This is a genomic window from Streptomyces sp. NPDC058880, from assembly GCF_042742535.1.
In the GTDB taxonomy this organism is placed as follows: Bacteria; Actinomycetota; Actinomycetes; order Streptomycetales; family Streptomycetaceae; genus Streptomyces.
In genome coordinates, this window is record NZ_JBHYMC010000003.1 from 170,922 (window position 1) to 215,261 (window position 44,340).

Annotated in this window: 36 protein-coding genes and 3 pseudogenes (1 of these 39 cut by a window edge); 15 read left to right on the plus strand and 24 right to left on the minus strand. The window is 73.1% G+C overall.

The features are described 5' to 3' along the window. Window positions 1–405 carry the end of a GNAT family N-acetyltransferase gene (locus ACFW2G_RS03590; RefSeq protein ID WP_384446664.1) on the plus strand. Its footprint begins 435 nt before the window's first position, so only the last 405 of its 840 coding nucleotides appear in the window; its start codon lies off the left edge, out of view; its stop codon occupies window positions 403–405. Window positions 406–424: 19 nt separating this feature from the next. Here ACFW2G_RS03590 and ACFW2G_RS03595 read toward each other — a convergent pair whose 3' ends face one another. From ACFW2G_RS03595 to ACFW2G_RS03625, 7 genes are all read right to left on the minus strand, one after another. Further along, window positions 425–2,680 carry a bifunctional salicylyl-CoA 5-hydroxylase/oxidoreductase gene (locus ACFW2G_RS03595; protein ID WP_384580271.1) on the minus strand — a complete coding sequence of 752 codons (2,256 nt, stop codon included), beginning with the start codon at window positions 2,678–2,680 and terminating at the stop codon, window positions 425–427. A gap of 4 nt (window positions 2,681–2,684) precedes the next feature. Further along, window positions 2,685–3,512, minus strand: a complete 828-nt coding sequence (locus ACFW2G_RS03600) for an enoyl-CoA hydratase family protein (RefSeq protein ID WP_037915172.1) — start codon at window positions 3,510–3,512, stop codon at window positions 2,685–2,687. A 136-nt stretch (window positions 3,513–3,648) separates the two neighbouring features. Further along, window positions 3,649–4,668 (minus strand): ornithine carbamoyltransferase, encoded by a 1,020-nt coding sequence (gene argF / locus ACFW2G_RS03605; protein ID WP_384446668.1) that lies wholly within the window; start codon window positions 4,666–4,668, stop codon window positions 3,649–3,651. 146 nt (window positions 4,669–4,814) lie between these two features. Then, entirely contained in the window at window positions 4,815–6,041 is a 1,227-nt protein-coding gene (locus ACFW2G_RS03610) for an arginine deiminase (RefSeq protein ID WP_037915166.1), read from the minus strand. 46 nt (window positions 6,042–6,087) lie between these two features. Then, the gene (locus ACFW2G_RS03615; protein WP_384580269.1) at window positions 6,088–6,600 is read right to left on the minus strand and encodes a hypothetical protein; all 513 of its coding nucleotides are present in this window, start codon (window positions 6,598–6,600) and stop codon (window positions 6,088–6,090) included. A gap of 169 nt (window positions 6,601–6,769) precedes the next feature. Next, the gene (locus ACFW2G_RS03620; RefSeq protein WP_384446673.1) at window positions 6,770–9,328 is read right to left on the minus strand and encodes a polynucleotide kinase-phosphatase; all 2,559 of its coding nucleotides are present in this window, start codon (window positions 9,326–9,328) and stop codon (window positions 6,770–6,772) included. Next, window positions 9,325–10,818, minus strand: coding sequence for a 3' terminal RNA ribose 2'-O-methyltransferase Hen1 (locus ACFW2G_RS03625; protein WP_384446675.1), 1,494 nt, complete (start codon window positions 10,816–10,818; stop codon window positions 9,325–9,327). Before ACFW2G_RS03625 ends, ACFW2G_RS03620 begins: the two co-directional genes overlap by 4 nt. 121 nt (window positions 10,819–10,939) lie before the next feature. Between ACFW2G_RS03625 and ACFW2G_RS03630 the strand changes: the two genes are divergently transcribed. Beyond that, the gene (locus ACFW2G_RS03630) at window positions 10,940–11,743 is read left to right on the plus strand and encodes an excalibur calcium-binding domain-containing protein (protein WP_384446677.1); all 804 of its coding nucleotides are present in this window, start codon (window positions 10,940–10,942) and stop codon (window positions 11,741–11,743) included. 10 nt (window positions 11,744–11,753) lie between these two features. On the opposite strand, the gene mmuM is transcribed toward ACFW2G_RS03630, so the two are convergent. Together mmuM and ACFW2G_RS03640 are read right to left on the minus strand one after the other, a co-directional pair. Further along, window positions 11,754–12,668: a homocysteine S-methyltransferase gene (mmuM, locus tag ACFW2G_RS03635; RefSeq protein WP_384446679.1), complete on the minus strand. Its 915-nt coding sequence runs from the start codon at window positions 12,666–12,668 to the stop codon at window positions 11,754–11,756. Window positions 12,669–12,683: 15 nt separating this feature from the next. Continuing rightward, entirely contained in the window at window positions 12,684–13,607 is a 924-nt protein-coding gene (locus ACFW2G_RS03640; RefSeq protein ID WP_384446681.1) for an LLM class F420-dependent oxidoreductase, read from the minus strand. A 203-nt stretch (window positions 13,608–13,810) separates the two neighbouring features. On the opposite strand from ACFW2G_RS03640, the gene ACFW2G_RS03645 reads away from it, so the two are divergent. Further along, a complete protein-coding gene (locus ACFW2G_RS03645; RefSeq protein ID WP_384580267.1) occupies window positions 13,811–14,062 on the plus strand; it encodes a hypothetical protein in 252 nt (83 codons plus the stop codon). A gap of 77 nt (window positions 14,063–14,139) precedes the next feature. On the opposite strand, the gene ACFW2G_RS03650 is transcribed toward ACFW2G_RS03645, so the two are convergent. The 4 genes from ACFW2G_RS03650 to ACFW2G_RS03665 form a co-directional block, all read right to left on the minus strand. After that, the gene (locus ACFW2G_RS03650; RefSeq protein ID WP_037915147.1) at window positions 14,140–14,625 is read right to left on the minus strand and encodes a DUF6099 family protein; all 486 of its coding nucleotides are present in this window, start codon (window positions 14,623–14,625) and stop codon (window positions 14,140–14,142) included. Between the two features lie 123 nt (window positions 14,626–14,748). After that, on the minus strand, window positions 14,749–15,141 hold the full coding sequence (locus ACFW2G_RS03655) for a nucleotide pyrophosphohydrolase (RefSeq protein ID WP_384446683.1): 393 nt from the start codon (window positions 15,139–15,141) through the stop codon (window positions 14,749–14,751). Beyond that, window positions 15,138–16,562: an ATP-binding protein gene (locus tag ACFW2G_RS03660; RefSeq protein ID WP_384580265.1), complete on the minus strand. Its 1,425-nt coding sequence runs from the start codon at window positions 16,560–16,562 to the stop codon at window positions 15,138–15,140. Before ACFW2G_RS03660 ends, ACFW2G_RS03655 begins: the two co-directional genes overlap by 4 nt. 67 nt (window positions 16,563–16,629) lie before the next feature. Then, entirely contained in the window at window positions 16,630–17,025 is a 396-nt protein-coding gene (locus ACFW2G_RS03665) for a cell division protein SepF (protein WP_030031705.1), read from the minus strand. A gap of 154 nt (window positions 17,026–17,179) precedes the next feature. Here ACFW2G_RS03665 and ACFW2G_RS03670 point away from each other — a divergent pair, with 154 nt between their 5' ends. From ACFW2G_RS03670 to meaB, 4 genes are all read left to right on the plus strand, one after another. Then, window positions 17,180–17,899 (plus strand): DUF2470 domain-containing protein, encoded by a 720-nt coding sequence (locus ACFW2G_RS03670; protein ID WP_384580263.1) that lies wholly within the window; start codon window positions 17,180–17,182, stop codon window positions 17,897–17,899. Window positions 17,900–18,435: 536 nt separating this feature from the next. Then, entirely contained in the window at window positions 18,436–20,301 is a 1,866-nt protein-coding gene (locus tag ACFW2G_RS03675; protein ID WP_384446689.1) for a methylmalonyl-CoA mutase family protein, read from the plus strand. After that, a complete protein-coding gene (scpA, locus tag ACFW2G_RS03680) occupies window positions 20,298–22,484 on the plus strand; it encodes a methylmalonyl-CoA mutase (protein WP_384446691.1) in 2,187 nt (728 codons plus the stop codon). The genes ACFW2G_RS03675 and scpA overlap by 4 nt, the downstream gene beginning before the upstream one ends. Window positions 22,485–22,494: 10 nt before the next feature. After that, entirely contained in the window at window positions 22,495–23,484 is a 990-nt protein-coding gene (meaB, locus tag ACFW2G_RS03685; protein ID WP_384446693.1) for a methylmalonyl Co-A mutase-associated GTPase MeaB, read from the plus strand. A gap of 46 nt (window positions 23,485–23,530) precedes the next feature. Here the strand turns inward: meaB and ACFW2G_RS03690 are convergent, their stop codons facing one another. After that, on the minus strand, window positions 23,531–24,532 hold the full coding sequence (locus tag ACFW2G_RS03690) for an asparaginase (protein ID WP_037915133.1): 1,002 nt from the start codon (window positions 24,530–24,532) through the stop codon (window positions 23,531–23,533). A gap of 121 nt (window positions 24,533–24,653) precedes the next feature. Here ACFW2G_RS03690 and ACFW2G_RS03695 point away from each other — a divergent pair, with 121 nt between their 5' ends. After that, on the plus strand, window positions 24,654–25,106 hold the full coding sequence (locus ACFW2G_RS03695) for an Lrp/AsnC family transcriptional regulator (protein WP_037915130.1): 453 nt from the start codon (window positions 24,654–24,656) through the stop codon (window positions 25,104–25,106). Window positions 25,107–25,168: 62 nt separating this feature from the next. Here ACFW2G_RS03695 and ACFW2G_RS03700 read toward each other — a convergent pair. After that, window positions 25,169–25,536, minus strand: a pseudogene (locus tag ACFW2G_RS03700) (acetylglutamate kinase); the annotation flags it as partial. Window positions 25,537–25,812: 276 nt separating this feature from the next. Here ACFW2G_RS03700 and ACFW2G_RS03705 point away from each other — a divergent pair. After that, window positions 25,813–26,049 carry an MbtH family protein gene (locus ACFW2G_RS03705; protein WP_037915127.1) on the plus strand — a complete coding sequence of 79 codons (237 nt, stop codon included), beginning with the start codon at window positions 25,813–25,815 and terminating at the stop codon, window positions 26,047–26,049. 60 nt (window positions 26,050–26,109) lie between these two features. On the opposite strand, the pseudogene ACFW2G_RS03710 reads toward ACFW2G_RS03705, so the two are convergent. The 5 genes and pseudogenes from ACFW2G_RS03710 to ACFW2G_RS03730 all read right to left on the minus strand — a co-directional run. Then, window positions 26,110–26,750 (minus strand): annotated as a pseudogene (locus tag ACFW2G_RS03710) (SidA/IucD/PvdA family monooxygenase); the annotation flags it as partial. A 526-nt stretch (window positions 26,751–27,276) separates the two neighbouring features. After that, a pseudogene (locus ACFW2G_RS03715) lies at window positions 27,277–27,582 on the minus strand (ABC transporter permease); the annotation flags it as partial. 141 nt (window positions 27,583–27,723) lie between these two features. Beyond that, the gene (locus ACFW2G_RS03720) at window positions 27,724–27,903 is read right to left on the minus strand and encodes a hypothetical protein (RefSeq protein WP_384580261.1); all 180 of its coding nucleotides are present in this window, start codon (window positions 27,901–27,903) and stop codon (window positions 27,724–27,726) included. A 52-nt stretch (window positions 27,904–27,955) separates the two neighbouring features. Next, entirely contained in the window at window positions 27,956–29,509 is a 1,554-nt protein-coding gene (locus ACFW2G_RS03725; protein WP_384580259.1) for an SPFH domain-containing protein, read from the minus strand. A 70-nt stretch (window positions 29,510–29,579) separates the two neighbouring features. Then, window positions 29,580–30,086, minus strand: a complete 507-nt coding sequence (locus ACFW2G_RS03730; protein WP_384446702.1) for a hypothetical protein — start codon at window positions 30,084–30,086, stop codon at window positions 29,580–29,582. Window positions 30,087–30,296: 210 nt separating this feature from the next. Between ACFW2G_RS03730 and ACFW2G_RS03735 the strand changes: the two genes are divergently transcribed. After that, window positions 30,297–30,560: a hypothetical protein gene (locus ACFW2G_RS03735; RefSeq protein WP_037917677.1), complete on the plus strand. Its 264-nt coding sequence runs from the start codon at window positions 30,297–30,299 to the stop codon at window positions 30,558–30,560. Between the two features lie 154 nt (window positions 30,561–30,714). Here the strand turns inward: ACFW2G_RS03735 and ACFW2G_RS03740 are convergent, their stop codons facing one another. The 4 genes from ACFW2G_RS03740 to ACFW2G_RS03755 form a co-directional block, all read right to left on the minus strand. Continuing rightward, window positions 30,715–31,956, minus strand: a complete 1,242-nt coding sequence (locus ACFW2G_RS03740) for a TIGR02679 family protein (protein WP_384580256.1) — start codon at window positions 31,954–31,956, stop codon at window positions 30,715–30,717. Between the two features lie 71 nt (window positions 31,957–32,027). Then, window positions 32,028–36,194, minus strand: a complete 4,167-nt coding sequence (locus tag ACFW2G_RS03745) for a TIGR02680 family protein (RefSeq protein WP_384580254.1) — start codon at window positions 36,192–36,194, stop codon at window positions 32,028–32,030. After that, the gene (locus ACFW2G_RS03750; RefSeq protein WP_384446708.1) at window positions 36,191–37,462 is read right to left on the minus strand and encodes a TIGR02678 family protein; all 1,272 of its coding nucleotides are present in this window, start codon (window positions 37,460–37,462) and stop codon (window positions 36,191–36,193) included. The genes ACFW2G_RS03745 and ACFW2G_RS03750 overlap by 4 nt, the downstream gene beginning before the upstream one ends. Then, complete coding sequence (locus tag ACFW2G_RS03755) at window positions 37,459–39,030, minus strand: TIGR02677 family protein (protein ID WP_384446710.1); 1,572 nt, start codon at window positions 39,028–39,030, stop codon at window positions 37,459–37,461. The genes ACFW2G_RS03750 and ACFW2G_RS03755 overlap by 4 nt, the downstream gene beginning before the upstream one ends. A gap of 511 nt (window positions 39,031–39,541) precedes the next feature. Between ACFW2G_RS03755 and ACFW2G_RS03760 the strand changes: the two genes are divergently transcribed. The 5 genes from ACFW2G_RS03760 to ACFW2G_RS03780 all read left to right on the plus strand — a co-directional run bounded on the left by ACFW2G_RS03760 (window position 39,542) and on the right by ACFW2G_RS03780 (window position 44,102). After that, window positions 39,542–39,997, plus strand: a complete 456-nt coding sequence (locus tag ACFW2G_RS03760) for a helix-turn-helix domain-containing protein (protein ID WP_037915106.1) — start codon at window positions 39,542–39,544, stop codon at window positions 39,995–39,997. A 254-nt stretch (window positions 39,998–40,251) separates the two neighbouring features. Next, window positions 40,252–40,779: a regulator component gene (locus ACFW2G_RS03765; protein ID WP_037915103.1), complete on the plus strand. Its 528-nt coding sequence runs from the start codon at window positions 40,252–40,254 to the stop codon at window positions 40,777–40,779. Then, window positions 40,776–41,966 carry an MAB_1171c family putative transporter gene (locus ACFW2G_RS03770; protein ID WP_384446714.1) on the plus strand — a complete coding sequence of 397 codons (1,191 nt, stop codon included), beginning with the start codon at window positions 40,776–40,778 and terminating at the stop codon, window positions 41,964–41,966. The genes ACFW2G_RS03765 and ACFW2G_RS03770 overlap by 4 nt, the downstream gene beginning before the upstream one ends. Further along, a complete protein-coding gene (locus tag ACFW2G_RS03775; RefSeq protein WP_384580251.1) occupies window positions 41,963–43,153 on the plus strand; it encodes a cytochrome P450 in 1,191 nt (396 codons plus the stop codon). The genes ACFW2G_RS03770 and ACFW2G_RS03775 overlap by 4 nt, the downstream gene beginning before the upstream one ends. Before the next feature lie 286 nt (window positions 43,154–43,439). Beyond that, window positions 43,440–44,102 carry a hypothetical protein gene (locus ACFW2G_RS03780; protein WP_384580249.1) on the plus strand — a complete coding sequence of 221 codons (663 nt, stop codon included), beginning with the start codon at window positions 43,440–43,442 and terminating at the stop codon, window positions 44,100–44,102. The last annotated feature ends 238 nt before the right edge of the window (window positions 44,103–44,340 follow it).

The window sequence follows — 44,340 nt, forward strand, 5'->3', positions numbered from 1 at the left end:
GCGCGGGTCGCCACCGAAGCCGATCTCGCGCTGCTCGTCGAGTGGCTGGAGGCGTTCCACGCCGAGGTGGGGATACCGGCCGGCTCTTCCGAGGCGCAGGTGCGCGACCGGCTCTCGTACGGCGGGCTGCTGCTGTGGGAGGACGGCGGCGCCCCTGTCTCGCTGGCGTCCTTCTCCCGTCCGGTCGGCTCCACCTCCCGCGTCGGGCCGGTGTTCACCCCGCCCCGGTTCCGGGGCCGCGGGTACGCCGCCGGCGTCACCCACGCGGTGAGCGAGGCGGCGTACGCGGCCGGCGCCGCGGAGGTCGTCCTCTTCACGGATCTCGCCAACCCGACGAGCAACGGCGTCTACCTGCGGCTGGGCTACCGGCCGGTCGAGGACCGGGCCCGGATCGTCCCGGCCTGAACCGGTCGCGGCCGGGCCGTCAGCCGCGGCCCGTCGGGGGTTTGCGGCTGCCGGCGCGGTAGGGGGCGGGCCAGGGGGCTGCCGGGCCCTCGTAGGACTGGTCGGCGGCCGCGTGCAGGGTCCAGTGGGGGTCGTAGAGGTGCGGGCGCCCGAGGGCGCACAGATCCGCCCGGCCGGCCAGCAACAGGGAGTTGACGTCGTCCCAGGAGGAGATGGCGCCGACGGCGATGACGGGGACGCCGAGCGCGTTGCGGATCCGGTCCGCGTACGGGGTCTGGTACGAGCGCCCGTACTCGGGGGCCTCGTCCGCGACGACCTGGCCGGTGGAGACGTCGATGGCGTCGGCGCCGCGGGCGGCGAACGCGGCGGCGATCTCCACCGCCTCCTCCGCCGTGGTGCCGCCGGGCGCCCAGTCGGTGGCCGACAGACGCACGGTCATGGGGCGCTCGGCGGGCCAGACCGCGCGGACGGCGTCGAAGACCTCCAGCGGGAAGCGCAGCCGGTTCTCCAGGGAGCCGCCGTAGGCGTCGGTGCGGTGGTTGGTCAGCGGCGAGAGGAAGCCGGAGAGCAGGTAGCCGTGGGCGCAGTGCAGTTCGAGCAGGTCGAAGCCGCAGTCGGCGGCGCGGACGGCGGCCGCCGCGAAGTCGGAGCGCAGTGCGGTCAGGTCCGCCCGCTCCAGGGCGCGCGGCAGGGCGGAGACGCCCGGCCGGTAGGGCAGTGCGGAGGCGGCCACCAGCGGCCAGTTGCCGTCCGGGAGGGGGTCGTCCATGCCTTCCCACATGACCTTGGTCGAGCCCTTGCGGCCGGCGTGGCCGAGCTGGACGCCGAGGGCGGTGCCGGGCGCAGCGGTGTGGACGAAATCGGTGATCCGCCGCCAGGCGTCGGCCTGCTCCTGGGTGTAGAGGCCGGCGCAGCCGGGAGTGATGCGGCCCTCTTCGCTGACGCAGACCATCTCGGTCATCACGAGCCCGGCTCCGCCGAGGGCCCGTGCGCCGAGGTGGACGAGGTGGAAGTCGCCGGGCACGCCTTCCTCGGCCGAGTACATGTCCATGGGTGAGACGACGACCCGGTTGCGCAGGGTCAGGCCGCGCAGGGCGAGCGGGGTGAACATGGGCGGGGTGGACGCGTCGGGGCAGCCGAAGTCGCGTTCCACGGCGCGGGTGAACCGTTCGTCGCGCAGCCGCAGGTTGTCGTGCGTGACGCGGCGGCTACGGGTGAGGAGGTTGAAGGCGAACTGCCGGGCGGGCTGGTCCGCGTATCCGGCGAGTTCCTCGAACCAGCGGCTGCTGGCGGCCGCGGCCCGCTGGGTGCTGGCGACGGCGGGGCGACGGGCCGCCTCGTAGGCGGCGAGGGCGGCCGGTACGTCCCCTTCGGCAGCGTCCAGCGCTTCGGCGAGGGCGAGGGCGTCCTCGACGGCGAGTTTGGTGCCGGATCCGATGGAGAAGTGGGCGGTGTGCGCGGCGTCGCCGACGAGCGCCACGTTGCCGTGGGACCAGTGCTCGTTGACGACGGTGCGGAACTGGGTCCAGGCGGAGCGGTTGCCGTGCAGGGGCCGGCCGCGCAGGGCCTCGCTGAAGATCTTGGCGCAGCGGGCCGCCGATTCGTCCTCGTCGCAGAGGTCGAGGCCGGCCGACCGCCAGACCTCCTCGCGCATCTCCACGATGACGGTGGAGGCGTCGGCCGCGTAGGGGTAGGCGTGCAGTTGCACGACTCCGTGCTCGGTCTCCGCGATCTCGAAGCGGAAGGCCTCGAAGGCGAAGTCGGCGGCGAGCCAGATGTAGCGGCAGCGGCCCGCGGTCAGGGTCGGCCGGTAGTGCGCGGCATCGGCGTCGCGGATCGCGCTGTGCACGCCGTCCGCCGCGACCACCAGGTCGTGGGAGGCGCGCAGCTCGGCGACGTCCGGAGCCGCGGTGCGGAAGCGGAGCCGGACGCCGAGCCCGGCGCAGCGCTCGTGCAGGATCTCCAGGAGCCGGCGCCGTCCGATGGCCGCGAAGCCGTGACCGCCCGAGGTCAGCAGCCGTCCCCGGTGCACGACGTCGATGTCGTCCCAGCGCACGAACTCCGCGCTCAGGGCGGCGTGGACGGTGGTGTCGGCCCGTTCGATGCCACCGAGGGTCTCGTCGGAGAGCACGACGCCGAAGCCGAAGGTGTCGTCCGGGGCGTTGCGCTCCCACACCTCCACGGCGTGGCCCCGGCGGGCCAGGAGCGCGGCGGTGTACAGCCCTCCCGGTCCGCCGCCGACGACGGCGACCCGCAATGCGCTGCCGAGGGGCATGGCGCTACCTGCCCTTCCACTCCGGCGGCCGCCTCCCGGTGAAGGCCGCGTGGAACTCCGCGTAGTCCTGGCCGTTCATCAGCAGGGCCTGGGTGGCCGCGTCCAGCTCAACGGAGGCGGCCAGCGGCATGTCGAGTTCGGCCGTGAGCAGCGCCTTGGTCTGTGCGTGGGCGAGGGAGGGGCCCGCGGCGAGGCGGGCGGCGAGTTCGGCGGCCCGCACATGGGCCTTGCCCTCCTCGGTGAGTTCGCTGAGCAGGCCGATCCGCTCGGCTTCGGGCGCGTGGACGGGCTCGCCGAGCATGAGCAGGCGGGTGGCGTGGCCGAGGCCGACGACGCGGGGCAGCAGGTAGGCGGCGCCCATGTCGCCGCCGGAGAGGCCGACGCGGGTGAAGAGGAAGGCGAAGCGCGCGGTGGGGTCGGCGATCCGGAAGTCCGCGGCGAGCGCGAGGACGGCGCCGGCTCCGGCAGCCACCCCGTGCACGGCCGCGATCACCGGGAAGGGGCACTCCCGGATCGCGCGGACGACCTGGCCGGTCATCCGGTTGAAGTCGAGGAGCTGGGCCGTGTCCATGGCGAGGGTGGCGCCGATGATCTCGTCGACGTCACCGCCGGAACAGAAGCCCCGTCCCTCGCCGCCCAGGACGAGGGCGCGCACGGAGCGCTCGCGGGACAGTTCGGCGAGGAGATCGCGCAGGTCGGCGTAGGCGCCGAAGGTGAGCGCGTTGATCTTCTCGGGGCGGTCGAAGGTGACGGTGGCGACGCCGTCCCGCCGGGTGACCCGGAGGTGGTGCCACCGTTCGGTCGCTGGTGTGGAACCGGTGAAAGGGCTCACACCACCCACGCTATCACCAGATCGTGACTACCGTCAGAGAAACGCAAGAGCAGGCGTCCACCCGGTGAGCCTCCGGCAGGGGCTCGCCCGAGGGTCGCCGCCCGCCCGGCCCCGGCACCCGACGCGCCGCGTATGACTATGCGTCACCCGGGCCCGGGCGGCCGAGGGTGGCGACGAGGACCGCCTTGATGGTGTGCAGCCGGTTCTCGGCCTCGTCGAAGACCACGGAGTGCTCCGACTCGAACACCTCGTCCGTCACCTCCAGCGAGTCGAGCCCGTGTCGCTGGTGGATCTCCCGGGCCACCTTGGTGCCCAGGTCGTGGAAGGCCGGCAGGCAGTGCATGAACTTCACGTCCGGGTTCCCGGTGGCCCGCAGGACGTCCATGGTGACGGCGTACGGGGACAGGGCCTCGATCCGCTCATCCCAGACCTCCTTGGGCTCCCCCATGGACACCCACACGTCCGTGACCACGAAGTCGACCTGGGCGACACCCTCGGCGACCTGCTCGGTCAGGGTGATCCGCGCACCGCTGTCCGCCGCGAGCCTGCGCGCCGCGGCCACCACGGGCTCGGCGGGCCAGTAGCTCCGGGGCGCGACGATCCGTACGTCCATGCCGAGCAGGGCGCCCGTCACGAGGTACGAGTTGCCCATGTTGAAGCGGGCGTCGCCGAGGTACGCGAAGGCGATCCGGTCCAGGGGCTTGACGCTGTGCTCGGTCATCGTCAGCAGGTCGGCCAGCATCTGGGTGGGGTGCCAGTCGTCGGTGAGGCCGTTGAAGACCGGCACGCCGGAGTGCGTGGCGAGCTCCTCGACGGCCTCCTGACTGTCGCCCCGGTACTCGATCCCGTCGAACATCCGGCCGAGGACCCGCGCGGTGTCCCGGACCGACTCCTTGTGCCCCATCTGGGAGCCGGCCGGGTCGAGGTAGACGGTGTGGGCTCCCTGGTCCGCGGCGGCGACCTCGAAGGCGCAGCGGGTGCGCGTCGATGTCTTCTCGAAGATCAGGGCGATGTTCCTGCCCCGCAGGAGGCGCTGCTCGACGCCGGCCTTCTTGGCCGCCTTCAGATCGGCGGCGAGCTCGATCAGGCCGCGGAACTCGGCGGCCGTGAAGTCCAGCTCCTTGAGAAAACTGCGGCCTTTGAGGTCGGGGGCCATGAGGTCGCTCCAGCGTCACGGTAACAGGGGATGCTGGAAGTCTATACGACCCACTGCATTCATATACAGAATGGCGGTGTGACCTCTCCCGGATCCGCCCCCGATCCGCCCCGGCCCCGCAACCGGCCCGCAACCGGCCCCGCCGCTCAGACGGCGTCTCGCTCCACGGGACAACTCATGCAGCGCGGTCCACCGCGACCCCGCCCCAGCTCGCTGCCCGGGATCTCGATCACCTCGATGCCCTGCTTGCGCAGGTGCGTGTTGGTGGTCACGTTCCGCTCGTAGGCGACGACCACACCCGGCTCCACGGCGAGCACGTTGCACCCGTCGTCCCACTGCTCGCGCTGCGCCGAGTGCACGTCCTGCGTGGCGGTCAGCACCCGGATCGAGTCGAGCGAGAGCGCGGCCGCGATGGCCCGGTGCATGTGCTCGGCGGGGTGGTCGGTCACCTTCAGCTCGCTGCCCCCGTCACCGGGCTCGATCGTGTACGAGGGGAGCATGCCGAGCCCCGCGTACTGAGTGAACGTATCTCCGTCGACCATCGTCATCACGGTGTCCAGGTGCATGAAGGCCCGATGCTTCGGCATGTCGAGGGCCACGATGCACCTCGCCGACCCTGCGGCGAACAGGCCCCGCGCGAGCATCTCCACCGCCTGCGGCGTGGTCCGCTCGCTCATGCCGATCAGCACCGCTCCGTTGCCGATGACCAGGACGTCCCCGCCCTCGATCGTCGAGGGGTAGTCCGCCTGCCCCTGGGACCAATAGTGGAAGGCGCCGGAGCTGGTGAAAAGCGGGTGATGCCGGTAGATCGCCTCGAAGTGGACGGTCTCGCGCTGCCGGGCGGGCCAGCGCATCGCGTTGATCGAGACCCCGTCGTAGATCCAGGCGGAGGTGTCGCGGGTGAAGAGGTGGTTGGGCAGCGGCCCGAGCAGGAAATCGTCCAGGTCCAGGGCGTGGAAGCGCACCGACACCGGCTCGGCGTGCCGTTCCAGGAACTCCCGCTTGGTCATCCCACCGACCAGCGCCTGCGCCAGCTCCGCCGAGGCCAGACCGTCGAACGCCGACCGCAGGTGGTCGGTGGCGAGCGGCCCGTACTCCTTCTCGTCGAACACCCGGTCGAGGACCAGGCGCCGGGCCTCGGGGACGCCCAGGACCTCGCACAGCAGGTCCCCGAAGAGGTGGACCTCCACGCCCCGGTCCCGCAGCACGTCCGCGAAGCCGTCGTGCTCCTGGCGCGCCCTGCGCACCCACAGCACGTCGTCGAAGAGGAGCGCGTCCTTGTTGCTCGGCGTGAGCCGCTTCAGCTCCAGGTCGGGCCGGTGGAGGATGACGCGGCGAAGCCGCCCGGTCTCGGAGTCGACGTGGAATCCCATGCCGTACACGTTCGCAGACCGGGCGGCCTTTTGCGGTGGCCTCGGCTCAGCGGGGCCCGGCGACACCGAGAAGCGCCTCCGGCGCTCCCGTGATCTCCGGCGTGAGCAGACCCAGCTTGGGCGTGGTCAGGTTCGGCAGACCGAAGTTGGACCCGTCGGGCATCGTGAGCGGGGATCCGACGACCGCGCCCGGGGTGCGGGTGCGCACGGTGGTGGCGGGCGACTCCAAGGAGCCCTCGCCGTCCGTCTCCGGCCGGCCCGCCAGGTTGGGCAGCGGGGAGGTGACCAACGTCCCGCCGAGCTCGGTGGCGATCGGGACCGCCGGGAGCAGCGGCGTGGGAAGCATGTCGCCCTTGTGCATGCGAGGGGCTTCGGGCGCTCCGACGACCGGCAGCGGCACCGCGGTCGCGATCCGCGGCACGTCCAGGCCCGTCGTGCTCTCCACACCTTCGAGCGGCACACCCACCGGCACCCCGTCCGCCGCCGCCGGGGTGGCCACGCCGGCCGCGGCCATACAGGTCAAGAGCGCCGCAATGCTTCCGCGCGCGGTCATCTTCATAGGTGACGTTCCGTCCTTCCAGGGTCGCGGTCATTCCGCTGCCCTGGATGAACGATCCCGCCGGTGGTTTTCCCGGCGTTCTCCGCGAAAGTTCCCCCATACGACCTAATTCGGGGCCCTACGGGGGCTCCGCCTTTACGCCGGCGGCCGCGGGCGGCCGCCGGCGCCGTCACAGCCGCGGGTCGACCGGCTCCGACTCCAGGGCGAGGACCGCGAAGACCGGCTCGTGGACCCGCCAGAGCGGCTCCTCGGCCGCCAGCCGGTCCAGTGCCTCCAGTCCCAGCGCGTACTCCCGCAGCGCGAGCGAGCGCTTGTGCCCGAGGAACCGCTCCCGCAGGCGCTCCAGCTGCTGCGGGCGCGTGTACTCCGGGCCGTAGATGATCCGCAGGTACTCCCGTCCGCGGACCTTGACCCCGGGCTGGACCAGCCGGCCCCGGCCGTCCCTGGCGTAGGCCTGGAGCGGCTTGACGACCATGCCCTCGCCGCCGGCGGCCGTCAGCTCCAGCCACCAGTCGGTGCCGGCCCGTACGGAGTCCTCGTCCCCGGTGTCCACCACGATCCGGCCGGTGCGGCGCAGCAGGCCGGTGCCGCCCGGCGTGCCCGGGTCGTCGGACTCGACCAGCCGGTCCAGCCACGCCAGCTGCCGGTCGTGCGGTACGGCGGCCAGCGACCGCCCGGCCGAGGCCAGCACCTGGAACGGTGCGAACCGCACGCCCTCCAGCCCGTCGGTGCTCCAGCAGTAGCGGCGGTAGGCGTCGGTGAAGGCCGCCGCGTCCTCGGCCCGGCCGCGCTGGCGCTCCAGCAGGCCGCCGGTGTCAACGCCTCGGGCAGCGGCCGCCTGCAGTGCGCCGAGGACGTCCGGGAAGACCGAGCGCGAGGCCGCGCCCACAGCGGCGTACTGGCTGCGCAGCAGGCCACCCGACTTCAGCGACCAGGGCAGGAGTTCCCCGTCGAGCAGCAGCCAGTCGGTGCCCAGCTCCTCCCACAGCCCGGCGCCGGTGACCGCCGCGCGCAGCCGTGCGAGGACCTCCTCGGTGACCTCGGAGTCGTGGAAGAAGGGCCGTCCGGTGCGCGTGTAGACGGATCCGGTCGGGCCGTCCACACCGAACCGCTCGCGGGCGGCACCGGCGTCCTTGCAGACCAGGACGGTGGCGCGGGAGCCCATGTGCTTCTCCTCGCACACCACCCGGGCGATGCCGTCCTTGCGGTACTGGGCGAAGGCCTCCGCCGGGTGCTCCAGGTAGCCGTCCTCACGGGATGTGGCGGTCGGCGCCATGGTGGGCGGCAGGTACGGGGCCAGCCGCGGGTCCACCGCGAAGCGGCTCATGACCTCCAGGGCCGCGGCCGCGTTCTCCTCACGGACGCCCACGTTGCCCAGGTGCCGGGTCTCGACGACACGGCGGCCGTGGACGTCGGCCAGGTCGACGGGGCGGCCGTCATGGCCGCCGGGCACGTCGGTGACGAGCGGCCTGACCGGCTCGTACCAGACCTTTTCGGCCGGCACGTCGACCAGTTCACGCTCGGGCCAGCGCAGGGCGGTCATCCGGCCGCCGAAGACGGCGCCGGTGTCGAGGCAGATGGTGTTGTTGATCCAGGCGGTGTTCGGGACCGGTGTGTGGCCGTAGACGACGGCCGCCTTGCCGCGGTAGTCCTCGGCCCACGGGTAGCGCACGGGCAGCCCGAACTCGTCCGTCTCGCCGGTGGTCTCCCCGTACAGGGCGTGCGAGCGGACCCGGCCGGAGGTACGGCCGTGGTATTTCTCGGGCAGGCCGGCGTGACAGACCACCAGCCTCCCGCCGTCGAGGACGTAGTGGCTGACGAGGCCGCGGAGGAAGGCCCGTACCTCCTCGACGAATTCCGGCGGCTCGTGGGAGAGCTGCTCGACGGTCTCGGCGAGGCCGTGGGTCTGCTGGACCTTGGAGCCCTTGAGGTACCGGCCGAGCTTGTTCTCGTGGTTCCCCGGCACGCACAGGGCGTTGCCGGACGCGACCATGCCCATCACGCGGCGCAGGACGCCCGGGCTGTCGGGGCCGCGGTCGACGAGGTCGCCGACGAAAACGGCCGTGCGGCCCTCGGGGTGGACGCCGTCCTCGTAGCCGAGCTGGGCGAGCAGGGTCTCCAGCTCGGAGGAGCATCCGTGGATGTCACCGACGATGTCGAAGGGACCGGAGAGGTGGGTGAGGTCGTTGTAGCGCTTCTCCAGGACGACCTCGGCGGTCTCCGCCTCCTCGACGGAGCGCAGCACGTGCACCTTGCGGAAACCCTCGCGCTCCAGGCCGCGCAGGGAGCGGCGCAGGTCGCGGCGGTGCCTCTGGATGACCGCGCGGGGCAGGCCGGCCCGGTCGGGACGGGCAGCGTTGCGCGTGGCGCAGACCTCTTCGGGCATGTCCAGGACGATGGCGATGGGCAGCACGTCGTGCTCGCGGGCGAGCGCGACCAACTGCCGGCGGGCGTCCGCCTGGACGCTGGTCGCGTCGACGACGGTCAGCCGGCCGGCGGCCAGGCGCTTGCCGGCGATGTAGTGCAGGACGTCGAAGGCGTCCCGGCTCGCGCTCTGGTCGTTCTCGTCGTCGCGGACCAGACCCCGACAGTAGTCCGAGGAGATGACCTCGGTGGACTTGAAGTGCTTGCGGGCGAACGTGGACTTGCCCGACCCGGTGGCCCCGATCAGGACGACGAGAGACAGGTCGGTGACGGGAAGTCTGCGGTGGGTTGCGGTGGTGGTCATGCTGCCTCGCCCTCCTTCGGGGAGTCGTTGGTGGCTGCGGTGTCGCCGGCCGTATCCCGGGTGAAGACGGCCATCTGCGTCGGCGGCCCGACCTCGGGGTCGTCGTCGCCCACGGGGACGTAGGTGACGGTGTAGCCGAAGCGCTCCGCGACCTGGCCGGCCCAGGCGCGGAACTCCTCGCGGGTCCACTCGAAACGGTGGTCGCCGTGCCGAACGTGTCCGGCCGGCAGCGTCTCCCAGCGGACGTTGTACTCGACGTTGGGGGTGGTGACCAGGACCGTGCGGGGCCGGGCCGAGCCGAACACCGCGTACTCCAGCGCCGGCAGCCGCTCCAGGTCCAGGTGTTCGATGACCTCGCTCAGCACGGCCGCGTCGTAGCCGGCCAGCCGCTTGTCGGTGTAGGCGAGCGAGCCCTGGAGCAGCGTGACGCGCGACCTCTGCCGCTCGCCCATCCGCTCCAGCCGCAGCCGCCGGGCGGCGATGGTCAGGGCTCGCACGGAGACGTCCATGCCCACGATCTCGGTGTACGCCGGGTCCCCCAGCAGCGCCTGCACCAACTGCCCCTGTCCACAGCCGAGGTCCAGCACGCGCTGGGCTCCGGCGGCGCGCAGGGCGGCGAGGACGGCCTCGCGGCGGCGCACGGCGAGCGGTACGGGCCGCTCCTGCGTGTCGCGCGTCTCGTCGACGGCGTTGTCGATCTCCTCGACCTCGCTGCCGTCGGACTCGGCGAGTCGGAGCAGTTCCAGGCGCTCGACGGCGTCCTGGGTCAGCCGCTTGTGGCGGGCCAGGTAGCGGGAGCTGATCAGCGCGTTCTCGGGGTGCGCCGCGAGCCAGCCGTCCCCGGCGCGCAGCAGTTTGTCGACCTCGTCGGCGGCGATCCAGTAGTGCTTGGCATCGTCGAGGACCGGCAGGAGCACATAGAGCTGCCGCAGGGCGTCGGCAAGCCGCAGCTCGCCCTCCAGCACGAGACGTACGTAGCGGGATTCCCCCCACTCGGGGAACTGCTCGTCGAGCGGGACGGCGTCGGCCTGTACGAGGTCCCAGCCGAGCGGGTCGAACAGCCGGTGCACCATCGCGGCGCCGCCGCGCGCGGGGAGCACGGGGATCTCGATGCGCAGCGGGCGCACCCGGTCCGGGAGGTCCGGGCGCAGGACGCACTGCCCCTTCAGGGCGGTGCGGAACACCCCGCCGAGCGCGACGGCGAGCAGCGAGGAGGCCGCGTACGGACGGTCGTTGACGTACTGGGCGAGCGCGGCGTCAGGCGCCCCGCCCCGGCCCTTGCCCTTCCCGCGGCGGACGAGCGCGACGGGGTCCACCTCCAACAGCAGGGCCGCCGTACACCGCTGGGCCGTGGCCTCCGGGTAGAAGACGTGGGCGGTGCCGTGGGACTGGTTCTCCACGCGCACCCGATCCGGGTGCTTGTGCAGGAGAAAGCCCAGGTCAGTCGCCGGGTTGTCGGCGGTCCCGGTGGTGGTGATCGTAAGGAACATGCGCTTCAGCATGACTGTCGGTCCGCCCTCGGGCCAACGGATTTCGAGCGAAAACAAGTACGATCTTCAACCTTCTCGGTAGGCTCCGCGCTCCGCACCGTGTTCAGCCTCCAGGAGCGCCATGTACCCGGCACCGCACACCTACGCCTCCCCACCCCCGCACAGGCCCCCGCGGCGCTGGTGGCAGCATCCCGCGACGGTCATCACGGCGCTCGTCCTGCTGCCGCCCGCGGGGATCGCGCTCGCCTGGACGAGCCAGTGGAAGCGGTCGCAGAAGATCCTCGCCACCGTGCTGTCCGGCGTCTGGTTCCTGATACCGCTGTTGCCGGACCCGCCGAAGCAGACCGGGACCGAGGCCGCACCCCAAGCCGCTGCGGCGGCCTCCGCCCCTTCCGCCCCGAGCAGTAGCCCGACGCCGGCGCCGACACCCACGCCGAGCGCCGCACCGCAGATGCCCTCCGCCGTCGGATGGCCCTATGCGCAGGCGGAGAAGGCGGTGGCGGATCTGACCGGCGGCGAACTCAAGGCCCTGAGCGCCTACGACGACATCACCCTCCCTACCGATCACGGGAGTTGGCTCGTCTGCTTCCAGGACGTGGCGGCAGGCGCCGCGCTCGTGCCGCAGAGCGCCGCTCCGGTCGTGCACCTGGCGGCGCCGGGCACCGGCTGCCCCGCGACACCCGGAACGAACCTGCGACCGGAGCCCGTCGCCCCCGCGCCGCCCGCCCCCGCGCCCGCCCGGACGGCCGCTCCGACGAGCGCCCCGGCACCGGACGACGGGACGGGCAGCAGCGGCGGCGGGAGCATCTCGTACCGGAACTGCGCTGCCGTCAGAGCGGCGGGCGCGGCCCCCATCCACCGCGGCGAGCCCGGCTACGGCCGCCACCTCGATCGCGACGGCGACGGCGTCGGCTGCGAAAGCTGAGCAGTCGCCGTCACCTGCCCGACCGCCCGCCCTGCCGGGCCAGTTCCGCGATGCGGTCGGGCCCGATGCGGCAGCAGCCGCCGATCAGCCGGGCCCCGGTACGGCGCCAGGCGTCCGTCGGCCAGGGGGGCATGGCTTCCGGCGCCCGCCAGGTGCCGGTGGCCGCCTCCCAGACGGAGCCGTCGTTGGGGTAGGCCAGCAGCGGCTTGGCGGTGACGGCGGCGGCCGCCTCCAGGGCGGGGAGGACCTCCGCGGGGTCGCAGCAGTTGACCCCGAGGGCGATGACCTGGGGGGCCCGCGCGGCGAGCGCGAAGGCTTCGGGCAGCGGGTGCCCGGACCGAGTGCGGCCGCCCGCCACGGTGTAGCTCAGCCACGCCGGGGCGCCGGTCTCGGCGAGGACGGTGAGCACGGCCTCGGCCTCGTCCGGGTCGGGGAGGGTCTCCACGGCCAGCACGTCGGGGCCCGCGGCGAGCAGGGCCTCGATGCGGGGGCGGTGGAACGCGGCGAGCTCGCGCACGCTCAGCCCGTACCGGCCGCGGTACTCCGAGCCGTCCGCGAGCACCGCTCCATACGGGCCGACCGACGCGGCGACCCAAACGTCGTGGTCGGCGGCCTCGGCCGCCCGGGCGGCGAGCACGACGCTGCGGTGCAGCAGCGCCGTGGTGGCGTCGCGGTCGCGGCCCCGGGCGGCGAAGGCCTCGTAGCCGACCTGGTAGCCGGCGGTGATCAGCACTTCGGCGCCGGCCCGGGCGTACGCCGTGTGGGCGGCCTCGACCTGGACCGGCCGTTCGTCGAGGACGCGGCCGGTCCACAGACCTCCGGTCAGGTCGCAGCCCTGAGCGGAGAGCTGGTTGCTGAGCCCGCCGTCCAGGACGACGGTCCGGTGGGCCAGGGCCTCGGCGAGCGGGCCCGTCGCGCGGGGCATCGCTTTCCCCGTCCGCTAGTGGAGCTGGGGGAGCACCCGGGCCGAGATCAGCTCCAGGTGGTCCAGGTCGTCGAGGTCGAGCAGCTGGAGGTAGACGCGGGAGGAGCCGACGGCGCCGTACGCGCCGATCTTCTCCACGACCTCGGCCGGGGAGCCGGCCAGGCCGTTGGCCCTGAGCTCGTCCACGTCGCGGCCGATGGCGGCGGCCCGGCGGGCCACCTCGGCGTCGTCCTTGCCCACGCAGACCACGAGGGCGTTGGAGTAGACGAGGTCGTCGGGCTTCCGACCGGCCTGCACTGCGGCCTCCCTGACCCGGCCGAACTGCCGCTCGCTGTCGGCGATCGACGCGAAGGGCATGTTGAACTCGTCGGCGTACCGCGCGGCGAGACGCGGGGTGCGCCTGGCCCCGTGGCCACCCACGAGGAGCGGGATCCGGTCCTGGGCGGGCTTGGGGAGCGCGGGCGAGTTCTCCACCCGGTAGTGGACGCCCGTGTAGTCGAAGGTGGCGCCCGGCGCGGTGGCCCACAGCCCGGTGACGATGGCCAGCTGTTCCTCCAGCCGGGACATCCGGTCCGCCGGGAAGGGAATGCCGTAGGCCTTGTGCTCCTCCTCGAACCAGCCGGCGCCCAGGCCCAGCTCGATGCGGCCGCCGGACATCTGGTCGACCTGGGCCACCTGGATGGCCAGGACGCCGGGCAGCCGGAAGGTGCCGGCCGTCATCAGGGTGCCGAGACGGATCCTTGTGGTCTCGCGGGCCAGCCCGGCGAGGGTGATCCAGGCGTCGGTGGGGCCGGGCAGGCCGTCGGCGGCTCCCATCCGCAGGTAGTGGTCGGAGCGGAAGAACGCATCGAAGCCGAGGTCCTCGGTGGCCTTGGCGACGGTCAGGAGGGTGTCGTAGCTCGCGCCCTGCTGGGGCTCGGTGAAAATGCGAAGATCCATACCTTCCATCCTGCCCCTCCCGCCCCGCCAGGGTGAATCTTCGTCAACCGGACGTGTCGATGCCCTGCGCCCTCAGTGACCGGCCCGGACCGGGATCGTTTGCCCGGACGGAGCCGGACCGCCCGGCCCGCGCGCCGGCGGCTTCTCGCCGGTGCGTCCACCGCCCCCTTCCCCTCAGAAGGGCCAGGGCCGAGGAGGCCGCCATGTCCCACGAGGCCGTGCCGCAGACCCCCCGACAGACCGGCTGGACCGGACAGGCCGCACACGGCGCACACGACGCACGGCAGGAGTCGGCTGCGCCCGCGCAGAGCGGCGGCGCCCCGAGGGGCCTGCTGCAGCAGATGGAGGAGCTGATGGCCGCGCTGAACGCCGACCTCTCGCAGCTCGACGCCGATCTGCAGTCCTCCGCGGACCGCACCGCCGGGAGCGAGCGCCCGTTCCACCGGCCCTCCTGACCGTGCGGGTCCCGTCGCGCACGGCGGGACCCGGCCCGTGCCGCTGTCTCCACCGCCCGTGCCGGGCCGTGTCCGGCTCAGGCCACGCCCGAGGCGGACCCCCGCTCGCGCACCGTCATGCGGCGCAGGATGGCCCGCACCCGGTCGCTGGACTCGTCAGCCGCGTCGATCGACTCTATGCACTGCCAGTACAGGGCCTCGTCGTCCGTGCCGCAGGCCACCCCCACCAGGGCTATCCCCACTTCGCCCAGGAGTGCCTGGAGCCCGAGGAGCACCTGGCGGACATCCGCCACCACGCTCAGCTGTGCGGCTCGCGGCGGGTACTCGGGCGCGCTGCCCTCGCCGCGCAGGGCCGCCCGGTCCAGTACCCCGCATCCTCTGCCACCTGCTTCCCCCAGTCCCCGCGCCTCCGATCTCAGCTCAGGCGGCCCGGTGACCGCCAGCCAGCTCCCGATTCCCTGTGCGAGCGCCTGGGCCTGCCAGGCCTCGCCCACGATGTCCCACGCAGCCCCGCTCTGTGCCAGCGCGTGCCGGCCGGCCGCGATGAGCCGTACCGCATCCATGTGCCGTCCCCCGTCCGCACGACATCCCGCCATCCTCACCACTACCCAGAGTGAGGGCAACAGACCGGTAAAGCCAGGGGTATTCGGAAAATGTGGACAGAATCGTGATTGTGGAAGAGTCCATCACTCCGAAGAGTGACGATTCGGTGTCGGACCACCCGTTACGGGGAAGCGCAGTTCATTCCTCTCGATCTTCGCGGCGAGCGCATCCAGCACATCCACCCCGAGAACCTCACAGAACTGCAGCAGATACGCGAGCACGTCGGCGACCTCATCGGCCACGCGATGGGCGGAGTCCGGTTCCTCCATGACCTTCGCCGACTGCTCCGGTGTCAGCCACTGGAAGATCTCGACCAGTTCGGAGGCCTCTACACTCAGCGCCACCGCCAGGTTCTTGGGCGTGTGGTACGGCTCCCAGCCGCGCGCCGCCGCGAACTGCACGAGCCTGCGCTGCAACAGGTCCAGCCGTTCCGCGGGGGGCCGTTCGGGCTGCCGGGACTCCTGCGTCTCGTTCATGCCGACAGGTCTACCACCGATACGCCCGGCAAGGGGCGGGCAGCGGCCGCGGTCCCCTCCCCCACGGCCGCCACCAGCCGGACGTGGCCCCGGCCGCAGGACAGCAGCGCCAGCCGCAGCAGTTCGGCGCCCTGCCTGCCGTCGAGGTCGCGGTCGAGGCCGTCGGCCAGCACGGTCAGCGCCTGCTGCGCGGCGAGCAGTTCGGCGGCCGGGTCCATGTCCAGTACGCCCGGTCCGGTGAGCAGGACCAGCGCCAGTGCCAGGAAGCGGAGTTCGCCCGCGCCGAGCCGGGCCAGTTCCGTGGCGGGCCGGCCGGGTCCGCGGTCCAGCACCGCGGTGACGGCGCCGCCTTCGGGAGCCCTCACGTCCAGGGCGGCGACGGGTCCCGCGCAGCCGGTACGGGCGGCCTCGGCCAGCAGGGCGTGGCGGGTACCGCACTCGTGGCGGGTACGGCGCAGTACGTCGGCCAGGTTGGCGCAGTCGCCCAGCAGCCGGCCCTCGCCCCGGGGGACGGGCGCGCGCATCCGCTCCGGGCGGGGGTCGCAGGCGAACACCGAGCGCAGGGCCACGATCACCTGCTCGGAGGCGGTCAGCACCTTCCGCTGGCCGGCCGTGGAGCCCGCGACCCGCAGCGGGAGCAGCGCGGTGCCGAGGCGATCGTCGGGCAGCGGGGCCCGGGTGACGCCGACGGCGCCGCCGGTCAGCCAGGCGGCCTGCACCGAACGCCGGCCGGGGTCGCGCAGGGCGGTGGCGAACAGGATCTGCCCGTCCTGCGTGAGCCGTTCCCCGACGATCCGCAGGGTGGGTTCGGCCTGGACGGCGAGGTCGAGCCGGACCGGACCGGCGGGCCCGTCGACCGTGCACCCGAGGCGGAACCCGCGCCGGTGCTGGGCGTCGGGGAGGGCCCCTTCGGGGATCCGGGCGGCGGGATCGGGGAATGCCTCCTCGACGGTGGCGCCCGCGCCGAGCCCGGCCAACGCCTCGTAGGCGGCCAGGACCTGGGACTTGCCGCTGCCGCTCGGGCCGGCGAAGAGGGTGACGGACCCGACCGGAAAGGCCGCGCCCCGGTGCCGCCCGAAGGCGGACAGCCGCAACTCAGTGACGACGGGACGCAGATGCGGGGGCCGGTTTGCCGCGTCGGCGGGCCGGGCGCCGCCGCGGCGGGCCGCCTGCGGAGAAGCCGGAGCGGGGTCGGCCGGAAGCGGCGCCACCGTGGGATCGGTCGCCGTGACAGCGAGGCCGGGTCCCGGGGCGCCGGAACACGCCGCCTCGGGACCGCCGGGGACGGGAGCCGCCGGGGCGTCCCGCCCGTCGGGCGGCGAGGGCGCGGGCGCGGCCGGGAACGGCGGCGGTCCGCCGACCGGTCCGGTCGCGGGGGAATCGGTACGGGTGTCGCCCAACGCGACGGCGGTGGCGTCCATGCGCCGGACGGTACGGGTCGCCGGGCCCCCCGCGGCCCCGGCGAACCGTTACTTCGTACGGACCTTCCTACGATCGGGGGACGGCCGCGGCCGCGATCCCCTCAACCTCGGTCCCCACGGGCGCGAGCAGGAAGACGTTCCGGTCCACCCGGTGCATCCCGCTGCCCAGCCCGAAGACCACCCCACTGCTGAAGTCGAGGATCCGCTTGGCCACTTCGCTGTCCGCGCCGGTGAGGTCGAGCAGGACCGGGATCTGCGCGATCAGGTACTCGGCGACCTCCCGCGCGTCCGCGAAGATCTGGACTCTGATCACCACGAAGCGCCGCTGCTCCGCCGCGGCCGCCCCGGGCGACTTGGGAATCGTGCGGTGGTCCACCCGGGAGGGCCACTCGTTACGACTGCGCAGCGGTACCACCTGCGCGAGCCCCTCCCACTGTTCATCGGTGACGTCGTACCTGCTCACCGGGCCGCCTCGGCCGCGCGCTTCATGTGCATCCCCCCATCCTCTCGCGTTTCACCCGTTCAGCCCAACAGCGACACGAAGCGTGCCGGGTGCCCCCGGAAGTGAAATGAGTTAGGTTAGGCATACCTAACCATTTGACGATGGAGAGATCCGCATGCGCCTGTTCGGTGACCCCACGACCCCGGCCGCCCTGCCCACCGCCGCCGAGCGGATCCGGTCGGTCCTGACCGCCGCCCACTCCATGACGGTGACCACCGACGGCCTGCGCACCGAAGTCCGGCACCTCGACGGCGGCGACCCCATGGGCCGCCTGCACCTGCACCCCGCCGAGCCCGGCGGCCACGCGGAACACCGGCCCGCGATCCGGCTGGAGTTCACCGACGTCGCACCCACCCCCGTCCGGGACCGGGTGCGCGCCCGCGTCACCGTGCTCGGCCGGCTGCTCACCCCCCACGCCGACCTGTCCCCCGGGTCCGGCGCCGAGTCGGTCTGCATGGAGTTCGATCGGGCCGAGCTGGAGACCGCCGACGGGATCGCCCACGTCGGCCTGGAGGAGCTCGACCGGGCCGAGCCCGACCCGCTCGCCGCGCACGAGGCGGGCATGCTCACGCACCTCCTCGACGACCACCACGACCTCGTGACCCTGCTGCTGCGCCTGGTCCGGCCGCAACCCACGGCCGCGGTCGTGCGTGCCCTGCCGCTGGCCATGGACCGCTACGGGATCACCCTGCGGCTGGAGGAGCGGCGCGGCCACCGCGACGTACGGCTGGCCTTCCCCTCGCCCCTCACCCACGTCGAGCAGTCGGGCGCCCAGATCCAGGCGCTCTTCAGCGCGGCGCGCAGGCGCTCGCACCGCAACACGCTGCCGGCCTGAGCATTCGGGAACACCCCTGACGGAGGCCGCGCGGAGGGCGATCAGGAAAGCCACCTCTTCCAACACGTACGGATCGTCCTGACCGTCCGGCACCACGGCCCGCCGGTCCCGGCGACGGGCCGTGGTGCCGGAAGGCCGACGCCCCTCCGTCCCGGAGCAGCCCGAAGCCGGTCGCAGTCCCGTCCGGCCCTACCCGCCACGCGGTCCCCCCGGATGCGCCGCGGGCCACCGGGGCCGGGCGGCGTCCCTTCTGTCGGATGTCTGCAATCGGGCGGTCATGGCCGGGACCGGGCCGGCGGGCGCTCTGCAGGGGGCCGCCCGGAGGAGCCGCGGGCCGCCGCGCCGGAGCCCCCGACCGTGCGCGGCGCCCCCGAAAGGGATCGCGGTCCCCCGGGCGGGTCCGGCCGCGCCGGCCCGGGCCGCCGCAACCGTCCTGCTCAGCCGGGTGTTCCAGGACCTCCTCGGCACGGTGCGAGAGGGGGAGATCACACCCGCCGGTATGGTGCCACCTGAGCGCGCTCCCCTACATTCGAGCCATGACGGTCCTGCCTGACGACGGGCTCTCCCTGGCCGCCGAGTTCCCTGACGCGACGCATGAGCAGTGGCAGCGCCTTGTAGAAGGCGTACTGCGCAAGTCGGGCAAGGAAGCATCCGGCGAGGCCGCAGAGGAAGCGCTGTCCACCCGACTCGAGGACGGGCTCACCACCCGCCCGCTGTACACCGCGCCGTCCGACGGGACGGTGCCCGACACCGGATTTCCCGGCTTCGCCCCCTTCGTCCGCGGAGGCAGGCCGGAAGGCACCACCGCGAACGGCTGGGACGTGCGCCAGCGCCTCGCGGGCACCGATCCGCAGCGCCTGAACGAAGCGGCCCTCGCCGACCTGGAGAACGGGGTCACCTCCCTCTGGCTCACCGTGGGCAGCGGCGGCATCCCGGTCGATGGTCTCGCCCGGGCCCTGGAGGGGGTCTACCTGGACCTCGCGCCGATCGCCCTGGACGCCGGAGCCGACTACGCGGGCGCCGCCCGCGCGCTGCTGGACCTGTGCGCCGAGCGCTCGGTGGCGCCGGAGGCCGTGCGGGCCTCCCTGGGCGCCGATCCGCTGGGTCACGAGGCACGGACCGGCGCGGCACTGGACCAGGCCGCCGCCGTGGAGCTGGCGCGGGAGGCCGCCGCCGGCCTGCCCGGGGTGCGGACCCTGACCGTGGACGCCCTCCCGTACCACGAGGCCGGCGGCAGCGCCGCCGAGGAGCTGGGGCTGTCACTGGCCACCGGAGTCGCCTACCTGCGCGCCCTCTCCGCAGGTGGGCTGAGCGTCGAAGCCGCGCTCGGCCAGATCGAGTTCCGGTACGCGGCCACCGCTGACCAGTTCCTCACCATCGCCAAGTTCCGCGCCGCGCGCCGGCTGTGGGCCCGGATCGCCGAGGCCTCGGGGGCTCCGGAGGCCGGCGCCCAGCTCCAGCACGCGGTCACCTCGCCGGTGATGATGACCCGCCGCGACCCCTGGGTGAACATGCTGCGCACCACCGTGGCCTGCATGGCCGCGGGGGTCGGCGGGGCCGACTCGGTCACCGTGCTCCCCTTCGACAACGAGCTCGGCCTGCCGGACGCGTTCGCGCGCCGCATCGCCCGCAACACCTCCACCATCCTGCTGGAGGAGTCGCACCTGGCCCGGGTGATCGACCCGGCCGGCGGCTCCTACTACGTCGAGCGCCTCACCGACGAACTCGCCCATGCAGCTTGGGAGTTCTTCCGAACCCTGGAGAGGGCCGGCGGCTTGGCCGCAGCCCTGCGCTCCGGGCTGGTCGCCGACCGGCTCGCCGCCACCTGGGCGGAGCGCTCCCGGAAGCTGGCCAAGCGCCGCGAACCCATCACCGGTGTCAGTGAGTTCCCGCTGCTCTCGGAGAAGCCCGTCGTCCGCGAGCCCGCGCCCGCCGCCCCGACGGGCGGACTGCCGCGCGTACGGCGGGACGAGGCGTACGAGGCCCTGCGCGCCCGCAGTGACGCCCACCTGGCGCAGACCGGCGCCCGGCCGAGGATCTTCCTCGCTGCGCTGGGCCCGGCGGCCGCTCACACCGCGCGCGCCACCTTCGCCTCCAACCTGTTCCAGGCGGGCGGCGTCGAGCCGGTGCACGACCCGGTGTCGGTGGACCCGCGGACGGCCGCCGAGGCGTACGCGGCGAGCGGCGCCGACGGCATGGCCGTGCTCTGCTCCAGCGACGCCCTGTACGAGGAGCAGGCCGCGGCGGTGGCCGCCGCGCTGCGCGGCGCGGGCGCCACGACGGTCTTCCTCGCCGGACGACCGGGCACCGCAGAGGCTTCCGTGGACGAGTACGTCTTCGCCGGCTGTGACGCCGTCGCCGTGCTGTCCTCCGTACTCGACCGGATGGGAGTGCCCGCATGAGCATCCCCGATTTCTCCGAGCTGGCGCTCGGTCCCACCGCCGCCGCCGGGATCTCGGAGGAGCAGTGGCGCTCCTCGGTGAAGGAGTCCACCGGCACCGCGGCCGCCGACCTGCTGTGGGAGACGCCCGAGGGCATCGGCGTCAAGCCGCTCTACACCGGGCGGGACGTGGAGGGCCTGGACTTCCTTCGGACGTACCCGGGTGTGGCCCCGTACCTGCGCGGCCCGTACCCGACGATGTACGTCAACCAGCCCTGGACGATCCGGCAGTACGCCGGCTTCTCCACGGCCGAGGAGTCGAACGCCTTCTACCGGCGCAACCTGGCGTCCGGCCAGAAGGGCCTGTCGGTGGCCTTCGACCTGCCGACGCACCGCGGCTACGACAGCGACCACCCGCGCGTCACCGGTGACGTCGGCATGGCGGGCGTGGCGATCGACTCGATCTACGACATGCGGCAGCTGTTCGACGGGATCCCGCTGGACAGGATGTCGGTGTCGATGACGATGAACGGCGCGGTGCTGCCCGTCCTCGCGCTCTACATCGTGGCCGCGGAGGAGCAGGGCGTCTCCCCCGACAAGCTGGCCGGGACCATCCAGAACGACATCCTCAAGGAGTTCATGGTCCGCAACACCTACATCTATCCGCCGGGGCCCTCGATGCGGATCATCTCCGACATCTTCGCCTTCACCTCGCAGAAGATGCCCCGGTACAACTCGATCTCCATCTCCGGCTACCACATCCAGGAGGCCGGTGCCACGGCCGACCTGGAGCTGGCGTACACCCTCGCGGACGGTGTGGAGTACCTGCGGGCCGGCCAGGCGGTGGGGCTGGACGTGGACGCGTTCGCGCCGCGCCTGTCGTTCTTCTGGGCGATCGGCATGAACTTCTTCATGGAGGTCGCCAAGCTGCGCGCGGCCCGCCTGCTGTGGGCGCGCCTGGTCAAGCAGTTCGACCCGAAGAACGCCAAGTCGCTCTCCCTGCGCACGCATTCGCAGACCTCGGGCTGGTCGCTGACCGCGCAGGACGTCTTCAACAACGTGACGCGCACCTGCATCGAGGCGATGGCGGCCACCCAGGGGCACACCCAGTCCCTGCACACCAACGCCCTCGACGAGGCACTCGCGCTGCCGACGGACTTCTCGGCGCGCATCGCCCGCAACACACAGCTGCTGCTGCAGCAGGAGTCGGGGACCTGCCGGTCGATCGACCCGTGGGGCGGCAGCGCGTACGTGGAGAAGCTGACGTACGACCTGGCGCGGCGGGCCTGGCAGCACATCGAGGAGGTCGAGGCGGCCGGCGGCATGGCGCAGGCCATCGACGCGGGCATCCCCAAGCTGCGCGTGGAGGAGGCCGCGGCCCGTACGCAGGCGCGGATCGACTCCGGCCGCCAGCCGGTGATCGGCGTCAACAAGTACCGGGTGGACAGCGACGAGGCGATCGAGGTCCTCAAGGTCGACAACTCCTCGGTGCGCGCCCAGCAGATCGCCAAGCTGCGGCGGCTGCGCGAGGAGCGTGACGAGGAAGTCACCCAGGACACGCTGCGGGCACTGACGAACGCCGCGGAGCGCGGCGACGGCAACCTCCTCGCCCTCGCGGTGGACGCGGCCCGCGCCAAGGCGACCGTGGGTGAGATCTCGGACGCACTGGAGAAGGTGTACGGACGGCACGCGAGCCAGATCCGTACGATCGCGGGCGTGTACCGAAACGAAGCGGGCGAGTCCCCGTCGGTGGAGCGCACCCGTGCGCTGGTGGACCGGTTCGAGCAGGCGGAGGGTCGTCGTCCGCGCATCCTGGTGGCCAAGATGGGCCAGGACGGGCACGACCGGGGCCAGAAGGTGATCGCGACCGCCTTCGCCGACCTGGGCTTCGACGTGGACGTCGGCCCGCTGTTCCAGACCCCGGCGGAGGTGGCCCGTCAGGCCGTCGAGGCGGACGTCCACGTCGTGGGCGTGTCGTCGCTGGCGGCCGGCCACCTGACCCTCGTACCGGCGCTGCGCGAGCAGCTGGCGGAGGAGGGCCGTGAGGACATCATGATCGTCGTGGGCGGGGTGATTCCGCCGGCCGATGTCCCGACGCTGCTGGAGATGGGCGCCACCGCGGTGTTCCCGCCCGGGACGGTCATCCCGGACGCGGCCCACGACCTGGTGACGCGGCTGGCCGCGGACCTGGGCCACGAGCTGTAGGCGGGTGCCGGTGCCGAAGATCGACATCGAGGCGTACACGAAGGGGGTGCTCGACGGGAAGCGCGCGTTCATCGCGCGTGCGATCACCCTCGTCGAGTCCACCCTGCCCGCCCACCGGGTGCTCGCGCAGAGCCTGTTGACGGAGCTGCTGCCGCACGCGGGGCGGACCCGGCGGATCGGCATCAGCGGTGTGCCGGGGGTGGGGAAGTCCACCTTCATCGACGCCTTCGGCACGATGCTGACGGGGCTCGGCCACCGGGTGGCGGTGCTCGCGGTGGACCCGTCGTCGACGCGCACCGGCGGCTCCATCCTGGGCGACAAGACCCGGATGGAGCGCCTGTCGGTGGACCCGGCGGCCTTCGTGCGGCCCTCGCCGTCGGCGGGGACGCTCGGCGGGGTCGCCAGGGCCACCCGTGAGTCGATGATCGTGATGGAGGCGGCGGGCTACGACGTGGTCCTGGTTGAGACGGTCGGCGTGGGCCAGTCGGAGACCACGGTGGCGGGCATGGTCGACTCCTTCCTGCTGCTGTCGCTGGCCCGTACCGGCGACCAGTTGCAGGGCATCAAGAAGGGCGTCCTGGAGCTCGCCGACGTACTGGCGGTGAACAAGGCGGACGGCCCGCACGAGCGGGACGCCAAGGCCGCCGCCCGGGAGCTGTCGGGCGCGCTGCGGCTGATGCATCCGGTGGACGCTGCCTGGACGCCGCCGGTGCTGACGTGCAGCGCCCGGGAGTCGACGGGCCTGGACGAGGTGTGGAACCGCCTGGAGCAGCACCGCGCGCTGCTGGACGCGGGGGGCCGGCTGGCGGCGAAGCGGGCGGCGCAGCAGGTGGAGTGGACCTGGTCGATGGTCCGTGACGAGCTACTCGAACGCCTCCGCGCGAACCCGGCCGTACGGGAGCTCGCACCGGGTCTGGAGGCCGAGGTCAGGGCGGGCTCGCTGACCCCGACGTCGGCGGCGGACCGCATCCTGTCGGCCTTCGGGAGCCCGGGCGCCTGAACCCCCTGGGCCGTACCGCCGGCGGTGCTGCGAAAAGGCCGTGCCGTCATGCCTCGACCAGCACCGACCCGGTCGGGGTGAGGGCCTCGCGGAGCAGGCGGAGCTGTTCGACCGTGTTCTCGGTGGACAGCAGGGCGGAGAGGATTGCGATGCGGGCCTGGCCGGCGCGCAGGGTGCCGGTGGGGACGGCGCCGGCGGCCACGAGGTCCACCGCTCCGCCGTGCGTGTAGATCTCGGTGACCGGCCCGGCCATGACCCGGGTGGTCAGGGCGACCAGCACGCCTCGGGCGACGGCGGCCCGGACGGCCTCGACGATCTCCGGGGTGGCGTTGCCCGCGCCGGTCCCGATGAGGACGATGCCGCGCGCGCCGGCTTCGACGGAGGCGTTCAGGAGCACCGGGTCGGCGTCGGCGTGGTGCATCACCACGTCGACGCGCGGCGGGACTTCGGGCATCGCCGGCAGCGGAAGGGCGGCCGGGCGCCGGGGGGTGCGCAGGATGGTGACCTTGCCGAAGCCGACCTTCCCGAGCAGTTCCTTGGAGGGGTCCGCGAACGCGTCCAGTTCCACGGCCTGTGTCTTCACGGTGCCGCGCGCGGCGTGCACGCGTCCGGCGAAGGAGATCAGGACGCCGAGCCCGCGGGTGGTGGCGGCGGTGAGCAGTGCGTCGTACAGGTTCCCCGGTCCGTCGCCGTCGGCGGTCCCCATCGGGCGCTGCGCGCCGGTGAAGACCACGGGGCGCGGGTCGTGGTGGTGCAGGTCGACGAGGAACGCCGACTCCTCCAGGGTGTCGGTGCCGTGGGTGACGACGATGCCGTCGACGCCGGGGTCGGCGAGCACCTCGTGCACGGTGCGCAGGAGGGTGAGCTGGTGGGCCGTGGTGAGTCGGGGGCTGTTCACGCTGAACAGGTCGACGACCTCGACGGTCATGCCTTCCGGCAGTGGTGCCGTGGCGATGACCTCGTTGCCGTCGGCGTCGGCCGCGAAGCCGGAGCCCTGCCAGCGGCTGGCTATCGTGCCGCCGGTGCTGATGACGACGATCCGTCCCATGCTGCCTGGCCACCCTTCACTCGTACATATGTACTTAAAGCAGCAATGATAGAGAGATCTGTACGCAATGTGCTTGCGTCTTCCGCCGAGGTGGCGAGAAGACACGGGTGATAATTGCGCCATGGATGCCATTGACCGCGATATCTTGCGCGAGCTTCAGGCCGACGGGCGGCTGAGCAACCAGGAGCTCGCCCAGCGGGTGGGGCTGACCCCGTCGCCCTGCATGCGCCGGGTGCGCCAGCTGGAACAGGACGGGGTGATCCAGGGCTACCGCGCCGTGATCGACCCCGAGGCGGTCGACCGCGGTTTCGAGGTGCTCGTCTCGGTCGAGGTGCGCCGCGACCGGGAGGCGGTGGAGGCCTTCGAGGCAGCCTTGCAGGACATCCCGGACGTCATCGAGGCCTACCGCCTCTTCGGGAGCCCGGGCTGCCTGCTGCGGATCGCCGTCGCGGACCTGCGGGCGTACGAGCGGCTGTGGATCGAGAAGCTGACCGCCCTCACCGGCATCACCGAGGTCAACTCGCAGATCATCATGAAGCGCGTCAAGGAGCCGACCGGCCTGCCGGTGACCTGAGCGGGTGGCGGCCGGGGCGCGGAACGCCCGTGCCCGACGGCTCGGGGCCGTCGGGCAGGGGCGGTGGGGGCGCGCAGCGCGACGGCCAGCGCCGCGGCGGCCGTGTCGGCGTTGACGTTGCAGACGTGGCCGTCCTCGACGTCGCGGGCGACGGAGGAAACGACCGGAATGCGGCCGTCCGCGAGGAGTGCCTCCAGGGCGCCGGTATCCACCCGGGTGATCTCGCCGACCCTGCCGATGTCCACGGTTCGCCGTCGACCCACGGGACGTGCGGCACCGCGGTGAGGGTGTCCGCGTCCTCGCCGGCCATCCCGACGGCCAGCGGGCCGTTGGTGTTGATCGGCCCGACGAGCTCACGCCGGACCCGCCCGGCGAGCACCATGCGGACCGCGTCCATCGCGGGAGACGAGGTGACCCGCAGCCCCGCCTTGACGGGAAGACGTGGGAGGAAGTCCGTTCCCGGGAATTCGACCAGAACATCAAAAAACTGGTGCATGGTGTTCGGAGCTGTCCCGTCAACAGGACAGCGGGGGAAGCGCATCGACCGGGCCGGTGGCGTGCCTCATCGGCACTCCGGTCTCCACGGGGCACCCGCAAGGTGCCGTGATCGGGCACGGCGGTCTCGCCGACTCCATCCCCATGAATGGATGACGGCCCCTTCCCGTCCGGGAAACGGACCGTGAACTGCTTGAATTGGAGTGGATGCATGAGCAACAACCCGTTCGACGGCGCCGACGGCCGGTTCTTCGTCTTGGTCAACGACGAGGGCCAGCACTCTCTGTGGCCGTCGTTCGCGGAGATTCCGGCCGGCTGGCACGTCATATTCGGTGAGGAAAGCCGCCAGCTGTGCCTGGAGTACGTCGAGGCGAACTGGACCGACCTGCGGCCGAAGAGCCAGCGCGACGCCATGGCCGCGGACCGGGTTCCGGTCGACGCAGCGTGAAGTGAATCCGGCATTCCGTGCAGCGCGCGGAACAGCCGCAAACGTGCCGGCCAGTTCCTGCTCGACCCTGCGCAGGACGACGGAGTCGGCGATCTCCCCGCTGCGCACGGCGATGTTCGACAGCAGGGGCGACGACAGGCCGTGGGTGTGCTCGGTGCCTCCCTGGAGGTAGATCCCGCAAGACAGCCCCGCCGCGGCGACGAGGCGGTGGTCGCGCTCCACCCGGTGCCGGCCCGCCTCGCCCCGCAGGAGGTGCCGGTCGAAGTCGCCGAGCAACCCCACCGGGAAGGGGTGTCGTCGGCGACCGAGTAGCCGTAGGACACGCGGTCGGCGAGGCCGACCGCCGCCCATTCCAGGTACTGGTGGAATTCCTGCCGCGTCGGGAAGAAATCCCGATGGTTGACGAACTGCACCAGCCGACCGGCCGCATGCAGATAGGAAACGAAACTGAACCTGGACACCGGATTGCGCTAGGTGGCCAGGTCCTTGAGGAACGACATCTGCACGGTCGTCGATGGCAGCAGCATGTTGCGGTGCCAGCCGAACGACGCCTTGCGCTCGAAGAACGCGACCTTGAACGGACGGTCCGGAACGTTGGCCCGGTACTCTTCCAGAGCGATTGCGAGCGACAGGTTGGACGGGCCTAAACCGACGCCCGCCACGTCACGAATCTCGTGTTCACGTGTACCCGTTGCCCCCATAGAAAATTCTCCCGCTGGCGTCATGGAATCTCGACCGTTGACCCGAGAGAGCTTTGTTCAGTATTGCTCCAGAGAACGCTCCGCCGATGTTCAAGCTCAGCCAGGAGCAACCCGCCGACGTGCGGGCGGGCGGGTGCTGGACTCCGGCACCCACAGCGGGTGCACGCGCCGGCGCGACACGGCGGACCTCATGCGCCAGCTGCCCTGACCGACCGGAGCGGGCCCGAGACCGGGACCCCCACTTCACCGCCAACGTCGAACTGACCGGGGCCGCGCCCCGCTACGTACGGCTGCAGGCGCCGATTGGCGCCTCGACCCCGCCGAGCTGGCCACCCCCACGCCTCCGTCGCCGACGTGCCCGGACTGGCCGAGCACAGCATCGTCGTCGGGTCCCTGTCCGAGAGCCACGCCATCAGCGGTTGGCGGCTGGGCTTCCTGTGCTCCGGCTCCGTGCGGCACGCGGAAGGGGGCCGCCCGGCCTGCGGCCGTGCGGCCCCCTTCGCTTCTGGGTGCGTGCAGCGGATCCCTAGATCTTCGCCTCGCGCTTGAAGGCCGAGCGCGCCCACAGGAAGCCGAGGAGGCTGAGAGCGACGCCCCAGCCCAGCGCCAGCCAGGCGCTGTTGCCGATCTCCGTGCCCATGAGCAGGCCGCGGAGGGTGTCGGTCATCGGGGTGAAGGGCTGGTACTCGGCGAACCAGCGCAGGCCGACCGGCATGGACTCCGGCGGGACGATCGCGCTGCCGAGGAAGGGCAGGAAGGTCAGCGGCATGGGGGCGTTGCTCGCCGCCTCGACGCTGCTGGCACCCAGACCGATGGCCGCGGACAGCCAGCTGAGGCCGAAGGCGAGCGGTCCAGGTCCGCCAGTCCTTGCGGTCCGGCGCCCGCCACCCCCGGACCAACAGGGCCCGCAGCGCTTCCTTGCCCTCCCGTACCCGCAGCCGTCGGAGCGGGCCGCCGCAGCCTCCCGGGGCGGTCACTGTGCGCTCGCGACAGGACGGACGACGAGTTCGTCGACGTCGACCTCCGGCGGCGGGGACGCCGCATACGCGAGGGCGTCCGCGACGGCGGAGGCCGGCAACGCCACCGCCCGGGCCCTCGCCCTGCTCGGCGGCGGCGGGTAGGTCTGCGGGAGCAACGCGGCCAGGCCCGGCACGGGTCCTCCCCGCACCGGGCCCTGGGCCTCGGCGATCAGTCCGTCACGGCGGTCAGTCCGTGACGGGGATCGCTCCGTCCACGGGGACCCGTTCCGCCCCGGGGACCGGTGCCGGCCCGGCCGCGCCCGCCTTCCCGACCTGGTCCGCGACCAGGCCGCGGAGCATGGCACCGAGGTCGACCCCGGTGGCGGAGCCCAGCAGTTCCACCCCTTGGGCCACGTTGTCCGTGACCGTGCGGGAGAGCTTAGAGGCTCCGTCGGTGGAGATGACGGTCATCCGGTCGATGGCGCCCAGCGGTTCGGCGGCCTTGGCGACGATCTGGGGCAGGGCCTCCACCATCATCTGGAGCATGGCCGCGTCCCCGTACTTCTCGAAGGCGTCGGCCCGCTTGTGCATGGCCTCTGCCTCCGCCGCGCCCTTGGCGGCGATGGCCGCGGCCTCGGCGTCGCCCTCCAGGCGGACGGCTTCGGCGACGGCGGCACGGCGTGCCCGCTCGGCCTCGCCGCGCTTGGCGCCCTCGATGGCCTCCGCCTCCGCCAGGGCCTGGCGGCGCTGCTTCTCGCCCTCACCGGTCAGGCGGGCGCGCTCCGCCTCCGCCTCGGCGGCCGCGATGGCGGCCAGGCGGTCGCCCTCCGCCTGCTTGACCCGGGCGATGCGCTCGGCCTCCGCCTGCTGCTCGGCCTCGTACCGCTTGGCGTCGGCGGGCTTGCGGACCTGCGTATCGAGCTGACGGTCGGTCAGTGCGGCCTGTCGCTCGGCCACCTTCTCCTGCTCCGTGAGGATCTGCTGCTGACGGTCGGCGTCGGCGAGCGGACCGGCCGCGCTCGCCCGCGCCGCAGCCGCGTCGGTCTCTGCCTTGATCTCGGCCTGGCGCAGGTAGAGCGTGCGCTGCGCGACCGCGATCTCCTCCTCCGCCTTCAGTCGGGCCTGCTCCGCGGCCTGCCGGGCGTTGGCCTCGGCGATGTCCGCCTCCTGCCGGGCGCGGGCGGCCTCCGGGCGGCCCAGGTCCTCCAGGTACGAGCCCTCGGTGGTGATGTCCTGGATCTGGAAGGCGTCCAGGACCAGGCCCTGCCCGGAGAGGCTGGCCTCCGCCTCCTCCGCGACCTGTCCGGCGAACGCGGCCCGGTCCCGGATGACGTCCTCCACCGACATCCGGCCGACGATCGCCCGCAGTGCGCCGGAGAGCACCTCCTGGGTGAACCCGACGATCCCGTCCTGCTGGCGCAGGAACCGCTGCGCGGCGGCCCTGATGGCGTCCTCGGTCCCGCCGACCTTGACGATGGCCACCCCTTCGAGGTTGGCCTTGATGCCGCGCAGGGTGACCGCTCCCCGCACCGCGACGGGAATGTGCCGGCTGGACAGGTCCAGGCTGTACCGCTGCTGCACGAACGGGACGACGAACACGCCGCCGCCGACCACGACCTTCTGACCGCTGTTGTCGGTGAAGACCTGCCCGGTCTCCGGATCGGTGGACCGCTTCCCGCGGCGGCCCGTGATGATGAAGGCCTCGCTGGGACCGGCGACCTTGTACCGGGTGACGACGACCAGAGCCAACAGGACCAGGAGTACGACGATCCCGATGGCCGCGACGGCGACTGGACTCATGATGGATTCCCCCTGCCTCCCCGAAGGGGCAGATCGGTGATGGACGTGAAGCGGATGGAGCGGTGCGCCGTCACTCGATGGCGCGGACGGCGACCGAGGTGTCCGACGGGGTCGCCGTCACCCAGATCTCGGCCCCGCGCTCCAGCGGGGCGTCGGCGGTAGCGGCGTACTTGACCGGCTGCCCCGCCAGCGACAGCAGCACCTCCCCGTAGCCGCCGTGCGGTATGGCGGTGACCACGCGTCCGGCGACTCCGACGAGGTCCGCGCGCTGCGGTGCACGCCCCCCGGCGTCACGCAGCAGCGCCCGGCTCAGCCGGTACGTCGCCCAGCCCGCCCCCGCTCCGGCCAGCGCGCCCGCGGCGGCCGCCGCTCCCGGCCCGAGTCCCGTGGACCCGAGCACGATCGCCCCCGTGAAACCGAGCGTCGAAACGAAGCCCGCGATCACCGGAAGCGACAGCCACCCGTCGAACAGTCCGCCCAGGGTGCCCTCGAAAACCCCCTCCAGCACCCCGTCGAACACCAGCGCCACGGCCAGCACCACGATCCCCCCGATGCCGAGCCCAAGAAACCAGCCCATCGGACACCTCCCCCGTCTGGCCGCCGTTTCCGCCGGACACCGACAGATTGCCTGGAGGCCGCACCGGCGCACATTGCCTGCCGTCGGCAATCTTTATGCGTCTTTGACGCATACCGCCGTGCACGGCGACGTGCCGCAGGGTGTACAAGCAGGTGTACGAGCCCCGTGGCCGTGAGCGGCATGGCCCGGCCGAACCGACGGGAGGACCCGGTGGAACCGACGCTTCTCCTCGCCGCCGTGGTCCTGGCGGCCCTGGTGATCAAGACGGCGGTGGAGGAACTGGGGGAACCCGGCCGGGGCCGGGCCCGGTGGGCGTTCCTGCGGGACCGGCGGGCCTTGGCGGCCGGCGCGGTCGTCACGCTCGTGCTCGGCTTCCTGGGCTGGCTGCTCGGCGGCGGCGAGGGCCTGGTCTGGGGGTGCCTGGCCGGCGTCCTGGCCGCGTACGCCACGAACGCGCACGGGCGCGGCACGTAGACCGCGGGCTCGGCGACTGCGAGCTCGGCGACCGCGGGCTCGGCGACCCGCACGGTGTGCCCGCCTGGGTGGACGAGGCTCCCGCCGCGGTACCCCGCCGGTGCGGGCGCCGGCCGGTCCGGTGGTGGCCGGTCGGGTGGTGGCGGCCCCGGCCCTACCGGAGCGCTTCCCCGCCCGACCGCGCGAGGTCCCCCAGCAGCACGTCCAGCACGGCCTCCTCCTCGACGCGCAGGGCCTGCTCGCTGAGAGCGAGTGCCAGGTCCGGGTCCCACGGCGACGGCGCCGGTTTCCCGTCCAGGGGGCGCAGACCGGGTCCCCCGGCCGCCACCGCCGCACGGTAGTCGGCGGCGGTGTAGCGCCAGGGGCTCCAGGGCACGTGCCCCGACAGCGTCGTGGCGATGCGCAGGCCGCCCCAATCGAAGTCGCCGTGGTGGCGGAGAGCCGCGCCGAGCTCGTGCAGGCGGGTGAGCAGGGTCAGCGCGGCGGCCGACGGCTGACCCTGGACGCAGACGAGCGGCAGGCCATCCGGTCCGTGCGTGTCCGCCGCGGCCGAGAGCACCGCGGGGTTCTCGCAGATGTGGACCACGGGCGGGGCCGTCCGGGGTGGGCGGCGGGCGAGCTGCCGGAGGGTGAGTACGGACGGCTCACCCGCGTCGGCCGCCCAGTCCAGGGCCGGAGTTCCGCGGAGGTTGAGGGTGAGCACCGTCGAGGAGACGTCGTCCCGGAGCAGGCCGACCGAGGCCCACGCGGCCCGCCGCCAGGCCGCTCCCGCGCCCTCGGGGTGCCCGGTCAGTGCGCGGGCGCCGGAGAGGGCGAGCGTGGCCACCGGCGTGCCGTCGTCGAGTGCGTGGGCGCTGCCCAGGACGTCGGCGGCGAACACCGCGAGCGACCGTGCCGGCGCGACGGGCAGCTCCCGGAGCACGCGGACCGTCTCCTCCAGGAGGGCACGGGCGGCGGTGGGGGTGCCGGCGAGACGGCGCACGAGGCCGCCGGCCCGCACCCGCCCGGCCCACGCGGCGTGGGCCGGAAGGTCCTCGGCCAGGTCGGTGAGAGGTGCGTACGCCTCCTCCCAGGCCTGTTGCTCGTTCCGGCGGGCCGCGTCGAGGGGGATGACCCGTCCGGTGAGTACGGTCACGGCCGCCCCCAGGCCCTCCGCGCTGATCCCCGCTCTGACCAGCACGGCGTCCACGGCGTCGAGCCGGACCGTGAGCGCCTTGCCGACACCGGGCGTCCGGCCCAGCAGCCTCTCGGCCGCTGCCCGCTCCGCCGGGCTCGGCGCAGCCAGCGAGACCGGCCCGGTCAGTGGCTGCCCGCGCTCCAGCCGCCGGCGCACCCGCTCCACCAGCCAGGCCAGGTCGGCGCCGCCGAGCAGGCGGCGCAGGCGCGCTTCGTCCACCGGCGGACGGTCCGCCGGTGGCCCGACTGCGGGTGGCCCGGCCGCGGGTGGCCCGGCCGCGGGTGGCCCGCTCACACCCACAAGGCTTCCGGGTGCGCGGGACGCACGGGGTCCTCGCGGCGTGTGCGCGCCGTACCGTCCCACTCCCAGCGGGTGACCAGGACGGCGGCCACCTCGTCGACGCGCGCGAGCTGGGCGATGGCGATGCCCGGCACCTGCGGGTAGCAGGCCCACTCCCGTTCGCTGGTCATGACCACATCCAGGTCGAAGGCGTGCAGGAGCCCAAGGCACTTGGCCCGCGAATCGTCGTCCACCCCCGCGAACGCCTCGTCCAGGGTCACCAGGCGCGGCGCGTACGGGCTGCCCGCGCTCGCGTAGTGCGAGGAGGCCGCGGCGAACAGGGGAACGGACACGGCCAGCACACGTTCGCCTCCGGACGCCGGTCCCGTGGCGGGCACCCAGCGGCCGTGCTGTTGGCGTTCGACCGCGAACTCGTGCCAGGAACGGTAGTCCAGGGCGGCGGTGAGGTGCTCCAGCCAGCTGCCCGCCGCGTCCTCGGTCTGCTGGCGGGCGATCTGCGTCTGCAGGAACTCGCCGACCGCGGACCGGTCCTCGGCCGTCCATGCGTCGTTGGTCTGGAGCAGGCGGCCGCGGGCCTGGGCGAGTCCCACCGGTGCCTTGTGGGAAGGCCGCCACACCAGGCGCAGCTTCATTCCGGTGGAGGTGGGCCTTTCCTCCAACTCCGCGTTCATGGCCAGCACCTGCCGTTCGGCGGCTGCGATCAGCTCCTGGAGGGTGCCGGCCACCTCGGTGATGAGGTGGGTTTCGAGGATCTCGCGCTCGTGTGCGGAGAGAATGCGGGTGAGTTCCGCGACCTCGGCCGCCAGCGCCTCGGCGAGTTCGGGTACGGCTCGCTCTCGGCCCTGGTAGACGATCTCCACGATCACGGCGTCCTCGACCATGCGGGCCGAAGCGGTGTTGCCGTGCCGGGACAGCGCGTCCTGGAGGGTCTTGAACTCCTCGCCCAGACGCCGCTGCACCCGTTCCCACGCACCGTCCGAGTCATCCGTCGTCGCCAGCTCCGATTCGAGGGCACGGGCCAAGGCGATGGCCGGGGTGGCCGCCCACGGGCCCTCGTCCGCGGCCGGTACGGCGAGGTCGGGCAGCGCGACGGCGATCAGGCCGGTGCCGGTGAAGCGCTGGAGCGCTGCGACGGCCTCCGAACGGGTCGCGGCGGCCTCGGTGACGGCCTTCTCCAGTTGTTCGATGCTCCCCTCGGCCCGGCTGGCCCGCCGATCCGCCTCGGTGTGCGCGGTCCGGGCGCGCTGTTCGTCGGCCGCACAGCCGCGCAGGGTGTCCGCGGTCTCGGCGAGCAGGCGCTCCAGCTCTGCGACGGCGGCGCCCACGGTCGACCGCAGGGTGGCCAGCCGTTCGTCCGCGGCGGCCGCCTCGCGGGCGGCGTCTTCCGCCCGTACGGCGAGTTCGGCGGCCCGCTCCCCGGCCCGGAGCGCCTCTTCGCGTTCGTCGTCCGCCTGCCGGGACGCCTCGTGCCGCTCGCGCAGGGCGGGCCAGAGTCCGGCCAGGACGACGTCGAGCCCGGCGAGGGCCTGCCGTACGGCGGCCAGCTCCGCCCGCTCCCGGGGCATCCCCACATCGGCCGCGGTCTCCCGCAGTTCGGCGGCGGCCGACTCGGCCCGCTCGGCAGCGGCCGTCACCTCGGCGGCCCGCCCGTCACGCCGGGCCCGGGCCCGGCGCAGGGTGCCGGCGGCGGCCGCGGCGTCGGCGTGCGCCCGCATCAGAGGTGCGTCGTCGGGCACGGACGCCAGCTCGGTGTCGAGGGTGTGCCGGCGGGCCGCAAGCACCTGGGCCTGCGCGTCGGCGGCGGCGGACTGCCGCTGAAGGAGGGAGAGTTCGGCGTGCAGGGCGGCGATCCTGGTCCGCCTCGCGGCTTCCCGCGCGCCCTCCCCGATGTACTCGGCAGCGGGTTTGGCCCACCGGCCGGTGAGGACGCCGACGCGGTGGCGTCCGTCCGGCGCGACCCAGGTGCCGTGGGGGACCGCGGTGCCCGTCGGGCCGGCGCCGGGTGCCTCCCCTTCGCCGGCCGGTGCCGTGTCCTCGCGGGCCCCGCCGAGCCCGATCGCCTCCAGCAGGCGGGCCACCGCCTCCGCACCGACCGCCGCGGCCTGCGCGTCGCCGCGGTCCACGGCCGGGCGCAGTACGTCGGCGAGCGATGCCCCGGCGACCGGTCCGGAGTCCGGGGCGAGGATCACGTCATGGCCTTCCGCGGCGAGGGCCGCCCCGTCGGGGCACACCCACGCGTCCAGCAGCCCGGATGCCTCCAGGGCCGCCTCCAGCCCGGCGCGGTCCTGCTCCGCGACCTCCTCCCTGAAGTCGACGAGCCGCCACAGCGGAGCACCGGGCTGCTGGTCCCGCAGGCCGGGGGTCCTGGTGTGCGGGGCCTGCGGCCCGCGCCGGCCGCCGGACTCCAGGGCGGTGAGTTCGTGTTCGGCTTCGCGGGTCCGGGAGACCAGAGCGGCCCGGTGGTGCGCCGCCCGCGCCGTCTGGTCGGCGAGTGCCGCCGCGGTGGTGCGGTGTGCTTCGGCGGCACGGCGTCGCGCGGGGTAGGGGCCGTCCTGGTGCCGGGTCCACTCCTGGAGCTCGTCCAGGAGGCCGGCCGGATCGGCGTACACCAGCTCTCCGCACCGGTGCGCGTGCTCGCGTACGGCGTCGACCAGGGCCCGTCCGGCGGCCCGCGCCGCGTCCTGGGCGGCGCCCAGCGCCTCGGCGGCCTGGGTCAGCCCGGTCTCCGTCTCGTCGAGCCGGAGCACGGCGCTGCGGCGCCCGGCCGCCGCCGCCTCGGCCCGGTCGGCGAGCGCCTCCAGGTGCGTGAGCGTGCGGTACCTGCGGTCGGTCGCTTCGGCCACCGCAGCCCGCAGGCCGGCAACGGCCTGCCCGGTGTCCGTGGGAAGGTCCAGCCGGGCCGCCGCAGCCGTCTCCCGGGCCCGGAGCAGCATGTCCTCGGAGAGCTCCCGGGCGGCCCTGAGCCTGTTCTCGGCGGCACCGAGGCGGCCGAGCGCCCTGGTGTGCCGATGCGATGCCTCCTCCTGGTCGTCGAGAGCGCGGGTTCGGTCGTTCTCGGCCCGCTCCGCCGCCTTCGCCGCACGGTCCACTTCGCGGGCGCTGCGCATCTCGGGGCCTTCACGCAGGGCTGCGTCGGCCGCCTCCAGCCTGGCCCGGGTCTCGGTGAGCGCGGCCACGCGTTCCTCCGCGGCGGCCCGGTCCCGCTCCGCACCGGCTTTCTCGGCCTGGGCCTCGGCGAGGGCGCGCAGGAGTTGCTCGTACTTGGAGTGTTCGCTGCGCGGAAGGCGTGCGCGGCGGCGGGCGGCCGTGCGGGCGTAGCGCCGGTAGTGGTCGAGGAACACCGCGGCCGCGCGTTCGGCCGCGCCGGCCGAACGCAGTTCCTCCTTCTCCTCGTCCAGCGAGCGGAAGGCCTCGGCCACGTCCGCGATGACGGCCTGGTCCATCGGGGGCAGGGCTTCGGTGAGGGCGCGGGAGAGGGCGGCCTCGTTGGGGCGCTTGGACAGCTGGGGCTGGCGCAGCTGGATGAGGAGGTCCACGAGGGCCGCGTAGCGCTGCTCCCCGAGGCCGAACAGCGCTTCGTCGACGGCGCGGCGGTAGGCCTTGGCCTGGTCGTAGACCCGGCCCCGGCCGGCGACGGCTTCGATGAGCCGGTCCCGGGACAGCACGGTGCCGGTGGCATCGAGCAGGCTCAGTGACCCGTCCGCGCGCGCGTCGGCCGGCCCGTGGTCGATCCGCTGCCCCGTCACGGCCCACCAGTGGCGTGCGATCCCGCGCCCGCTGACGGCCTTGAGTCCGCACAGGAGCGTGCGGAAGTGCTCCTCGCCGCTCGCCGCGTCGCGGCGGCCGAACTCCACCCAGGTGTAGCCGAGGCGTTCGGAGTGCGGGTGCTCACCGCCGAGCAGGAGGTTCCATTCCATCCGCTTGCCCGCGTCCCCGTCGGGTTCCACCCGGCGGGCGCTGAGGTCCCCGTCCAGGAGGAAGGGCAGGGTCAGGGCCAGCACCTTGGACTTGCCGGTGCCGTTGTTGCCGCGCAGCAGGAGTCGGCCGTCGCGGAAGTGGAACTCCTCCACGTCGTAGTGGAAGAGGTCGACGAGGCCCGTCCGCAGGGGCTGCCAGCGGGGACGCGCCGGGGCGGGGGGCTCTGGGCGGGTCGTCACGGCAGGTACGCCTTTCGCTGCGCCGGCACCTGCGTGGTACCGGAGGTGCGGTTACGGGGCCCGGTACCGGTGCGGGGTTCGAGCACGACGGTCTCGCCGACCGCGTAGCGGGCGAGCGCCGGGCGCGGCAGGACCCCGTCAGCGGTACGGGCGACCAGGCCGAGAGCGGCCAGCCGGGCGACGGCCTGCTCGGCCAGGTCGCCCTCGGCCCCCGGTTCACGGGCCGACTTGGACCAGAATCCGCCGTGCTCCGCCGCCAGTTCGACCACGCGGCGTTCGAGGTCGACCATGGGGACGACCAGGCCTCCGACCGCCGTCAGATATTCCGCGAGCAGCAGGGTGACGTGGCCGCGGGTCCCTGATTCCGGCATCCGGAGGTCGGTGAGGTCGTCCTCGGGGTCGACCATGGCGATGCCTTCGGCCCGCACTTCGGCGACCAGACCGGTCAGTTCGTTGATGCGGGCGGTGAGGAAGCCGCGCTGGCGCGTGAGGTATCCGAGCTCGGCGTCCGTCAGCTCGTCGTAGTAGACGACGGGGTCGTCGAGCAGCCGCCGGGTCAGCGAGCGGCGCATGGCACGGAAGCGCAGTTCGTCGCTGTCGAGGGCTGTTTCGGCGGCGAGTTCGGCGAGCCGGGCCTCCGGCGTTTCGGCCCGGACGGTGGAAGGTCCCCGACGGGTGGCGAGCAGACCGGCCAGGACGCGCCGCTCGACGTCGTACAGGACGTCGCCGGCTCCGCTGACGTAGGCGTCCTCCTCCCCGGCGACGCGCCGCAGGACCCCGAGGTGGAGCAGCAGCCGGACGACCGCGGCCAGGTCGAGCCGTTCGTCACGGCGGTCCAGGGTGAACTCGATGCCCGCTGCGGCCAGTCGGGGATCCTTCGCGTCCAGCACGATCTGGTCCGCGAGGCGGCCCAGTGCGATCTGCGCCTCACCGCGTTCGAGGGAGGCCAGGGCGAGGCAGAGCAGGACGTACCGGCGGCGGCTGAAGGGGACGGCGCTGCGACTGACCTCGCGGGCCGGGTGCGTGGCGTCGTCCGGCACGCCGGGGATCCTGCCCAGCCGGGCCGTCTCGGCATCGACCTGGAGGGACCAGCCGGTGTTGCGGTCGAACCACTCGCGCAGCTCGCCGGCGTGCCGGCGGACCAGGCGGAACTCGTCGGCGTACGCGCCGTGCGCGAGCAGCAGCGGCTGCTTCAGCAGGGCGCGGGCGGCCTTGCGGCGCTCTGCGGCGTGCTGCCCGTCGAGTACTTCCGCGAGCGGGGTCGTCATCGCGCTCCGCCCCTTCCTGGTGTCTCGGTGAGGTCGACGATCTCGATGGTGTGGTCCGGGCCCGTGAAGGTCCCGTCCGGTGTGCGGACCTCGGCCACGGCCCCGTCGGCCGGTGCGGTGAGTCGGATCTCCATGGAGCCGTCGCCGCTGGTGGCCGCGGTGTACGTCATGCCGGGCCGCCAGGTGGCGAGCGCGTCGCCGAGGAGTTGGAGGAAGAGCCGGAAGCTGAGGGGGTCGAGCTCGCCGAGTCCGGACAGCCTGGTGATGCCGCGGGTGACCAGGCGGGCCCGGGCGGCTGCCGTCTCGGCGGCCTGCTTGGCGGCCGTCTCGGCGAGCAGCCGGCGTGCTTCCTGCCGGTCCTCGACCCTGCGCGGTTTGCCGCGCCGCTCGTAGCTTCCCGTACGGCGCAGCTGCGGGCTGATGCGCAGGGGTGCGGCATCGGCCCAGGGGGTGGCCGCGGGCTCCGGACGGGCGCGGCGGGCGGCCAGCGTCTCCGCGTCCACGGTGAGGTGCCGGGCCGGGTACAGTCCGAAGGCGGTGCGCCACAGCCGGTGCCGGGCGTCGTCGTCGGGTGCCTCGGCGAACCAGCGTGCGAGGGTGCGGAAGTCGGCGGAGCGGTCCGATCGCCCCGCCCGCCGCTCGTTCAGCGACCGTACGACGGCCAGCAGTTGCGGGATCGCGCCCAGCGCCCGGCCGCGCAGCAGCCGGGCCTGCGACTCCCGGCCGTCCCGGCTGAGGAACCAGGCCGCCAGTCCTGCCCATCGGCCGGCCCACCGCTCGTACGCGGCCTGCGCCGCGTGGGCGGCGTCCTGCGGGGTGGCGTCCGCGGCCTCACGGGCGGCCGCGGCCCGCAGCAGCGGTTCGATGCTCCCCCGCTCCTCCAGCTCCAGGATCAGCCGGGCGATGCGCCCGCCGAGGGTGATCAGGTCCTGGATGAACCGTTCCAGGTACCGGATGAGCTGGTCCTTGTAGGCGAGGAAGACCTCCTCCCCCACGTCGTGCAGGTCGATGGTCCGCTGGAGGGAGCCCATGAAGGCCCGCGCGTTGTCGGCGAGCGCGCCGAAACGGCTCGCGAGGGCGTCCAGCGCCAGATGCGTCTTGGCCGGATCGGGCTCTTCCTCGGCCGCCAGCACGACCAGCGCGCGCAGTTGGGTCACGATGTCGTGCAGCGCGACGGCCTGCAGCGCGCCCCGCCGACCGAGCGCCTCGTCGTACGCGGACAGGGCCTGCTCCGCCGCCTCGCCCGCCCGCGTGAGCTGGTAGATGAACCGCTTGCGGTAGAAGTCCTCGACGGCGGTGACCCGCCCGGTGTCCGGGTCGGCCCGCAGGTTCCCCCAGCCCACCAGGCTGTCGAGGGCCTTGACCACCGTGTCCAGCTCGGTCGGCCGGTTCTCGCCGGCCAGCCCCGCGTACACGTCCTCGGGCCGCAGGTGTACGGCGAACCGCTCCTTGGCGCGGAGGAAGGCCCCCATCACCGCCCGGTAGAGCAGCACGTTCGGAGCGGTGAGATGCGCGAAGGGCCCGTACCCGTCGGGTAGGCACTCCGCCGGCGGAGAAGTCGTGTCCATTGCCCGCCATCCTCCTGGAGGGGCGACCGTGTTCGGCGGGGACTTGAGTACTTGGCCGATTCGCATCGGTCCTGATCGCGTCCGGACCACGGCCAGCCGTCCTGCGTGCGTCGTGCGCGTCGGTCGTGCGTCTCGTCGGGTCGCGGACCGGCTCACCCGCGCACCGGCCCGGGCCGGCGACGCACCCGGCCAGGTGCCGGCGGGCCCGGCCTCCGGCCGATCGCGGCGGTCGGCGAACGGAACGGCGTCGGGCCCGTACCTCCCCCGCGTCGCCACGAGCCGCGGGCGCGGCGGCGGCGCTCCGGGCCGTCGGCCGAGCTCACCCCCGTGAAGCTCGACCTCGACCCGACCGACGCCGCCCCCTCGACACTTCAGTGGCGACGAGGCGTTGGTAACGTACACCAGAGTGACTGCCCGGCGTCAACCAAAGTGTTGCCGGGGCCGGCCCGACGGGCTTCGAGAAACACTGTGGTGGGCAAAGACTCGGCATCACACCAAGGAGGTCGTACACGTGGAGGATGATCAGTCGCCCACCTTCGCCCAACTCCTGGACCACCTCTTCCGCGAGGTGCACCCCCCTTCCCGGGGGCCCTACACCTACGCGGAGGTCGCCGAGGGAATCCGCAAGGCTGCGACCGGAGAGGGGCGCGGGGTGACGGCCAGCGCCATCCAGCAACTGCGGACCGGCGCCAAGCGCAACCCCACGCGACACACCATCAAGGCCCTGGCCGACTTCTTCGGCGTACCGGCGGGCTACTTCGTCGACAGCGCGGCGGCCGAACGCACCAAGGCGGAGATCGGCCTCCTCGCCGCCATGCGCGATCAGGACGTCCGCAAGGTGGCCTTGCGCGCCAACGGCCTGAGCGTCGACAGCCTGAAGATGCTGTCCACCGTGATCGAACAGGCCCGCAAGCTCGAAGGGCTCACCACCGACGACAGCGCACAGGACCTCAACCTGGACGACTGAGCCGCGCTCCGGGCGGCGATCGCGCGATCGCACCCCGACACGACACGACACCCCCCTGTGGCCGATCATCGGCAGGGGGGCATCAGCCGTTTCCCGGAACAGGACGGCATTCCGGGCCGCACGGCACACCCCCATCAGGACCCCGCCCGTCCCGCGGAGCCGCGAACATGTCAGCATGGGGCGCGCGTACCGGGCTTCCAGGGTGAGGCTCCAACGGCCGACCGACCCCCGACCGGCGTCACCAGAGTGAGGACATGGACCTTGAGCAGCTTCGCGTCACGTGTGAGGCGCGTATCGAGGCACTCCGACTCCCGCACCGCTTCAGCACCCGCGACCTCCGCGACGCCGTGGCCGAACAACGCGGACGCCCCATCATCCTGCGCCCCCTGAGCACCTTGGGCGCCATGGACGCCCCGTGCGGCATCCGCCTGGAGACCCCGGACGCCGACCTGTTGTTCTACGAGGAGGCCACCTCCCCCCTCCACCAGAACCACATCCTCGCCCACGAGATCAGCCACATCATCTGCGACCACCCCGGCAGCCTGGAACTGGACCAGGACACCCTGCGCGCGATCGGGTTCAACCCCACCCTCGTCCAGCGCATGTCCGGCCGGACCAGCTACACCAGCGAGGACGAACGCGAGGCCGAGGTCATGGCCAGCGTCATCCGACAACTCATGTACCGGGGTCGCGAGGGCCCGCCCAGCCGGCCCGCCAGCGGCGCCGAGAGCTGGGACGCGCTGTTCGCCGAGCCACACAGGAAGAAACGCCACCGGAAATGATCAACATCCTCTTCACGGGCACGTCCGTCGTGCTGCTGTGCTTCGCCGCCTACTGGGTGCGAGGACGCGGCGGACACCGCCCCACGGGCACCTGGGCGATGGCGGCGCTTCTGACCTCGTTCGCCCTCGCCTTCGCCTCTTACGCCCCCGCCGTGGAACGCGCGGTCGAATCGGTGGTCCCCCACGTCGCCCGACTCCTCAGCAACACCTTCACGCTGACGGCGGCCACCTCGGTCCTCGCCTTCCTCTTCCAGCTCAATCTGGACCGCGAGCGGGCCCACCGGCAGATCCGCCTGCGCGTCATCGCCCTCGCGCTCTCCGTCGCCGGCATGACCGCCTTCTTCGTCGCTGAACAACTCACCGGACGAAACCCGGTGTTGTACGCCTGCTACGTACTCATCTACATCTCCTACCTGGGCTACACGGCCAAGGACTTCCTGCTGCAGACCTGGGCCCAGTCCAAGCGCTCGACGCGCCGCAGTCAGCGTTGGGGCCTGCGCACGACCTCGGTCGGCTGTGGCTTCGCCCTCGTCTACGCCGCGTACAAGCTCTTCGCCCTGGTCTCCATCGGCCTCGGCCTGGGCCTCGTTCCCGACCACGCCCGGTGCTCGACGCCGCTGACCCCCTTCCGCTGCACGTTCAGCGTGACCGCGCCCGCCGTCGCGGTCCTCCTCATCACCGTCGGACTCACCCTCCCCGCCCTGCTGTGGCCGCTCAGCCGGCTGCGCCGCCGCCGCTGGGAGCGGAACTCGTTCACCGCGCTGGAACCCCTGTGGCGGGAGGTCACCTCGGCGGTCCCCGAGGTCGTCCTCGACCCGGAGAACACCGGGGCCGACGCCCACGACCTCGACTTCCACCTCCACCGCAGGGTCATCGAGATCAACGACTGCGTGCTGGCCCTGCGCCGGTACCGTCAGGCGTCGGTACGGGACGCCGCGGCCGCCGAGGCCGCCCACCGGGGCACGGCCGGCACCCCCGAGGGCGACGCCGAGGTGGAGGCGGCAGTCATCGCCGCGGCCGTCGCCGCGAAGCACGCCGGAGCCACTCCCGCGGGTGAGGAGGCCCCGCCCGCCGCCGGCACCGCCTCCCGCAAGGGCGACCTCCAGGCGGAGACCGCATGGCTGCTGCTCGTGGCGGACGCCCACGCACGGCACCGGGCGCCCGAGCCCACGGGCGCGGCCTCGTGACCGCGCCGCGCCGGGACCCCCTGCGCGACCCGCGCTTCTTCGCCGACCCCTACCCCACCTACGACCGGCTGCGCGAAGGCTGCCCGGTCCGGCGGATCCCCACCGGCTCCGGCGGACACCAGGCGTACGTGATCACCGGCCACTCCGAGGCCCGCGAGGCGTTCGCCGACCCCCGCCTGTCCAAGGACACGGCCCGCTTCTTCGCCGACCGCCCGTCGAACCGCGACCTGCACCCGGCGATCGCCCGCACCATGCTGGCGAGCGACCCCCCGGCGCACACCCACCAACGACGGGTGGCGACGCGGCTGTTCACGACCGGCCGCGTCCGCGAACTGCGCCCGTTCATCACCCGGGTCGTGGACGGCCTCATGGCCGCGTGGCGACCGGGGGCGGACATCGACCTGGTGGCGGACCTGGCGGTGCCCCTGCCGGTCACCGTCGTCTGCGAACTCCTGGGCGTACCCGAGGCCGACCGCACCGCCCTCGCCGACTGGTCCCACGCCCTCTTCGACGCGACCGACACCGACCGCGTCGACGCCGCGTCACACCGGATCGGCGACTACCTCACCGACCTCGTCGACACGGCCCGCACCGCCCCCGGCGACGGCCCGCTCCACTCCCTCCTGCGCGACTGCGACGAGGGCGGCCTCGACCGGGACGAGACCGTCTCCCTGGCCGCCCTCCTGCTGGTCGCCGGTCACGAGACCACCACCCACTTCATCGGCAACGCCGTGCTGGCCCTGCTCCGGCACCCGGAGGCGTTCGACCGCCTGCGCCGGAACCCGGACCTGATCCCCGCCGCCCTCGACGAACTGCTCCGCTTCGACTCCCCGGTGAGCGTGGCCACCTTCCGTCACAGCACGGAGGACCTGAGCGTCGGCGGGATCGACATCCCGGCGGGCTTCCCGGTGCTCATCGCACCCGGGGCCGCCAACCGCGACCCGGCGGCGTTCCCCGACCCGCACCGCCTCGACCTCGACCGCGACGCCGGCGGCCACCTCTCCTTCGGCCACGGCATCCACCGCTGCCCGGGCGCCCCCCTGGCCCGGGCCGAGGCGGACATCGCCCTCCGCACCCTGGTGACCCGCTTCCCGAACACCCGCCTGACCCTCCCCGAGGAATCCCTGACCTGGCGCCGAACCCGCCTGACCCGCGGCCTGACGGCCCTCCCCCTCACCCTCGCCTGACCCACCCCACCCCACCCCACCCCACCCACGGCACCCGCCCCCGACCGAAACCCGTGCGGGCTCCGCACGCCCCCATCCACCGGACCAGCCTCCCCGCCCGAGGCTGGGCCCCCTCATGCGCCCCGCCGATCAGCGCCACCTCCCAGGACCTCGTGTGCGGCTCCGAGGGCAAGCTCGGCACCCTGGCCGACGGAGCCGCCGCCACAGCGTCTTCCACAAGGGCGGTGATCACCGGAAGTGGGTCAATGACACCTGTACGAAGAGCTGGTGAGAGGAGGAGGCTGATATGAGTACGGGAAGATGGCTGTGGGTCTGCCTACAGCGCTACGCCATGACCGCAGCTCTCAGCTGGGTGGCGGCGGCCCTCGCGCTGCCCGTTCTGGGCGACGACCCCTTCTGGGCATCCTTCGGTGCCGGGCTGGGAATGGGGCTGATCGTGGTGCCGCTCCTGACGGTCGTGACCATGTGCATCCTCGTCCCGCTGGCCGGTCGGCGATTCGAGCCGCCGACCGACGGTCCCTGGCGGATCCGCGGCGGCTGGCTGATCGTCCTGCCCCTGGTCCTCCTGCTGCCCGTGGCCCTACTCGTGCCACTGCAGTACCTGATCGTGCTCGGCGCGCAGCTCGTGTACCTGGTGCGGGTCCTGCCCTGCCAGGACGCCCGCGACACGGCGGACGTGCTGCGCTCACTCGCCGACCCGGCCGTCCCCGCGGAGCAGCGGGCCCGGATGGCACGGGCTGTGGCGGGACTGCAGGGCAGGCCGGTCGTCGAAGCCCTGGTGCAGACCGCGGCCGACGCAGAACCGGAGGTCGCCACAGCGGGCCTGGAGACCCTCTGCACCATCTGGCAGCGCGCCGGAGTCGTCGGCGAGGACCTGCTGCTGAAGCTCGACCCGCAGGCCCAGGACCGCGTCCGGGCCCTCGGCGTCAGGGTGCGCAGCCCTTGGTGAGAACGGCAGCGCTCCGCCGCGCATGACTCTCCGGGTCGGGCCCGGCTGCTTTGAGGAGGCCCGGCACATCTTCGGCAGTGCCGTAGGCATGGGCGAGCTGAGACCATTCCGTCATAGGGCTGATCAAGGGACTGTAAATCGTTGGGTCTGTTCCGTAGTCGGTGGTGACGGTGAGTGCTCACCTGTGATCATCGAGCGTGCATGATGCGAACGCGCTTGTGGGAACGGTGTTTTCGGG

Bases quoted from the DNA above. Each gene is read 5' to 3' on its own strand.
- ACFW2G_RS03655 (WP_384446683.1), bottom strand. From the start codon at position 15,141: ATGAACGAGACGCAGGAGTCCCGGCAGCCCGAACGGCCCCCCGCGGAA.
- ACFW2G_RS03695 (WP_037915130.1), top strand. From the start codon at position 24,654: ATGGATGCCATTGACCGCGATATCTTGCGCGAGCTTCAGGCCGACGGG.
- ACFW2G_RS03630 (WP_384446677.1), top strand. From the start codon at position 10,940: ATGTACCCGGCACCGCACACCTACGCCTCCCCACCCCCGCACAGGCCC.
- ACFW2G_RS03595 (WP_384580271.1), bottom strand. From the start codon at position 2,680: ATGCCCCTCGGCAGCGCATTGCGGGTCGCCGTCGTCGGCGGCGGACCG.
- ACFW2G_RS03770 (WP_384446714.1), top strand. From the start codon at position 40,776: ATGATCAACATCCTCTTCACGGGCACGTCCGTCGTGCTGCTGTGCTTC.
- ACFW2G_RS03620 (WP_384446673.1), bottom strand. From the start codon at position 9,328: ATGACCACCACCGCAACCCACCGCAGACTTCCCGTCACCGACCTGTCT.
- ACFW2G_RS03610 (WP_037915166.1), bottom strand. From the start codon at position 6,041: ATGGGATTCCACGTCGACTCCGAGACCGGGCGGCTTCGCCGCGTCATC.
- scpA (WP_384446691.1), top strand. From the start codon at position 20,298: ATGAGCATCCCCGATTTCTCCGAGCTGGCGCTCGGTCCCACCGCCGCC.
- ACFW2G_RS03615 (WP_384580269.1), bottom strand. From the start codon at position 6,600: ATGAAGATGACCGCGCGCGGAAGCATTGCGGCGCTCTTGACCTGTATG.
- ACFW2G_RS03640 (WP_384446681.1), bottom strand. From the start codon at position 13,607: ATGGATCTTCGCATTTTCACCGAGCCCCAGCAGGGCGCGAGCTACGAC.
- ACFW2G_RS03755 (WP_384446710.1), bottom strand. From the start codon at position 39,030: ATGGACACGACTTCTCCGCCGGCGGAGTGCCTACCCGACGGGTACGGG.
- ACFW2G_RS03690 (WP_037915133.1), bottom strand. From the start codon at position 24,532: ATGGGACGGATCGTCGTCATCAGCACCGGCGGCACGATAGCCAGCCGC.
- argF (WP_384446668.1), bottom strand. From the start codon at position 4,668: ATGGCCCCCGACCTCAAAGGCCGCAGTTTTCTCAAGGAGCTGGACTTC.
- ACFW2G_RS03650 (WP_037915147.1), bottom strand. From the start codon at position 14,625: ATGGATGCGGTACGGCTCATCGCGGCCGGCCGGCACGCGCTGGCACAG.
- ACFW2G_RS03725 (WP_384580259.1), bottom strand. From the start codon at position 29,509: ATGAGTCCAGTCGCCGTCGCGGCCATCGGGATCGTCGTACTCCTGGTC.
- ACFW2G_RS03730 (WP_384446702.1), bottom strand. From the start codon at position 30,086: ATGGGCTGGTTTCTTGGGCTCGGCATCGGGGGGATCGTGGTGCTGGCC.
- ACFW2G_RS03675 (WP_384446689.1), top strand. From the start codon at position 18,436: ATGACGGTCCTGCCTGACGACGGGCTCTCCCTGGCCGCCGAGTTCCCT.
- ACFW2G_RS03625 (WP_384446675.1), bottom strand. From the start codon at position 10,818: ATGTTCCTTACGATCACCACCACCGGGACCGCCGACAACCCGGCGACT.
- ACFW2G_RS03645 (WP_384580267.1), top strand. From the start codon at position 13,811: ATGTCCCACGAGGCCGTGCCGCAGACCCCCCGACAGACCGGCTGGACC.
- ACFW2G_RS03750 (WP_384446708.1), bottom strand. From the start codon at position 37,462: ATGACGACCCCGCTCGCGGAAGTACTCGACGGGCAGCACGCCGCAGAG.
- ACFW2G_RS03670 (WP_384580263.1), top strand. From the start codon at position 17,180: ATGCGCCTGTTCGGTGACCCCACGACCCCGGCCGCCCTGCCCACCGCC.
- mmuM (WP_384446679.1), bottom strand. From the start codon at position 12,668: ATGCCCCGCGCGACGGGCCCGCTCGCCGAGGCCCTGGCCCACCGGACC.
- ACFW2G_RS03660 (WP_384580265.1), bottom strand. From the start codon at position 16,562: ATGGACGCCACCGCCGTCGCGTTGGGCGACACCCGTACCGATTCCCCC.
- ACFW2G_RS03780 (WP_384580249.1), top strand. From the start codon at position 43,440: ATGAGTACGGGAAGATGGCTGTGGGTCTGCCTACAGCGCTACGCCATG.
- ACFW2G_RS03765 (WP_037915103.1), top strand. From the start codon at position 40,252: ATGGACCTTGAGCAGCTTCGCGTCACGTGTGAGGCGCGTATCGAGGCA.
- ACFW2G_RS03705 (WP_037915127.1), top strand. From the start codon at position 25,813: ATGAGCAACAACCCGTTCGACGGCGCCGACGGCCGGTTCTTCGTCTTG.